43 protein-coding genes and 1 pseudogene (1 of these 44 running past the window's edge) are annotated in these 57,671 nt (G+C 54.9%); 21 read left to right on the top strand and 23 right to left on the bottom strand.

What is annotated here, in order from left to right:
* The 4 genes from ACR0L4_RS19015 to ACR0L4_RS19000 form a co-directional block, all read left to right on the top strand.
* A protein-coding gene (locus ACR0L4_RS19015; RefSeq protein WP_480514645.1) for a sulfotransferase crosses the window boundary here: on the top strand, window positions 1–369 show its 3' portion. 309 nt of this gene lie to the left of the window's left edge; only the last 369 of its 678 coding nucleotides appear in the window; its start codon lies off the left edge, out of view; its stop codon occupies window positions 367–369.
* A gap of 66 nt (window positions 370–435) precedes the next feature.
* Window positions 436–1,206, top strand: a complete 771-nt coding sequence (locus tag ACR0L4_RS19010; protein ID WP_480514644.1) for a hypothetical protein — start codon at window positions 436–438, stop codon at window positions 1,204–1,206.
* 29 nt (window positions 1,207–1,235) lie between these two features.
* Window positions 1,236–3,116, top strand: a complete 1,881-nt coding sequence (locus ACR0L4_RS19005; RefSeq protein ID WP_480514643.1) for a glycosyltransferase family 2 protein — start codon at window positions 1,236–1,238, stop codon at window positions 3,114–3,116.
* A gap of 69 nt (window positions 3,117–3,185) precedes the next feature.
* Complete coding sequence (locus tag ACR0L4_RS19000; RefSeq protein ID WP_480514642.1) at window positions 3,186–7,190, top strand: glycosyltransferase family 2 protein; 4,005 nt, start codon at window positions 3,186–3,188, stop codon at window positions 7,188–7,190.
* On the opposite strand, the gene ACR0L4_RS18995 is transcribed toward ACR0L4_RS19000, so the two are convergent.
* The 4 genes from ACR0L4_RS18995 to ACR0L4_RS18980 are packed head-to-tail and all read right to left on the bottom strand — an operon-like array spanning window position 7,171 to window position 11,619.
* Complete coding sequence (locus ACR0L4_RS18995) at window positions 7,171–8,682, bottom strand: glycosyltransferase (RefSeq protein ID WP_480514641.1); 1,512 nt, start codon at window positions 8,680–8,682, stop codon at window positions 7,171–7,173. The genes ACR0L4_RS19000 and ACR0L4_RS18995 overlap by 20 nt on opposite strands.
* 23 nt (window positions 8,683–8,705) lie before the next feature.
* Window positions 8,706–9,443, bottom strand: coding sequence for a sulfotransferase (locus ACR0L4_RS18990; RefSeq protein ID WP_480514640.1), 738 nt, complete (start codon window positions 9,441–9,443; stop codon window positions 8,706–8,708).
* A gap of 49 nt (window positions 9,444–9,492) precedes the next feature.
* The gene (locus ACR0L4_RS18985; protein WP_170754326.1) at window positions 9,493–10,146 is read right to left on the bottom strand and encodes an ABC transporter ATP-binding protein; all 654 of its coding nucleotides are present in this window, start codon (window positions 10,144–10,146) and stop codon (window positions 9,493–9,495) included.
* A gap of 15 nt (window positions 10,147–10,161) precedes the next feature.
* Window positions 10,162–11,619, bottom strand: a complete 1,458-nt coding sequence (locus ACR0L4_RS18980; RefSeq protein WP_170754324.1) for a sugar transporter — start codon at window positions 11,617–11,619, stop codon at window positions 10,162–10,164.
* A 128-nt stretch (window positions 11,620–11,747) separates the two neighbouring features.
* Between ACR0L4_RS18980 and ACR0L4_RS18975 the strand changes: the two genes are divergently transcribed.
* A complete protein-coding gene (locus tag ACR0L4_RS18975; protein WP_480514638.1) occupies window positions 11,748–12,536 on the top strand; it encodes an ABC transporter permease in 789 nt (262 codons plus the stop codon).
* Here the strand turns inward: ACR0L4_RS18975 and ACR0L4_RS18970 are convergent.
* The 3 genes from ACR0L4_RS18970 to ACR0L4_RS18960 all read right to left on the bottom strand — a co-directional run bounded on the left by ACR0L4_RS18970 (window position 12,466) and on the right by ACR0L4_RS18960 (window position 16,053).
* On the bottom strand, window positions 12,466–13,509 hold the full coding sequence (locus tag ACR0L4_RS18970; RefSeq protein WP_480514637.1) for a glycosyltransferase: 1,044 nt from the start codon (window positions 13,507–13,509) through the stop codon (window positions 12,466–12,468). The genes ACR0L4_RS18975 and ACR0L4_RS18970 overlap by 71 nt on opposite strands.
* 62 nt (window positions 13,510–13,571) lie before the next feature.
* Window positions 13,572–14,642 (bottom strand): ParB/RepB/Spo0J family partition protein, encoded by a 1,071-nt coding sequence (locus ACR0L4_RS18965; protein WP_480514635.1) that lies wholly within the window; start codon window positions 14,640–14,642, stop codon window positions 13,572–13,574.
* A 22-nt stretch (window positions 14,643–14,664) separates the two neighbouring features.
* The gene (locus ACR0L4_RS18960; protein WP_480514634.1) at window positions 14,665–16,053 is read right to left on the bottom strand and encodes an AAA family ATPase; all 1,389 of its coding nucleotides are present in this window, start codon (window positions 16,051–16,053) and stop codon (window positions 14,665–14,667) included.
* Between the two features lie 417 nt (window positions 16,054–16,470).
* Between ACR0L4_RS18960 and ACR0L4_RS18955 the strand changes: the two genes are divergently transcribed.
* On the top strand, window positions 16,471–17,490 hold the full coding sequence (locus ACR0L4_RS18955; RefSeq protein WP_170754313.1) for a replication initiator protein A: 1,020 nt from the start codon (window positions 16,471–16,473) through the stop codon (window positions 17,488–17,490).
* A gap of 4 nt (window positions 17,491–17,494) precedes the next feature.
* Here the strand turns inward: ACR0L4_RS18955 and ACR0L4_RS18950 are convergent, their stop codons facing one another.
* Both ACR0L4_RS18950 and ACR0L4_RS18945 read right to left on the bottom strand, forming a co-directional pair.
* On the bottom strand, window positions 17,495–18,511 hold the full coding sequence (locus tag ACR0L4_RS18950) for a lysylphosphatidylglycerol synthase transmembrane domain-containing protein (RefSeq protein ID WP_480514632.1): 1,017 nt from the start codon (window positions 18,509–18,511) through the stop codon (window positions 17,495–17,497).
* Window positions 18,512–18,536: 25 nt separating this feature from the next.
* Entirely contained in the window at window positions 18,537–19,265 is a 729-nt protein-coding gene (locus tag ACR0L4_RS18945; RefSeq protein WP_480514631.1) for an acyltransferase, read from the bottom strand.
* 759 nt (window positions 19,266–20,024) lie between these two features.
* Here ACR0L4_RS18945 and ACR0L4_RS18940 point away from each other — a divergent pair.
* The 4 genes from ACR0L4_RS18940 (at window position 20,025) to ACR0L4_RS18925 (ending at window position 24,164) form a co-directional block, all read left to right on the top strand.
* Complete coding sequence (locus ACR0L4_RS18940) at window positions 20,025–20,768, top strand: sugar transferase (protein WP_480514629.1); 744 nt, start codon at window positions 20,025–20,027, stop codon at window positions 20,766–20,768.
* A gap of 349 nt (window positions 20,769–21,117) precedes the next feature.
* Entirely contained in the window at window positions 21,118–22,014 is an 897-nt protein-coding gene (locus ACR0L4_RS18935; RefSeq protein ID WP_480514627.1) for a glycosyltransferase family 2 protein, read from the top strand.
* A 138-nt stretch (window positions 22,015–22,152) separates the two neighbouring features.
* The gene (locus ACR0L4_RS18930; protein ID WP_480514626.1) at window positions 22,153–23,130 is read left to right on the top strand and encodes a UDP-glucuronic acid decarboxylase family protein; all 978 of its coding nucleotides are present in this window, start codon (window positions 22,153–22,155) and stop codon (window positions 23,128–23,130) included.
* Entirely contained in the window at window positions 23,127–24,164 is a 1,038-nt protein-coding gene (locus ACR0L4_RS18925) for a glycosyltransferase (protein WP_480514625.1), read from the top strand. Before ACR0L4_RS18930 ends, ACR0L4_RS18925 begins: the two co-directional genes overlap by 4 nt.
* A 170-nt stretch (window positions 24,165–24,334) precedes the next feature.
* Here the strand turns inward: ACR0L4_RS18925 and ACR0L4_RS18920 are convergent, their stop codons facing one another.
* The gene (locus ACR0L4_RS18920; protein WP_480514624.1) at window positions 24,335–25,153 is read right to left on the bottom strand and encodes a sulfotransferase family 2 domain-containing protein; all 819 of its coding nucleotides are present in this window, start codon (window positions 25,151–25,153) and stop codon (window positions 24,335–24,337) included.
* A gap of 149 nt (window positions 25,154–25,302) precedes the next feature.
* On the opposite strand from ACR0L4_RS18920, the gene ACR0L4_RS18915 reads away from it, so the two are divergent.
* Entirely contained in the window at window positions 25,303–26,247 is a 945-nt protein-coding gene (locus ACR0L4_RS18915) for a sulfotransferase family protein (RefSeq protein ID WP_480514623.1), read from the top strand.
* A 29-nt stretch (window positions 26,248–26,276) separates the two neighbouring features.
* Here the strand turns inward: ACR0L4_RS18915 and ACR0L4_RS18910 are convergent, their stop codons facing one another.
* From ACR0L4_RS18910 to ACR0L4_RS18885, 6 genes are read right to left on the bottom strand one after another with little or no spacing between them, the layout of a single operon-like run.
* The gene (locus tag ACR0L4_RS18910; protein WP_480514622.1) at window positions 26,277–27,734 is read right to left on the bottom strand and encodes an oligosaccharide flippase family protein; all 1,458 of its coding nucleotides are present in this window, start codon (window positions 27,732–27,734) and stop codon (window positions 26,277–26,279) included.
* Between the two features lie 6 nt (window positions 27,735–27,740).
* Window positions 27,741–29,381 (bottom strand): hypothetical protein, encoded by a 1,641-nt coding sequence (locus ACR0L4_RS18905; protein WP_170754301.1) that lies wholly within the window; start codon window positions 29,379–29,381, stop codon window positions 27,741–27,743.
* A gap of 17 nt (window positions 29,382–29,398) precedes the next feature.
* Window positions 29,399–30,136, bottom strand: coding sequence for an SDR family NAD(P)-dependent oxidoreductase (locus ACR0L4_RS18900; RefSeq protein ID WP_480514621.1), 738 nt, complete (start codon window positions 30,134–30,136; stop codon window positions 29,399–29,401).
* A complete protein-coding gene (locus ACR0L4_RS18895) occupies window positions 30,133–31,479 on the bottom strand; it encodes an FAD-binding oxidoreductase (protein WP_480514619.1) in 1,347 nt (448 codons plus the stop codon). The genes ACR0L4_RS18900 and ACR0L4_RS18895 overlap by 4 nt, the downstream gene beginning before the upstream one ends.
* Window positions 31,476–31,895: a GtrA family protein gene (locus ACR0L4_RS18890; protein WP_170754294.1), complete on the bottom strand. Its 420-nt coding sequence runs from the start codon at window positions 31,893–31,895 to the stop codon at window positions 31,476–31,478. The genes ACR0L4_RS18895 and ACR0L4_RS18890 overlap by 4 nt, the downstream gene beginning before the upstream one ends.
* Window positions 31,892–33,382: a UbiA family prenyltransferase gene (locus ACR0L4_RS18885; RefSeq protein WP_480514618.1), complete on the bottom strand. Its 1,491-nt coding sequence runs from the start codon at window positions 33,380–33,382 to the stop codon at window positions 31,892–31,894. Before ACR0L4_RS18885 ends, ACR0L4_RS18890 begins: the two co-directional genes overlap by 4 nt.
* Before the next feature lie 682 nt (window positions 33,383–34,064).
* Here ACR0L4_RS18885 and ACR0L4_RS18880 point away from each other — a divergent pair.
* On the top strand, window positions 34,065–34,913 hold the full coding sequence (locus ACR0L4_RS18880; RefSeq protein ID WP_480514617.1) for a sulfotransferase family protein: 849 nt from the start codon (window positions 34,065–34,067) through the stop codon (window positions 34,911–34,913).
* 688 nt (window positions 34,914–35,601) lie between these two features.
* On the opposite strand, the pseudogene ACR0L4_RS18875 reads toward ACR0L4_RS18880, so the two are convergent.
* From ACR0L4_RS18875 to ACR0L4_RS18860, 4 genes and pseudogenes are all read right to left on the bottom strand, one after another.
* A pseudogene (locus ACR0L4_RS18875) lies at window positions 35,602–35,688 on the bottom strand (IS5/IS1182 family transposase); the annotation flags it as partial.
* A gap of 100 nt (window positions 35,689–35,788) precedes the next feature.
* Window positions 35,789–39,205 carry a G8 domain-containing protein gene (locus ACR0L4_RS18870; RefSeq protein ID WP_480514615.1) on the bottom strand — a complete coding sequence of 1,139 codons (3,417 nt, stop codon included), beginning with the start codon at window positions 39,203–39,205 and terminating at the stop codon, window positions 35,789–35,791.
* 492 nt (window positions 39,206–39,697) lie between these two features.
* Window positions 39,698–40,780 carry a Gfo/Idh/MocA family protein gene (locus tag ACR0L4_RS18865; protein WP_480514613.1) on the bottom strand — a complete coding sequence of 361 codons (1,083 nt, stop codon included), beginning with the start codon at window positions 40,778–40,780 and terminating at the stop codon, window positions 39,698–39,700.
* Window positions 40,777–41,802: a glycosyltransferase family 2 protein gene (locus tag ACR0L4_RS18860; protein WP_480514612.1), complete on the bottom strand. Its 1,026-nt coding sequence runs from the start codon at window positions 41,800–41,802 to the stop codon at window positions 40,777–40,779. Before ACR0L4_RS18860 ends, ACR0L4_RS18865 begins: the two co-directional genes overlap by 4 nt.
* Window positions 41,803–41,969: 167 nt before the next feature.
* Between ACR0L4_RS18860 and ACR0L4_RS18855 the strand changes: the two genes are divergently transcribed.
* Both ACR0L4_RS18855 and ACR0L4_RS18850 read left to right on the top strand, forming a co-directional pair.
* Window positions 41,970–42,914: a glycosyltransferase family 2 protein gene (locus ACR0L4_RS18855; protein ID WP_480514611.1), complete on the top strand. Its 945-nt coding sequence runs from the start codon at window positions 41,970–41,972 to the stop codon at window positions 42,912–42,914.
* Window positions 42,915–43,024: 110 nt separating this feature from the next.
* Complete coding sequence (locus ACR0L4_RS18850) at window positions 43,025–44,275, top strand: glycosyltransferase (RefSeq protein WP_480514610.1); 1,251 nt, start codon at window positions 43,025–43,027, stop codon at window positions 44,273–44,275.
* A 9-nt stretch (window positions 44,276–44,284) separates the two neighbouring features.
* On the opposite strand, the gene ACR0L4_RS18845 is transcribed toward ACR0L4_RS18850, so the two are convergent.
* Entirely contained in the window at window positions 44,285–45,532 is a 1,248-nt protein-coding gene (locus ACR0L4_RS18845) for a polysaccharide biosynthesis/export family protein (RefSeq protein WP_480514609.1), read from the bottom strand.
* Window positions 45,533–45,672: 140 nt separating this feature from the next.
* On the opposite strand from ACR0L4_RS18845, the gene ACR0L4_RS18840 reads away from it, so the two are divergent.
* From ACR0L4_RS18840 to ACR0L4_RS18810, 7 genes are all read left to right on the top strand, one after another.
* Window positions 45,673–46,887 carry a glycosyltransferase family 2 protein gene (locus ACR0L4_RS18840; RefSeq protein ID WP_170754274.1) on the top strand — a complete coding sequence of 405 codons (1,215 nt, stop codon included), beginning with the start codon at window positions 45,673–45,675 and terminating at the stop codon, window positions 46,885–46,887.
* The gene (locus ACR0L4_RS18835; protein ID WP_480514608.1) at window positions 46,884–47,921 is read left to right on the top strand and encodes a glycosyltransferase family 2 protein; all 1,038 of its coding nucleotides are present in this window, start codon (window positions 46,884–46,886) and stop codon (window positions 47,919–47,921) included. The genes ACR0L4_RS18840 and ACR0L4_RS18835 overlap by 4 nt, the downstream gene beginning before the upstream one ends.
* Window positions 47,922–47,927: 6 nt before the next feature.
* Window positions 47,928–49,067, top strand: a complete 1,140-nt coding sequence (locus ACR0L4_RS18830) for a glycosyltransferase family protein (RefSeq protein WP_480514607.1) — start codon at window positions 47,928–47,930, stop codon at window positions 49,065–49,067.
* A gap of 198 nt (window positions 49,068–49,265) precedes the next feature.
* On the top strand, window positions 49,266–50,207 hold the full coding sequence (locus tag ACR0L4_RS18825) for a sulfotransferase family protein (protein ID WP_480514606.1): 942 nt from the start codon (window positions 49,266–49,268) through the stop codon (window positions 50,205–50,207).
* Complete coding sequence (locus ACR0L4_RS18820; RefSeq protein WP_480514605.1) at window positions 50,204–51,376, top strand: glycosyltransferase family protein; 1,173 nt, start codon at window positions 50,204–50,206, stop codon at window positions 51,374–51,376. Before ACR0L4_RS18825 ends, ACR0L4_RS18820 begins: the two co-directional genes overlap by 4 nt.
* The gene (locus tag ACR0L4_RS18815; RefSeq protein ID WP_480514604.1) at window positions 51,373–52,956 is read left to right on the top strand and encodes a GMC oxidoreductase; all 1,584 of its coding nucleotides are present in this window, start codon (window positions 51,373–51,375) and stop codon (window positions 52,954–52,956) included. Before ACR0L4_RS18820 ends, ACR0L4_RS18815 begins: the two co-directional genes overlap by 4 nt.
* Complete coding sequence (locus ACR0L4_RS18810) at window positions 52,953–54,212, top strand: O-antigen ligase family protein (protein ID WP_480514603.1); 1,260 nt, start codon at window positions 52,953–52,955, stop codon at window positions 54,210–54,212. The genes ACR0L4_RS18815 and ACR0L4_RS18810 overlap by 4 nt, the downstream gene beginning before the upstream one ends.
* A gap of 658 nt (window positions 54,213–54,870) precedes the next feature.
* Here the strand turns inward: ACR0L4_RS18810 and ACR0L4_RS18805 are convergent.
* Both ACR0L4_RS18805 and ACR0L4_RS18800 read right to left on the bottom strand, forming a co-directional pair.
* Entirely contained in the window at window positions 54,871–55,884 is a 1,014-nt protein-coding gene (locus ACR0L4_RS18805; protein ID WP_480514601.1) for an NAD-dependent epimerase/dehydratase family protein, read from the bottom strand.
* Window positions 55,885–56,002: 118 nt separating this feature from the next.
* Window positions 56,003–57,671 (bottom strand): Ig-like domain-containing protein (locus tag ACR0L4_RS18800; protein WP_480514600.1); only part of this gene is annotated, 1,669 nt, incomplete at its 5' end.

Genomic DNA, 57,671 nt, shown 5'->3' with positions numbered 1-57,671 from the left:
CTGGGGTTCAAAGAAATCAGATACATGCCGAACGTCATGGGGCCGGCACAGTTCAAGGCCTATATGGATTTCCTGCTAGAGAGTTTTCCCAATGCCCGGATTGTTTTCAACACCAGAAATGCAAGCGATGTGGCCAAGTCAGGCTGGTTTGCCGAGCTGAACACGCAAATGGTCGAAGAGAGGATAACAAAATGTAATCAAAGGTTTAATGATTACAACACATCGTCCGACCGTACCATCCTGATGCACTATGACGATTACGTCGCAGACCATTCGCAGATCGAACGGCTTTTCACCTTTGTCGGGCACGACTATAGCAGTGATACGGTCGAGGCGATCTTCTCCAAACCGCTCAATCACGTGAATTGACAACAAATCCTAAATAACCGTCTCCTAACTCCGAGGCCACAAAAGCAAGTCGGGGCAAAATTAGGAATGACACTACCGAGAATACAGGTTCCTTTTGTGATTTGGACGTTGCAACGCACCGGCGGAACAAACCTTAGCTATTGCCTCAACACCATTTCGGACCGACCTCAGCTAAGGGATGAACCCTTTAATCCTCGACGTATTCACGGCCATCTCGCAAAAGACTGGAGGTGCACGAAGAACAAAATAGCACTGCAGCAGGGACTCGATGAAATTTGCTCAGCACGACCCAATTTCAAACATTGTGTCGAACCGGTTCCGAAACGGCTTAACACGTTTCTAGTCGACTGCACGATTGCCCATGGGTATCGGCATATCTTTTTGTATAGGCGCAACTTCCTGGAACGCATCCTGTCTCTGGAATATGCAACCAGAACAGCGATTTGGGGCCCCGAACACGTGGAAACGGCAAACAAAGGATGCGTGACCGCAGCCATGGAAGTTCCTCTGGACGCTGATGGAATAATCCGCCGCGCTATGCAGGCACACACCCGCCTAAACCGAACCTGGACTGCACTCCAAACAGCCCGCATCACCCCTATTACGATCTCATTCGAAGAACTGTATGCAGCGGACGAGGCAGTAATAAAAAAGAGCCTAACGCGGGTCTTCATGGGGCTTGAGCAAAGATTGAACACCGCCCAAATAACCGAATTCCAAAAGATGATCAGATCAAGCGGCAGACAGAATACACGCAATAGTTACAACCTGTTCAAGGGGATTGATCTGGTAAAAGCACGACTGGCTGAAATCCCTGACCTGTTGTGCAGCGCCTGACTCTTGGCTAACCACATCACAGAACGCTCATGTCATTGCCAGAAATCTCCATCATCGTACCGGTCCACAATGTTCAGGATCACATCGCAGCCTGCCTGACCAGCCTGTGCAACCAGCAGTTTACCGATTTCGAAGCGATTGTCGTCGATGATGGCTCGACCGATGACAGCCCGGCCCGGCTGCGCGAGGCGATCGGTGACGACCCGCGCTTCCGGCTGATCCGACAAAACAATCTTGGTCTGTCTGGGGCGCGTAATACAGGGCTGGATGTTGCACGTGGCAGGTTCATTGCATTTCTCGACGGTGACGACCGATATGACCCCGAATTCCTTGGGCAGATGCATGCCGCACTGACAAACAGCGATGCCGAATGGGTCGCGTGCGGGCTGCGTAACATACATTCCGATGGCCACAGCGACACCCACTCGGCCATCCATGACAAACCGGTATTGGAAAAAGGTGCCGAACCACAACTCTGGCCCCTGGACAGTTGGGAAGACGCGATCAGGCATTTTCCCTCTGCCTGGAACAAGCTGTATCGCCGCGACCTCATCGAAGGATTGCGCTTTGACGTGGGAACCTGGTTCGAGGATCACGCGTTTTTTCTGCGAGCTGCTGCACGAACAAAAGCGATTTTGCACCTGCCGCAACCGCTCTATCTGCAGACGCGGGGGCGGCCGGAACAGATTACCGCCACCGATTCCGACCGGGTGTTCGAACAACTGACAGTGCTCGACGCGCTGTCAGAGATCATGGCAGGTCCTGAAAAGCCCGGTCGGCAGCCTGCGCTGTCCAGGTTGGCCCACCGGCTGTTTCACGAACGCAGCACCGCGCTGCGTAGCCCCACGCGCAGGGCTCAATTCATTTCTGCAGCGCGGGGCTGGCTGCACGCAATGGGTTTGCCCCCCCTGCCCGGCCCCCAGCTGCCCCCCAGCTGGAGGCTGGAACTGGACGGCACCTGCCCGCTCAGCGTGATTGTCCCGTGGGACGGACAGGAAGAAGCACTACATGTGACACTCACCGCGTTGGCCGGACAAACCCAGAGGGGTTTCGAAACCCTGATCGTCACCGATGATCCTTCCACGGACAGGCGGGCAGCGGCGTTTACAGACCGCCTGGGGCTTTTGGACGCGCGGGCGCTGACCAGCGATCACCCCGGACCGGGGCCAGCGCGCAACACGGGGCTTAAACAGGCTCAGGGCGCAATGGTGGTGTTCGCCGATGCGGGCGACAGGCTGATGCCAGCTGCACTCGCACATTGGACAGACACTATGCTGAGGGAAAACGCGGATTTTGGTATATCCCAGTTCCGCATTGGCCTGACCCAGACAAGCCCTGTGCACCGGAGCTTTCATGACATGACATTGCTGGAAACGGAGCCGGTTGAAACCAGTCTTCTGCGCCTCGACGCAGATCGGGCGCTTGCGCTGCACTGCCACCCAACGGCAAAAATCTTTCGCCGCGATTTTCTGACCGAGAACAATCTGTCTTTTGGCACGGGCCCCCGGGCCGACTGGCAAATCGGCATTGGTGCCGCGCTGTCCGCGCGCCGGACGCTCTATTTCGCGTGGCCAGGAGCAGAGAGTGCCGAAGCCCCTGAGTGCCGACAACTCTGGATCGCAGCGGACACACCCGAAGCCCTGGCGCAGGCGATCGAGGCGGCCGCCGCGTCCTGGTCCACCAACATACGTGCCAACCTGCCCGCTGATTGGCCAAGAAGGCTCTATGCAAGGGCTTTATGGGAGGTCTGGAATTTTTCAGGCCTGTCCTCCGCCGCCCGCAGCCGCTTTCGGTTCGAGGCAATTCGGGCTGCGCGAACCCGAGGTTGGCATCAATTGACCGGCCCGCTGGACCCTTATTTCAATCCCCCTATACCTAGGTTGGTGGGTCAACTCAACGGAACGCTCTAATACTGGTTGCATCCATCCCGTCAGCCGGGCTAACAGCCCACAACCCCCTTGCTTCAGGTCGCCTCCGGAATGTTGGTTTTTTCCACAACGCGTTTTTCTAGCCTGTCTTATCGCGCCGACTTTGCCAGGCACTCCTTTGCAAATATTTCTTTCTTTGACGCAGAGCGCAGTAATATCCTGTTTCACCTGTCCTTGCGCGCTGACGCAGCGCTTGCGGTCTGCAACCGTCGCGGGAAGACCCCTGAGGACTGGGCGCGTGAACAGCAACGTCCGATTGCCCTGAATGCCAAAGACAACGATATCGAGATCCGTTTTGCTCCTCCGCGGGTCAGCGTATGGATTAATGGGAAAAAGGTTTTCAGCTTTGGCTCCATGATAGGGCGGCAGCGCTTCCCAAATCTGGGAGACATTGCCTTCATCGACTATCAGGGCGGTATTCAGGCCAGTACCATCCATATGGATTACAAAGGCGTCGATGATACCGGCCTGACCCTGTCCCCGCGGTTGGACCTGCGCGGGCGGCTGGACGGGCTCTATCGACCGGAAGACCTGCGTCTGGAGATCGATGGCGTCCATCACGCCCCGAAACTCATCGTGTCCATCAAAGATTCGGCCACAATTCTGCGATCGGTCCTGCCCGGTAGGATCTGGCAAGGACGCACTGAGAATGACGCATTGCAGCTATGGATCATGCACAAAGACGCGGTGCTGGCTCAGTACAAGCTGCACCGGTCCGATCTTATCGAGCAGATACAGACAGCGCTGACAGGTGGCGATCTTGCCGGCGACCCGGTTCTGGCAACCCAAATCATCGAGCACGCCCGGTTTTCTGGCATCACAGCCGAGCTTGACCCGCCACTGCGTGGTCAGCTGGTAAAACTGGCTAACGGGTTGGGCCTTGAGCAGTTCCTCGACGTGCCGGAAGCACCGGATGCACCAGAGGCAGTGCAGCCCGAACGAACCATCCTTCAAAATGCGCTAGCGCGCGTTGCACAGGCTCTACACAAAGGTAAAACGCCGGACTCCCTGCTCGAGATTCTGGACGAGTTGGCCCCAACGCTGGGCGAAATGCAGTCCTCGTTCTATATCGCGCTGTCTGAGGCCTTTTGCCAGCGTGATGACTTTGATCTGCTCTATGCGCATGCCCAAGCCCATGGTATTAAATCGATATCACCAGCCCAGGAAAACAGCTGGTTCAATTCCGGTTTGCTGCCCCATCTTCTACGGGATCGCCGTATCTCGCGGCTTTGCATAGTTTTGAAACAACTGGCGGAACGGCCAGAGCGATGGATCATGACCCCTCCGTTGGCCTGGACAGTCCGCACCGCACTGAACGACCCAAGGATCAACAATGCGGCGAAGGACGAGATCATCACCGCCTTCCTGAGATTCTTAGAACGACGCACCGCAGATTATTGGCAGCGAACCCATTGCACACAGCTGACAGAAACCGCTGTCGCACTGATCGCGGATGGCCCACGCCTGCATCCGCGCCAATACCAATGGATTGAAACAAGCTTGCTGCAGGCCTTTGGTATGTCTCCTCTGTTCTGGACCCGGATTGCTGCAAGCGACGCCGCGCTTTCACCGCGCATGGTCGCCGCTCAGGACGCCTTCGCAGTCCTGTACGACCCGGAAACAACACCTGCAAAAAAGGCGGATGCACTTGTATTATTCGAACGGTTTGGCTGTCCCGATTGCGGACGTATCCGGCGCGACATGTTCGGCCCGGCTGGTCTGCCCGGCCCCGAGGCCCCGACCGTATCGGCACTGCTGCTTGCGGGTCTCGACTCGGCAGAAGCCGCGATGCGCCACATGGCGACCCCAGACAGCGCCCCAACGGAACCGGCTCTAGAGGAACTCGTTCGCTCAAGAGGTGCCAGCCTACCTGATATGGTTGACCGCGCGCCCCGTTACGCACTGCAATGCTCTGTTAGCCACCGTGCTGCGGATCTGCTCGCGGCGGCCCGGAATGGGATCGACCCACAAGACGACTGTCGTGCACTGCTCGCTGACCTCGACAGGTTGACCGATGCGATGGACAAGTGGATCGGCCTTGGTGCTGCATTGGGGTTGCTGAATGGGTTGATCGACAGCGGTGGTGCGGCGGCGGCCAAAACAATCCTGACCGAATGGCTAAATCAGGCTCTAAAAAGGGCAAAAGCAGCGGAAAGTGATCCTGCTGACCCGCTCAGGACGCCCGCTCTGGCACAGCCATTGCAGGCCCTTCGCCGCCGCGCTGCTGCAGGCAAGACCGGTGCAGCAGCCAACCTGAAGGTACTCGAAACCACAACCCCGCCCGCAGTGCAGGTTCCAAACTCCCTGCCCGGCCCAGTCAATTCGCTTTTTGACACGGTGGTCATGGTCACCTCCTGCCGCGCCAATCTCGGCCGTCGCGTCCAGGCCCTGCGCGACGGATGGCTGAGCCGTCTCGCCGCACTTGGCGTGCCCTATCTGATTGTCACTGGCGATGGGGACGGCACCCTGGATGGCGGTGTCCTGCATCTGGACGCCCCCGACGATTATGAAGGACTGCCGCAAAAAACGCTGGCCACGATCCGCTGGGTGCATGACAACACCCCCTTCGCCCATATGCTGAAGATCGACGATGATTGTTTCCTCAACCCCGAGGAGTATTTCCATTCGCTCAGTTATCGGAAATTCGACTACTATGGCCGCGCATTGACCCGGGTGCCCGGCCAGATGGACCGGGCCTGGCACTGCGCCAAATCCACCTCGGAACGCGGGCGGCTTGAATTTGACAAATCGCCCGAACCCTCAACCTATTGCGATGGCGGGTCGGGCTATGCGCTTAGCCGACACGCCATGGGAACACTGCTGGACACTGCCGCAAGCGCAACAGGTCAGGCTCTGATTCAGGTGTCTTTCATGGAAGACAAGCTGGTGGGCGACCTGCTGGCCCTGGGTGGCATCTCACCCGCGAACGAGGATTATCACATTTCGGTCCGCCGCCGGGCCCAGCCCGAGGGCATCGCGGTGTCGCGCTGGTTGAACGGGTTCGACGCCAGCCAGACCGCACCAGTCAAGCTGGTGCATCTGGACGATTCAGCCACACAAGCCGATGCAAACAGCCGACTGGATACACCGGGCCTGTTCCCCAAAAAGATCTGGCCCAGCTATCAGCGCGCCAAACTGGGCGAACAGACCAATGCGCTTGAGATGGTGACGGATACCAGCCGCCTGTTCGCCGCACGCGAAGCGCCAGTGGCTGTGGTCGCGGTCATGCGCAACGAAATGTTCATGCTGCCACACTTCCTGGACCATTACCGCAAGCTGGGGGTCGAGAGCTTTCTGATCGCCGATAACTGCTCGGATGACGGCACATTGGAATTTCTGGCAGACCAGCCCGATGTGGCGCTGTTCTCGGTCGACACGGATTATAGCAGATCGCAATACGGTGTGGCCTGGCAGCAGGCTCTGATGGGGCATTTCCGCCTTGGGCGTTGGTCATTGGTTGCCGATGCGGATGAACTGCTGACCTGGCAGGTGCCACAGCGGGAAACCCTGCCTGATCTGTTGCGCCGCCCGGAATTTGATGCGGCCGACGGCGTGCGCATCTTCATGCTCGACATGTACCCACAAGGGCCGCTGGAAGAGGCTGGCTTTACCAGTGGCGACCCCTTTGCCGAGGCCGGGTTCACCGATCGCGATCCCTTCCAACTCGACTCGTTCGGGCGAGGCCCCTACTCCAACGCACCGACATGGACGTCGGCGCTGCGCCACCGCCTGATCCCCGGGTCTCGCCGGGAACTGTTTGTGGCGCAAAAAATAGCGCTGTTGAAATACTCGCCCTTCATGCGGTTGTCAGCGGGGCTGCACTATGTGGCAGGAACAACGCTTGCCGAGCGGGAGCTGTTGTTTGGGCATTTCAAATACAATGCCGATTTCCGTCGCAAGGCGCAAACCGAGGTGGCCCGCCGCCAGCACTTCAATAATGCTGAAGAATACCGCAAATATCTGGCCCTGATCTCGGAAGGGCGCGACCGCATCTATGATGCAGACCTGTCGATACCATGGACCGACAGCGACTTCGTCAAAGCGCGGTTGGGATGATGGTGGGCTTTCCCACTTCAACCCCTTTTTGGCCTTTATAGAGCCTGTTCAATTCATCCAAATGCCTTGTCATCGTCTGCGGCGCCTGTGCATTCTGCCAATAGCGCTGCATATCAATTTTGCCTGCCAGTAACGCCCGGATGCGGTCGGTAAAGCTGTCGATGTCGCCGGCGGCAAATACCATATCCGCATCACCGGCCAGTTCCTGCGCCCCGCCCATATCACTTGTCAACAACGGAATATGGCGGGCATGCATCTCAATTGCGACCTGCGGAAGGTTATCCTCCCACAACACGGGGATCACACCCACATCCACATCACGCAGCAGATCGTCCAGCCCGTCATGGCTATAGCCATCCAGATGCGCGACCCCCCCGAGTCGCACCCTCAACAGCTCTAAGCGGCGCATCGCCTCAGCCTCGCCAGAGCGCGCGGCAACCACCAGCCGAACTTTCACGGCCAATTCCGATGGCAGCGCCTCAAGCGCATCCAACAGGAAAAAGAACCCCTTGTCCCGACGCATATAGCCCAAAAAACCCAGTGTCAGAGCCGTTTTTGCCTTTGGCAGAGCCTTTGCCGGCTCGGATTCCGAGAACAGAGCCGCTTGCTGGGTACCAATATAGCTGGTGCGCAATATCCCAGGAGAGATCCCATAGCCCTGTGCGATTTCGCGCACGCGTTCAGACACGCACAACACCAGATCGCATCCGGCATTGATCTGGTTGACAAAGGACTGACGTCGCGTTGCGAAACCTGCGGCAACAGAGGCGGCGGGCTGCGCCGATCCTGATTTGGAGCGGCCCCTCAGTCGCCCGAATGCCCGGCTTGTCCGGTGTGCAATACGCAACATGTTCCCGAACAAAAGGTCAAACCCGCGCGAGCCCGGTCGTACACCCGCGCATTTCAACCGATACGCCACCGCGTTGGCGATACGCACCAAACGTTCATCATGCTTGTGCACCAGACAATCCACGCATTTGGCCCCAGCCTGAAAATCCGTGCATGCGCGCATTTCCTGATGCCACAGGTTCACCTGAGGGCAGACCGGGTAGTAATTATGCAGTGACAGAATCACCTTGGTGTCCGGACAGCGCGCCTTGATCTCAAGCACATCCGCCGGCAGCCCCTCCAAATTGTGGAAATGGATCACGTCGTAGGGGCCGGTTTCTTCTACAAAGTCGAAAAACGCATCACGAGTCGGGATGTGCGAGACCTGCTCAGGCGCACCGAACGAATGGTGCGACGGTGACAACACGCCGGAGTTGACAATTTCATATCGGTTCTCGCGGTTCTCCTTGGGCCCATGGCGCACTCTTTCCCAGCGAGGCCTGCGTGAAATCAGATCATAAGAAATCCCCGAGGACAGAAACACCTGAGTGACTTCCGGTTGCGCCTGCAATTCGGTCATCAGGTTGCGCAAATAGACCGAGACACCACCCCCGCGCTTTTCGTCGTCTAGGTAGTCGACCCAGTTGTAAAAAAGAATACGCATATCAAACCAAATGCAGCGGAATATCAGATCTCTTTATTCAACCACTTCCCGCGTCCCAATTTCCTGAAATAGGCCTGAATCGGTCCCGGCTTTTCAAACCGCTCCAGGATAGAATTCGCACCCTGCTTGACCAGCGGGCTTTTCATCTTTGGATCATATTCGACGCCCAGAAAATCGCACAGGCGTTCTTCGAACCCATCTTCGAACATCTGACGATATTCAAGCTTCATTTTCTCCTGTGGCAAGGTGCGGAACCACTGCGTGAACAGAAAATCAAACGTGGCGAACTCATGCCACTTTTGGCTAATCTGAAGCGGCCCCGCAGTGATCTTTTCCTCGATATGATCATCCACCTGAGACTGTGCCCAGCGTTTTGACCGGTTTGCCTTGATCCACGAGGCCATCTGCGCCAGCTTGTTTTCTCGGTGTACATAGATCAGTTTGTAATCCGTGAGGTCAGGCAGATACCGCAACATGCGGATATTATGCCCGATCATCAGCTTGTACCCTACATATTTGTTCCCGCTCCCGGCATGCGCATCAAAAAACGCATCCGAATGCGCCCTTGGGTCAGCATCTCTCTGAGCTATTTCGGAAAACTCTTCAGAGCTATCTTCTGCGCCTATGATCGCATAAGGGTTAAACTGCTCTCCGGCGCACAGAATATCGCGATGCGCATTCAATAAGGTCATCAGATAAGTAGTCCCACTACGTGGGAGACCAACAATCAAAAACCGCTGCGGCTCGGAAGAAGATTCCATACTATGTTCGGGTCCGTGTTTCGGCACTAAAACTGCAGGTAACTCTATTTCATTGCATCAATTCCAAATGCAGTGCAATGGCCTCTTCCAAATCGTCAAAATAAGTAATCCGACCATCGGCCAACACGATCCCAGCGTCACAGAACTGGCGCAGTTGGTTCAACTCGTGGCTGACCAGAATGGCGCTGGAATGACGCATGCGTTCGGCAAAGACGGCCCGACTTTTGCGGCGAAATGCAGCATCGCCCACCGCAGTCACCTCATCCACCAGATAGGTATCGAACCGGATGCCCATCGATGCGCCAAAGGTCAGCCGCGACCGCATGCCGCTGGAATAGCTGCGCACCGGCATGTGGAAGTATTTCCCCAGCTCGGCAAAATCCTCGACAAACGACATCAGACTGTCGGTGTCCACGCCGTAGATACGTGCGATGAAGCTGACATTCTGTGCGCCGGTCAGGTCGCCGTGGAAAGACCCCCCAAACCCCACAGGCCAGGAAATCCGCCCATCGCTGATGATCTGACCGCTATCGGGGCGCATCGTACCCGCCAGCAGCCGCAGCAGGGTGGATTTTCCTGCTCCGTTGCGTCCCAGAAGCGCCAGTGACTTGCCGGTGGGCAGAGTGGCGGTGAGGTTGTCTATGACAACCCGGCGCTCACCCCGCACGCGGAAGCTTTTGGTCAGGTTTTCAAAGCGGATCATTGCAGGTCCCTGCCCTCAGCCCCGATCCCGGATGCTGTAATAGATCAGCGCAAGGATCGACCACAGCATCAGCAAGAACAGCATAGCCAGCCCCATCAGAATATAACGGCGCGGGAATTCCGAGCTTTGCGCCATGGTTGGGCGGATATAGGTGGCCAGATACCGGCTTTGGCGGGCAGCGTTGTCCCGCGCCACATCCAGCGCGGTCAGTGCCACGCGATAGGTCTCTTCCGCGAACTGCCGATCGACGCTGAGGCTTTCATATTCCGCAATCAACGAGGGGTAATCCTCGCCCACGGCACCCAATTCGGTGCTATCCGATGCGAATGTCTGCCGTTCCGCCGCGATACGCTCGCGGATCACGTCAATGCGGCGCTGTGCGTTGGTCAGGCGGGGGTCGCTGGTGGATACCGTTTCACTGAGAAGGTCAAATTCGATCAGCGCTTCAGCCAGAGCCTGCTGCAAGTTGTTCATCACCCCCATACGGCCCTGAATGTCGGCCTCGGGATCGACGATGCGGGTCCGAGTGCGAAAACTGGTCAGGGCCTCGCGCGCGGTCTTGAGTTGCACGACGGCCTCTTCCAAGTCTTCACGGGCATAGCGCATTGCGTCTTCGCGCGCCTGTATGTTCAGCGCATTGATCCGGTCCTGACTTTCACTCACGATCTGCTGCGCCACGTCTTGCGCATAGTCGGGATCAAAGGCCAGAACCCTGATCTCTATCAGCCCCGTCGACTGATCATAGGAAATTCGCACAATACGCTGCCAGAACCAGACCAGATCCTCGAGTGTGGCGTTCGGCCAGATCGAGAACATCCAGTCCTTGGGCCAGTGGGTTTCGTAGTGCGCGCGTAGGGCCAGCTTGGCTTCGATAGTCTCAACAATTTCCTGGCTTTGGATGAATTCATACAGGATGTCGCTGTCGACACCCGTGCCGGAATTAGCAAACTGCGCCAACCCACCCAGAAGTTCCGAGGCCGATCCGCCTTCCTCCGATCGCACGGTGAACGCAGCGGTCGAGGAATATTGATCCTTGGCCTGTGTCCAGAGGTAATAGGCCAGCCCAGCCAGAGGCAGCGTCACGATCAGCACAAAGCTCAGCAACAGCCCCCAATGACGGCGTTTCATGCTGGCCGGCTGCGCCAGCGGTTGTACGGTGACGGTTGGCGGGGGCGGCGGCCCCGGTTTGCGGGCCGGGTTCCGACCCTGCTGCTGGCCTTGCTTAGACCCCTGCCCTTTCCGCTGACCGGGCCCCTGCCCGGCGGGCCTGCCTTGGCGTCCAGGACCACCCTGCTTGCCACCTTGTTGGCCAGCAGGCTTGCCCGGCCCTCTATTAGGCACGGCCGCCAGCTGTGGCTGTCCCGCAGTTGCAGCTTGTTTTTGCGCCCCTTGTTTACTCAGAGGATCAGTTTTCTTTCGGGTGCTGTCGACAACCTTGGCCGTCGGTTTATCCGCCTCTGATTTTTCTGTCATGTGCGCTCTGTTCCGCCCCGAAGGCATTTGAATTCCATAACTGATTCTTACATAATCAGACCGGCACGCACAGACCAAAACGAGATGATGCGCATATGCCGGCCCCCTTGGACACAGGATCTCATGCAATGCAGCCGGGGGGTGGTACAACCCGCCACTGGATCGGGCCACGCACGATCACGGCTTTGATCCTGCGAGAGATGTCGACCCGTTACGGACGCAACCCCGGTGGCTATGTCTGGGCTGTGGTTGAGCCTCTAGGCGTTATCATCATCCTCAGCTTTGGTTTTTCGCTGCTGATGCGCAATCCATCGCTGGGCAACAGTTTCCTGCTGTTTTATGCCTCGGCCTATCTGGCCTTCAACCTGTATCAGAGTCTGTCTTTGACGGTGGCCAGGGCGATCAGCTTTTCACGGCCTCTGCTGATGTATCCCGTCGTGACATGGGTGGACGCCATCCTGGCCCGGTTCACCCTCAATCTTCTGACCGGGCTGCTGGTCACATATATCCTGCTGACCGGGATTCTGGCCACTGTCGACAGCCGGGCTGTTCTTGAAATCGGACCTATTGCCGAGGCGCTGGGGTTGGCCGCTTTGCTTGGGCTGGGCATCGGCACTCTGAATTGCGCCATTGGAGGTCTCTTCCCGACCTATGATCTGATCTGGTCGATCGCGACACGCCCCCTGTTTCTGGTTTCCGGCATTTTCTACATCTACGAGGATATGCCGCAGAGCGTCCAGAACGTATTGTGGTTCAATCCGCTGATCCATATCACCGGCCTGATGCGGGAGGGAATATATCCCACCTATCACCCGCAATATATCAGCGAGGTCTTCGTTCTGCTTGTCAGCTTGTCGACTCTGCTGATGGGTCTGATTCTGCTGGGTCGCTATCACCGGGATATCCTGAACCAGTGACGGTATCGCCGGCCAGAGTCAGAACGTCTTCATGGCTGAGGCCCGTGTTCCGCAGCACTGCGTCTCGCAGGGCTCGGCGCAGCAAACGCAGATAAAGGGCTTTGTGCGCCCCATAATGCCTGAAGGCTGCCCCCCATTTCAGCGCCATCACAGGCAGAAGAGGCCAGAATAGGAACGGCGCCGCCTTGCGGTACATCAGCAGTCGGTTGCGGCAGAAATAATAGACCTTCCACATGGGTCGGATGACCTGAGATCCTTGATCCTGAAAAGTGCTGAAGTCATGTTCAAAGCGCAGCGCGGGATCGAACAGGATTTTCAGCCCTCGCCGACGCAGGGTCAGCGTATAGATCACGTCATCGCCGTAGAGGAACAGTCCGGGGTCGGGATAGCCGGTTTCGGCGATGATCCCACGGGACATAAACAGACCTACAAATGAGGTCAGATCAATAGGGCAGGGGGCATCGGCCTGATATGCTGCACGCGGTATGTGATAGCCGTCACGCCCCCGGAGCAAGGATCGCAGAAACAGTCTCGCGCTCCAGAACGGGTTGACCGACGGGCGGTTCATCTCGCAGATGCGCCCGTCGGGGAAATAGACCGCGGCGGCATAGGCCGTATCCTCGGGGCGGGGCTGGGCGTGGAAGGTGGCCAATGCATCGGGCAGAGGGCGGGCGTCGTCATCCATTACCACCATCCAATCCGGATCAAACCGCGCGGTGGCATGCCGCATACCCAACTCAAACCCGCCTGCACCTCCTAGGTTTTTTGTGCTTGTGATCACATCTACCCGGGAATCTCGCACCGAGGCCAGCCATACTGCCGTGTCATCGATTGATGCGTTATTTACTACCACTATGGCCTGCAAATGCGTTGCGTCAGCCTCAAGCAGGCGCTGCAGCGTAAGTCGGAGCTGGTTCAGGCGATTATGGGTCACAACCACGGCCACAAGGCGTTTATGCGGGGCGGTGGTCATAAATAAACCTCCTCTGAGGGGCCGGGCTCAAATGTTTCGCGCGCGAAACACTCTGTTAAGGATCACAGCGAGCGCAACCAGTCCTGCAGCGCCTCGGCCAATCGCTCCGAAACCCCGTCTCCAACAAGCTCTAAACGACCCTGATCGGGAGTGAACCGCATTTCGATGCCAGTGGTTACGCGGGTTACTATCCGCTCTCCTGTCGCTGTTTCCGGCGAAGCCTGACGCAACCGAGGGCGAGATGGAATGGACGGATCGGCTGGCGGGGCAGGGGGCCGCGCCAGCTTGGCGAGACTATCAGACAGAATCTGCATCTCAGCCTCGGCACTGTCACGGGAGGTGTTTTGCAATCGGGATTTCAGAGCATCAGCATACCCCGCATCACGCCCCATCTCACGAGCCAGCGCCAGCCCCAGCTTCTCACTGATTGCCGAGGGGAAATACAGCACCGCATCAAATGCCTCGACCAGTTGAATAAAGGTGCCGATCTTAGACCGCTTCGACCGGGTTGCATTGCCAAACAGACCCTGAAGTGCGGCTTTCTGCGTGGGATACACCCCTTCTTTCATCGCCCGCACTGCGATCCGGGCGCGCTCATAATGCGACAGGTTCACCCGGATCTCGTTTTCCTCGACCATCGCCACATAGGCATCCTGGGCCGTATCCGGCGTGATCGTCATGGCGCGAACGGTGGCGAATTTCGCATCCCCCGTTTCCCGGAACAGCCGACGCAGCGCGGTCAGGCGCCGCCAGCCGGAAATCAGACCGTAGGATCGTCCACCGGCTGGCGCAGGCAGGGCAACCACCTCGATCGGCATCTGTTGGCCCCGAGCGCGCAGACTGTCCACAAGGGCCGTCATTTCGTCTTCATTCTGCTCCAGACGGTCGCGGACCAGATGACGATCATCGATGGCGTCCAGCGGCAGCAATTCGATCATCCGCCCCTCAGCCCGGGCGCTGTGCAATTCCTGCGCCACCTCGGTCAGGGCCGCGGTGGCTGCTGCCTCGCCCGCCACCTGTGCAATCGGCGCCGAACTGAACGGCATTGCCTTGGTCTCGGGCGCGCGCTGGTTTACGGCGGGTCCATCCAGATAGGTGGGTTGAGCCGGGGTCAGTCGCTTACGTTTCGCCATCTCTGCTCTCCTCTTTGTGGGATTATTCTGCTGCCTGCTGCGCTGCCAGCTCCTCGCGACGCCAAACACCCAACAACAGACGCTTGAAGGCGGCATAGGTCGCGTCGAAGGTTTCACGCCCCCGGGCGTAGGTTTCGCGGTTGAAATTGCGATAATCGGCCTCGTAGATACCGCTGACCTGTTCGCCTGCCTGTCCGATCAGCGCGGTAAAATCCTGCCGGTGCGGGGATAGGGTTTTGCCCAGGTAAGCCTGCATCAAGGCTGCCAGTTCACCTTGCTGTGCCCCATCGTAGCGAGTGATTACGGCGCGCACCGCATCCCATTCAAAAGCCATCTCTGGGCGGCCCAGAGCGCGGGCGGCGGTATTCTCGCCTTCTTCGATGGATTGGAAGGTAGAATGCAGCATGTCAAAGAAGCGTCCGGTCGAATCAAACTCCAGAAAAGATGCCCCCATGGGCACCAGCAGAATATCTGCCGCCGCCAGTCCGTTGATCGTCAGATAGCCCAGGGCGGGGGGTGTGTCGATGAAGATCAGGTCATAGCTGTCCAGCACCCCATCCGCCTCGAGCCGGTCGGTCAGCGCATCCCAAAGCTTCCAGCCGCGGGCCTGCATGCGCCAGACTGGGATCTGGAATTCCGCCCAGTAAAGGTTCAACTGCGCCCCGATCAGATCGATATTGGGCCAATGCGTGGTCTGAATCAGATCACTCGCGGTCATCTCCAGCGCAGCACTTAGCGACTCGTCCAAAGGCTGGGGTGGATCACCCCGGTCCAGACGGCGTTGATTTTCGATGCGTAGATATTCTCCGTAGTGGCGGGCCAACAGAGGGAAGGCGGTTTGCCATTCATCGTCGACACGGCCGCCGAAGATCGAAGTCATCGACCCCTGGCTGTCCAGATCAATCACCAGCACCCGATAGCCGTCCAGGGCAGCGGACATGGCCAGATGCGCGGCAGTGCTGGTCTTGCCGACCCCGCCCTTGAAATTGGCCACGGCCACCATCTTGGCAGGCAGACCTGCGGGGCGGTAGGGCAGGTAGTTCTTGGCCTTGGATCCTTGAGCTCCGAAAAAGGCCCGCAGGCGCAGCACTTCATCCAGGGTGAACCACTTGGCGCCGCCTTCGGTCTCGGACTGACCCTGCGGCAGGTCCGGGTTCTGTTTCAGCACGCGGCGGAAATGGGCCTGAGCCACCGGGATCAGATAGCGAGTGATTTCCCAGGTCGAAAACAGACGCAGCGCCTTGCGGCCAGCCTCATCCAGGCCCCGGCTGGACAGATCGCCGCGTCCCCGGGTACAGGCTTCGGCAATGGTGGCAAAGCCGTCCGTACCTGTGGGTAAATCCAGATCCGCCAATGCAGCATTGGGATCGATGTTGAAATAGGGGGGCAGGGGAGTGCTGTCCTTGGCCATGATAAACCCGCTCGATGTGTTGTGTTTTCTCCATGATACCGAAAAACGTATCACATGGAAGTAAAAGCGGCACAACAGATGATTTTTCTCAGAAAATAAAGGAGATGGCGCTGCCAATATAGCGCAGGATCCGATCCATTGCGTTTTTTTTAAGTGTTAGATTTGTGTTATCTTTAGTTACAGCAAAATTTACGATGATAGATTGTCTTTTTATTTTAATGCCTTGTGTGCTTTTTTATATCTTTTAGTGACTCTGAAACCCCGATGAAACGACTCTGAACCCCCGATAAAGTGACTCCGAACCCCCGTTTGAAAATCGTTGTGCGGGCTTGTGGATAACTCTACGGTGGGTGTCACTAAAACCACGAAATAAAACGAGTCGGATACCGACCGATAACAAGGCACCGAAAGAGGGCCATGGGCAGGACAGTTACAGGCAGACCGGCGGGGCTTTTGCCCGATCGTCGGCAGCAGGGCGATTTCTTCGTCTGCGATATCTTCGATGCAATCCCCAAGGATGACATCGCCAGCATGGAGCATCCGCTCTTTTCTTTGGCGACTCGTCCCGACCGGCGGATCCTGGAATATGAACATAATGGCGTGCAGATCACGGTGACCCCTTCGGTCAAGGGGCTGGCGACAATCCATGACAAAGACATCCTGATTTTTTGCATCAGCCAGCTGATGGCGGCGATCAATGCGGGGCGGCAGGTCAGCCGGACTCTGCAGCTGAAGGCACATGATCTTCTGGTGGCGACCAATCGTGAAACCAGCGGTGATGCCTATCGTCGTTTGCGCGAAGCGTTTGAACGGCTGGCGGGGACCCGTATCACCACCAACATCGTCACCGGCGAGGACGAGACCACCACCGGCTTTGGTTTGATCGAGAAATGGGAAATCGTGCGCAAGACCCGTGGCGGGCGGATGGTCAGCGTGGCCGTCACCCTGTCCGACTGGCTCTATCGTGCAGTAGTGTCGAAGGCGGTTCTGACGCTCAGCCGCGATTACTTCCGCCTGCGCAAACCGCTTGAACGCCGCATCTATGAGTTGGCGCGCAAACATTGCGGACGGCAACCGGGATGGACGGTCTCGGTTGACACACTGTTGAAGAAATCGGGCTCGGCCTCACCACGCCGGGTGTTCCGCAAGATGCTGCGCGACATGATCGATGCCGACCATCTGCCCGACTACGAGATGCGCGAGGAGCCGGGCGATCTGATCCGCTTTGCCCCGCGCGCCGGGCTGATCGAACCGGACGTGCCATTGCCCAACCTGCGCACCGAGACGCTTGAGGCCGCGCGTGAACTGATGCCGGGGGCGGATGTTTACGGGCTTGAGGCCGAATGGCGCGGCGTCTGGATCCGCTCGGGCGCGCCACGGCTCAGGAAACCTGACGCCGCGTTTCTGGGCTGGGTGCGCAAACGGGCAGGGGGGTAGCGAGTCATCTGCTGTTTCCGGTCTCGGCCCAGGTTTCGGCCGGTGTTGTCCGGTCGCGCTTGCGCAGCGCAAACAGTACGCCGCCTGCCGCGGCTTGGAGAAGCACCATGGCCAGCGCAATCCATGCCAGCGAGATGGCCTGAGCCGCGCCAACGCCGAAAGCCCCGAACAGGTAGACAAAGATTTGCTCGCGTATGCCAATCCCGTTTACCGAGGCCGGGATCATCATCACGAACAGAGAAACCGGGATGATCCCAAAATAGATCAGCGGTGGCAGGTCGATCCCGACGGCCAGACCGATCAGGTAGTAGTGCAGCACCACATTGGCCTGAAAGATGACCGAGATCGCCATGCAGCCATAGACCGCCCCCATGCGCGTGGCGAACATGTGCGAGGTTTCGGTGATGTGCGCGCTGATCTGACCCAGCTTGCGGAAACCGGGCAGGGACCATAATCGCCCATCGCGCTGGTGCCGCATCGCCACCAGACCCAGGCAGGCCGCCAGTAGCAGGCCGGCGACCGCAGCGAGAATCCAGACAATACCGGTCTGTCCGGCGACCTCCCAGCCGATGATTGGCAGGGCCAGGAATGCGAGCGTGAGCAGGCCGAACATGCCGGTTAGCCGCTCGACGAACAGGATTGTGAAGGAGCGGGTGTAGGACGGCACCCTGTCGGAAATATCATAGGCGCGCATGAAATCGCCACTCATCAGGCCGGGCAGAAATGCGTTGAAGAAAATACCGATCGTATAGGCCCGGATCAGTTCGATCAGCCGCACCATGAAGCCTTGCGCCCGCAATAGGATCTGCCAGCGCCAGGAACACAGCAGATACCCCATCACGTTCAGCGAGAACGACAGGAGCAACATCCAGAGATCGGCCTGTCCGATAGCGCCCCAGATTTCGTCCATGTTGTCGATCTGGGTATAGAGCAGCCAACCCAGCAGCCCGGCACTGATCGCCGCCTTGATTACCAGTGAAATGATCGGGCGCCAGCGGCTTTTTGATATTTTCTTGGACATTTTACTAGGGTCCGTTTTGGCGGATTCACTCATCATCCGGCACCCGATTGCGGATCAGTTTTGCCGGTACCCCACCCATAATGCTGAAAGGGTCCACATCCTGGGTCACCACGGCACCCGCCGAGATGATACTGCCGCGCCCGATGCGCACTCCGTCCAGCACGGTGACGCCGCCGCCCAGCCAGACATCGTCTTCGATCACGATGCCCGCGCTGTTTATACCTTGTGCGTTCATAGGGCGGCTCGGGTCGCCGAAATTGTGGTTGCCTGCAACAAGGTGGCACTGGCCGCCGATCAGTACATTTTCACCGATGGTCAGCCCGCCAAACCCGTTCAGGATGGTGAAGGCGCCGATGAAGCAGTCATCGCCCAGGGTGATATGGCCCTCATACCCGGTTTCGAACCGCGCCCCCTGCATGATCTGGTTGCGCGCACCCAGCGTGACCGATGCGGCGCTGCTTTTGATGTCGAAAAACGCGCCTTCGTCAATCAGAGTTCCGGCCCCCAGTGACAGCCGCGAAGGGCAGCGTAGGGTGACCGCCTGCGACATCGCAACCCCTTTGCCGTAGTGGCCGATAAGGGCGGGATAGAGTTTCTGCCTCAAAATCAGCCCCAATGCACCAGGTAGGTTCATTAGGAATAAGGTGCTGACCTCGTATTTGATCAGGTCCCACAGCCGGGTACTGCCGACAATCCGTTTCTTGTAACTTTGCAGGGCGCTGTCCCCGGTTTGGGTCAGCCTCTCTCCACTCATTTCGCGACTCATGAATGTCCTTTTTTAATTGGCCATGGCACTCATTAATGGTGTCATGTTTAGCACATCTTGGGAAAAAATACCTGATATGCGCGTTTTCGGCTCACCTCCAGAAGTCTCTGGCGGATGATGACCTGCCCTGCATGCAAGGGTTAAAAAGGCTCTACGCCAGTCCCAATAAGTTACCAATACACAGTTTAGAATGAGGCGACACTTGTGTTCCAAATGATCTTTTTTTGACGGGTTCTCAATAAACGGGTTGCGAACTTTTCCAATCTAAAACTGGCACGGACGAAGATCGAAACTGTGATATGAGAAGAGTAAAAATTTTGAATTGCTTACGGGTGCCATTTTAGTTTTGCGGCTTCAAATTTTATATATATAAGCTTTATTATGGTAAAATTAGGAAGAACCCTTCCGAGTGATACTGCTTCTCCACTGATGAGAATGGTAGCCATCATCCTGTAATAGCACATGCTCGGGAGGTCACAATCAGGCCACGATTCGGATCCAATCGTTGTCAAATGTCCGAAATTTTGGGCGATTGTTATCTAGATCACATATAAACTTCGCAATTCGCGGCATAAGGTGGGTGAAAGCAGGGCAAAATCTGACCTACTAGATTTTTGGAGGTTGCCGTCACGTTAAGGATTGGTAAACTCTGACTGTACTGCCTCCTCACATGGTTTTGTTAGTGAGGTGTGTAAGACGACTAATTGGTAAAATTTTTTGCGTGTTGTGTGTGTGGGGGTAAAAGTGATGTCTTTGGATTCCGTGACCACCGTGTCGGGGGAAGACAGTGTTTTTGACATTCAGAGAAGTGAAGCCCGCCGGCTTGTTTGCCCTTCTAGCAAGACCCATGTGACCAGCGGATATCGGCTCTCAGGAAAAATTGTCAAACGGGCCTGCGATATCGTTCTGTCGCTGATGATGATTGTGCTGTTTGCACCGATCATGGCCTTGCTGTCGCTGTATATAATCTTCGTTTACCGCGTATCACCGATTTTTCGGCACGACCGGGTTGGCTTGGATGGCAAGATATTCCCTTGTCTGAAATTCCGCACAATGGTTCCCAACGCTGCAGAGGTTCTTGAAAATATCCTGTCCGAGGATCCGGTTCTGCGCCGTGAGTGGGAAGAAACGAAGAAGCTGAAGAATGACCCAAGAGTCTTTCCGGGCCTCGGAAACCTGATGCGCCAATCCAGCCTGGATGAGCTGCCGCAAATCTTCAATGTGTTCTTCGGACACATGAGCATTGTTGGTCCTCGTCCGGTGACGCGTGAAGAATTGGCGCATTATGGGCAGGATGAAGCTTACTACGTGGCGGTCAAGCCAGGCATCACCGGTGCATGGCAGATTGGTGGTCGTTCGGACACATCCTACGAAGAGCGCGTCTCGCTTGATGTGTGGTATGTCCGCAATTCCAGCTTGCAGCTTGATCTTCAGATTTTCTTGAAAACAGTGCTTTTGTTTGTGACCGGGCGTCTGTCCGGAGCGGCGTAACGCGGGCTTTGATCCGCCCGCCAGGCTTTGAAGTGGGCGCTGTGTTCAACGAGAAGAATGAGCAGAACCAGGGGTGCCGACAAAAGCCAGCCCACCAGGAGCCACATGAGGAAAGACCCTCCGAACACCAGATAACCAGCAAAACACAACCCAAAGGAGATGGTCAGGGAGCAGAACAATCTGGATATGATCATTGCTAATCTGGATCCTGCCTGTCATCTAAAGCGAAATCGCATCCGTTCTCGTGCGGAGTCGAATGCAGTAATGTTGCGGGATTTCATCTATAAATGGAACTCCAATTTTACTTTGCAAGCGTATTGGCAAAATATGGCCATGTTGGTGGCGGGACATGAAAATTGATATTGGCATCTGCACATTTCGCCGCGAGAGCTTGCGTGGGACATTGGATAGTCTGGCCAAGCAGGATATCCCAGCGGACATGAAAGTCCGGATCATCGTTGCGGACAATGATGAACTGCCGGTTAAGAAATCAGAGATCGAAGCACTGGCAGGCAAGCTAAGACTGAATCTGAGTTATTTGCACGCCCCGGCCCGTAACATCTCAATTGCGCGAAACGCTTGTCTTGAATACTCTGATGCGGACTATTTTCTGTTTATCGACGATGATGAGATAGCGGATCCGGGCTGGATCGTCAGCCTTTTAGAAGCCGCAATGCAAAGCCAAGCGGCTGTTGTATTCGGACCGTCTCATGCAGTTTACCCGGCTGATGCACCAGACTGGATGTGTGCCAATAAATTCCACTCAAACGTACCTTCAGCGCTGAATGGGACTGTTGAGACAGGTTTCTCGTGTAATGTTCTTATGGATTTGCAGAACCCGCATATTCGGGAAGCTCGTTTCTGTCTCGATTTTGGGCGGACGGGCGGAGAGGATATCGATTTTTTCTTTCGGTTACACAGATGTGGAGTCCTTATGGCAATCAGTAAATCTGCTGTTGTTCGGGAGCCTGTGGATTCTTCGCGCCTTTCATTTAGATGGCTTTGGTCAAAGAGTTTAGCGACGGGTATGATTTATGGGTTTTGCGCTCGACAGGGACAAACTCGAAAGACACCGTTGCTGTTTATTAAGAGCATCGCCAAAGCGTCCTACTGTGGGCTTTGTGCTGCAGCATCTGTTGCCAGCAAGGGCAGATGCGCCTTTTGGTTGCTTCGGGGGGGGTTCCACTATGGTGTTCTGAAAGGGTGCTTCGTGAAACCAAATCATGAATTCTATGGCCAAGAATGAAGCGTTTCCTGAAAACAACACTGTTAGGATGTCATCTGGTAACAGTCTTTGTTTAGTACTGCTCGACTTGACATGTTTGGGGTGAAGAACAGCCATGTCGAGTATGAGGATTAATATGGGATTGGAAGAAGAGGGACTATGCTGGAGAAAAGAACAATCATCACAGGCGGGGCTGGCTTTGTAGGTTCCCATCTTGTTGACCGTTTATTGGCGGCTGGTGATGAGGTCATCTGTGTTGACAATTTTTACACCGGGAGCAAACGTAATATCTTACATGTATTGGACAACCCATTGTTTGAGTTGCTAAGGCATGATGTTACTTTTCCGCTTTACGTAGAAGCAGATCGGATATTTCACCTAGCTTGCCCCGCAGCGCCGATCCACTATCAGTTGGATCCGGTTCAGACCCTGAAGACCTCAGTTCACGGGTCGATCAATTTGCTGGGTCTTGCGAAGCGATTGAAGATCCCGATTTTTCAGGCGTCGACTTCTGAAGTCTACGGAGATCCGCATGTTCATCCGCAAGAAGAGACATATTGGGGGAACGTAAATCCCATCGGCGTCCGGTCCTGTTATGATGAAGGTAAGCGCGCCGCTGAGACACTGTTCTTCGACTATCATCGTCAGCACGGGTTGCAGATAAAGATAGCGAGAATCTTTAATACTTATGGACCGCGTATGCATATTAATGACGGTCGGGTTGTTTCGAATTTTATTATTCAAGCTCTGCAGAATAAGCCAATAACGATTTACGGAGATGGCCAGCAGACGCGGTCTTTTTGCTATGTTGATGATTTGGTGTCAGGTATTGTCGCGCTTATGGAGAGCGATGCCTCTGTGACCGGCCCCATTAATCTGGGAAACCCACACGAGATGTCAATCCGGGAGCTTGCTGAACGCATTATTGAAATTGTAGGTTCGCGCTCTAAACTAGATTTCCGTCCACTGCCGCAAGACGATCCTGTGCAGCGTCAACCGAATATCGAAAAGGCCGGCGATGAACTTGGATGGACGCCGATGGTTTCATTTGAGGAAGGTGTTGGTAAAACGGTCGCCTACTTTGATGAATTGCTTACAAATGAGGGCCTTCTGGACCTGGTGGAGAGGCGCCCATGAATGATGGAAGCTTGTCGGAGCCACAGACCATGCTGCTTTTTTATGATGGTCATGAGCGTCGCGCTGAATATCAGCCTATGCCACGATTGATGTCAGACTTACGCAGAAATGCTCGGGTCGCAGTAAACAGACTACGTGGCAAGCAGATCAACTCGGGTTACTATACTTGGTTTAATATGTTGGTTGAAGCGCTGGAAAGTGTTGGTCACACAATAAGGATCAACGATTTTAAATCCGCGCAACGTATGCCAAACAATCCAATCGGTGTTGTTGGATATCCGAGCGTCCTAAAAAAGGTCGAATATCTGCCAAATCCGCGCGTGATTGGTCCTGGCCTGTTTTCATCACCGCTGGACAAGCCAAATCTTTTCGAAGACGCACGCAACCGTTTATTTCTGTCTACATGCCAGTGGCATACAGATATGTTTGCTCCATTCTACGGAGAACGCCTAATGCCATGGTTTGGCGGCTTTGATATTTCGCGTTTTGAGCTGCCACGGCTATCTGAAAAGGAATTTGATGTTCTCGTCTATGACAAGGTGCGTTTCAATCGTGATGAGGCGTACTCCCTGACCGTTGCACCTTTTCTCGAACAGCTTGATGCAGTCGGACTGAGCTACCGGATGATAAGATACGGTGATTACATTAACGAAGACTATCTGAAGTTGCTCAAACGCTGCCGGTCAATGGCGTTCTTCTGTGAATCTGAAACCCAAGGTATGGCCTATCAGGAATGCTTGGCGTTTGGGGTGCCAGTATTTGCCTGGGACGAAGGCTATTGGCCTGATCCCAAGTGGAAGGAGATCAGCAGAGATCCAATAGCCTGCACATCGGTTCCGTATTTCGATGACCGGTGTGGAATTCGGTTTCAGATAGAAAATATGCGCTCTCGATGGGCGCATTTCTGGTCGGATATAAACACGTTCCGTCCGCGAGAATTCATTGCTGGGGAGATGACGCTTGAGGCTTCGGCCGCAAAATATATAATAGCACAGCGCACGGCAATCAAAGGTTTACAAAGTGAAATTTTTTAACCCGGTCTAAGCCAATTCGCGAACAGTATGGCGGGGCGAGAAGCTTGTATCAATTCAAAAAAAAACGAAGTTCAGACAAGGAATTGCTTTGGCGTAGAAACAAGCGTAGGTCGGTTTGCATATTTGATCCAAAAAACTGGTGCTAACTCCCATGATAATCAATGAATTATTTATGAAATACGCAGTTCGATTGCTCGGATCATATTAATGTCCATCGAATAGAGTGTTTCGAGGCACGTCCTCAGAGTGGAGTCTAAAAAATCTATATCCTGCGGCATAGCCCCGGTATCCGCATAGCGACGGGACAGAATTGCGCTGGAGAAATCCATCGCATTTGGGAGGTTGACCTTTTTGCTCTTAGTCGCATTCACTGGCCGTGAAAAATATTTATCTGCCAAGGATGGTCCCACAATTGCTTTCATCCTCTCGTGTAATGTTCCGATTGGTATAGCATCGGTGTAGCGAAAACGCTTTAGATGCCAAGCTTGTGGTAAGACATGCCGGTCAAGCATGGTAAAGTCCGTTCGAAGGTAATTCGTGACAAACTGCCTAAATGTTGCATGATCAGGATCTTCGCCGACAACGGTGAAATAGTTTCGGAACAGATCCTCGTGCCCGTCGCGCATAATGAATTTATTTTTGAACAGCGAGATGACCCGAGCGACAGGATCACGATACACAAACACAATCCGGTCGCAGAGCGCAGCATCGGTCGAGCGCATCATTTGGTGTTTGATCATGAAATCGATAGGGCGTTCCCCGGAGGACGGATCGAAATCTGTTTCAGCCATATCGAGAAACAAACGCTTGAAGCTTGAGCACGCATTCTTCCGGATATAGCAATAGCCAAGCCGCACATCGCCCACGCGACAATATAAATGTAGTGTGCCACGAGATCGTAAACGGTCAACCATTTTCTGGCCATATGCCAGACCCGTTCGGTCAAGAATGGTACGGTTATCCAATTCGGCCGCATTTCGAATGTTCATAAGGTCTCTCAGTTGTACGGTATTACCTTGTCATCACAAGATCACTTCACCAACAGAGTATTCAACAATCAATCCCATTTAATAAAAAGACGGCTTGCCCTGTGGTATTAGCTTCGCTAGGGGATAATACAGATAAAAGAGGTGGTGCTGTGAAGGAGAGATTTCCTGATTTCATCATCGGCGGCGCGCCAAAATGTGGCACTACTTCGTTACATTTCATTTTGAATCAACACCCTGAAATTGGCTTGCCAGACGAAGAGATTCATTACTTCGACGCAGACGATCCAGTTACGCATCCGGATTTCTTCTCCCACAAAAATGGCGAGCTTATCTACTACGACAGCCGGATTGAGAATGTCGAATTCCGTTCCAGTTACGCCGCGTGCTTTGCACCGTTTGCCGATCTGCCATTGGTTGGGGAAGATTCGACCACCTATCTTCTTTCTGAAGTTGCGCCTGCGCGTATTCGCGCGTTCTTGCCGGATGTTCGTCTTATTTTCATGCTGCGAGATCCGGTGAATCGCGCTTATTCGCAGTATTGGCACATGGTTAAAAGTGGAAGAACAACTTGTACCTTCGAGAAGGCTCTTCACAGGCATCCAGGTATTATTCTTGGATCTACCTATCTGCCGCATCTCAAACTCTATTATGATATCTTTGGGTCAGACCAGATCAAGATTGTCCTGCTTGAAGATTTTATATCTGATAAGCAGATCTGGATTGACAGCGTTACTGATTTTTTGGGTACTGATAGGATGGAGGTGTACGAGGAGGCTTCCTGGTTCAATAAAACCTACTATCCGGCAAGTCTGAAAGGTCAGCTCGCACTTAATCAGATTGGCCGGAAAGTGGCCGCATGGCGATATGGAAATCATCTCGGTAGCCGTCGAGGTTTAGGGGTGCAAGCGCGTCAAAAGCTTCACCATCTCTGGTTTTCCCGAGTGAATAAAACGTTACTCAAGGCTATGCATCCTTTGCCCATGCAAGAAAGCACCCGATCATATCTGACGGATCACCTGTCCCTTCGCAATAAAGGGCTTTCAGATTTCCTGGGTCGGAATTTGAAAGCCGTCTGGCCGGATTTTGAGGGCTGATGCAGTTGGTGGCACAGCGGCCTCTTTAATTAATCTGATCGGAACACTTCAATGGATTTGCGCAGCTCACTACGTTGGAGTAATATCATCAGCCCCAATCCGAAGGTAAGAATACAGCAGGCGATACCGACCTCGGCCACATACCCGGGAGACAGAAACACTTTCAATGCGGAATGACAGGATGCCATCGCAAGAGACAATAAAACAGGTGTAATAAGCGTGTGTAGGCAAGTGCGAATAGTGATTGGTACGATCTGTTTAGCCAAAATCCAACCGCGGGGTACGATTATTATACCCCAAGCGGAAATGGCGGTTGCAACTGCTTTTACATCTGAAATTGAAGCGGCCGCGACGACAAGAGTGATATAGAGAAGCGCGGACTGTGTGCTCAGTTTTACTTGTAGATCTGTACGGTTAGTGGCGCGAAAGATACATGCGAGCAGAGTGACGGCAATCGCCTCGAAAGTGAGACCAGATATGGACAAGGCAAAGATTGGTGCGACTTGCGCCCATTCTGCAGACAGCATCAATGTAAAAACCGCTGTTCCGGCAACTGCCATCATTGAAAGGATAGGAAAAAGAAGGGTGGCCATTATCTTCATTGCGCTGAGATAGATTTCCACCAAACGTTCCGGATTATCTTGTGCCTTGGCCATGCGGACGTAAACGACAGTTGACACAGGTCCAACCAGGCCGAATTTTGGCAGCCGGGAGAACCGTGCGCTCATTGAGAATAGACCCAGAGGTGCTTCGCCATTGAACTTGCCAATAGCGACGATTGCAGACTGGGTCTTGAGCGCTGAAATCGCCGAAATGGTCAGGGTGTTTCGAGCAAAAACAAGATGTGTCCCGATCAGGTGCGGCTTGAACAGCAGGTTGGGGCGGAATTTGGATAGGTAGGCAATTCCCACCAGCCGGATTGCCGCCAGAGAAATCTGCTGAGCAACAAGCGCCCAAACTCCGGCACCCAGAATGGCCAGGATAACGGCAAGGCCAAGGCTGATAACCGTTGTGATCGTCTGTACTTTGGCGATGCCGGTATAGTTTTCGCGCCGCTCAATTTCGGCATTCGGGGTCGCTGAGATTGCCTGACATAACGGCACTACAGCCAGTGCGCTGAGGATAGGCACTAGGGCTGGTTGATCAAAGAACGCAGCCCAAATTGGTCCGATTCCCAAGATGATGAGGGCGAGGCCAATCCCGACTGCGACCAGCAACCAAAACACGCTGACCCATTCTTCATGGTCATAGGTCGGCGTGCGGATCAACGAGCGTCCGAGACCCGCGTCGCTCAGCACGCTGCAGAAAATCACCACTGACATGGCCATTGCCATCAGAGCGAATTCGTCGACAGTCAGGTGTCGGGCGACGATCGGCAGAACTAGAATCTGGGACAGTGCAAGAAACAGGCGTGCCGATACCAGTGAGCTGACGCTCACAAAAAATCCTTTGACGGAATGCGCGGCGGAAGAGTGTTGTGTGGACATCGCTGCCTAGTCCAATTTCTTCACGGCCGCCCAGTCAAAGGATTTGATAGCCTCGCCCGGCTTCGTCTGAGCCAGCCAGTCCGGTTTCGCGAAGCCGGGCCAGCACTCTGGCCCTTGCACGAAGGCAACTGGAACATAGGCATCTTGGAATCTTTCGTCCGAAAAGAGCCCGTCAAACGCTGCGTCGGCATGCGACCAGAATGCCAAAGAGTTGTCCGCTGCACAGGCCCGGTTGAAGGCAGCCAGAACATCTGGGGCGTGATTCCAGAATGTATTCTTATCAAAGCTGGCATGGTTGCGCATGCCGACCTTGACCGGGTTGGCATGGGCCATCTCGACCCAGTTCAGACCCAGCAGGTCGAGAATCTTACCGTTATAGGCCAGCGCGATGCCACCGGCGGGGCCGACCCCGATCGATGGTCGGGGCTCAATCCCGTTCAGGAAATTCCCGAAGTTCAACCCCTGCTCGACCAGCGTGTATTCTTTCCGGATGTCGAAACGGGATTGGTAATAGTGTATCCATCCGACCAAGAAGATGCCGATTGCAGCAACTGTTGCGGCGAGTGTGGCCGAGCCTTTAGGCGCATAGAACGCGACTGCAGGGACAGCTGCAGCGACCAGCAGTGCCAGACAGACCGGCAGCAGTGGCACTACGGGCTGGTAGAAACGCCACAGAACAAAGTGATCGCCGCCAAGGCCCGCATAGACTGATAGCATCCCGAATACGGTGGCTGCGGTAACCAGCAGCGCCCGGGCACCAGGTCGCGACTGTGTAACACTTATGATGGCCCAGATGGTGCCAGCCAGCCAGAGTATGACGAAGATTTCGATGAACGGGCCGCTCAGCAGGAAATCCACCAAGTATTTCAGCCCGTCCTTGAGGCCCTGTACTTTGTCCGAGGACACTTTGGCGTAAAACGTATTGGGAAAGGGTTGGCCGAAATAGGACAGACGAAAGGATGTAATCGCGACAAAGGAGGCGCAGGCAGCAAGAATGGCCCCACCCAAAGCGCGCCAGAACCGGGGTGCCAGGATCAGGCTGAGGGCCAGCAGGCCGATAGCGGCGGCAATCCCCTCGGGGCGGACCAGAGGCACCAGAACGGCTGCGAGAAGAAGGCAGATTGTATTACCCGGTCCCCTGTCATCTTCGACCAGCCGGGCCAAAAGGAACACCATCCAGAGCAGCAGCATCGACCACAGCGCCAACTCCATCATCGTCCAGATCGACCACATGAAATAGCCGGGGCTTGCGATCAGGCAGACTGACAGAGTCCAGATGGCCGGTGCAGGTTCGATATCCAGCCAGTCTGCCAGCGCGCGCACCAGCCTTAGGGTGAGATAGACTGCCGTCAGGGCAAAACCGGCACAGAGCGCGATGATAAGAAATTCAGGCGTTGGGGTCAGGCTGTAGGCAACGGTCAGGATGCTCATCCACAGAAACGCAGTGGACCCTTCAACCCGTTCTCCGCCGACATTGTAGACATAGCCTGCACCATTGGCGACGTTTTCGGCGTAAGAGCGTGTGATGGCGGCATCGTCGATCCCGATGGCAGGCAATCCGCCCGCAAGCAGCCAGGCCAGTGCTGCCCCGACAAATGTCAGACCCAGTGCCAGAAGGAAATCTTGGGAATGGTATCCTTGTGCCATTGTCCGATCCAGCCTCTTCAGAATTTTGTTTTCATGAATATACGCTCAGGTAGATGTGTGATTACCGACATCAGGGCGCGCCACCGCAGGTCCAAATAGACCTGCCTGCCCCGCTCCATAGCGGTTACGATCCGCTCGGCGAACGGTTCGGCATCGGTGGTTAGTGGCTCTGGCAGATCCATGCCTTCGGTCATTGCGGTCCTGACAAAGCCCGGCTTTACCGTCATCACATGCAGGTCGGTATTGGCGTATTTCTGGCGCAACCCCGAGATATAGGCCGCGAACCCGGCCTTTGCCGAGCCATAGACATAGTTCTTCGCCCGCCCGCGATCACCAGCGACCGAGCCGATTGCGATGATCGCGCCACCGGTTTCGACCATGCGGGTGGCGGCCTGCTCCAAAAACAGGCAGGGTGCCAGATAATTGCTATCCACGATCAATCTGGTGGCTGTCGCATCTCCGGCATCCTTGTCCTGATCCCCCAGAACGCCGATGGCGCAGACGATGATGGACGGGGCCACAGGCAGGCTGTCGAGAAAGGCTTCATGCCCGTCCAGATCCAGCACATCGAACTCGTGTGCGGTGACCTCGCAATTGTACCGGATCGACAGGTCAGAGACATCGCGGTCCAGCTCCCCTGCCCTGCGCGCTGCCAGCATCAGAGGATGGCCGCGTTTGGCCAGCGCGATGGCGATGCCGCGTGCGATATCGGATCGGGCACCGAGGATGAGGGCGGGAGCATTGGCAGGTGTCACAGATTTAACCTCTGGGATAGCAGGGATTGAAACAAGGGGCGCGATCCTGTTGCTGTGCGCAGCGCACGAAACGCAGGCACCCCGTCAGTATAGCCCGATTCAAGTGTGGATTGGGTCATACGGCTGTCCTTGGCCATATAAAGCCGACCGCCGTGCTGACAGGTGATTTCATCCAGGGCCGTCATCAGCGTCAGCGAGTCCGGCGACATCTGAAAATCAAGCGCCAGGGTATAGCCTTCCATCGGGAAGGACAGTGGTCGTTCCGGAGATCCCGGTCCGAACCGTTTGAGAACGGCGAGGAATGAGCCCAAACCAGCCTCGGAAATGGCCGCCAGCAGCTTAAGCAGGCCTTCGCGGGATTCTCCCAGTGGCAGCGCGCATTGATACTGGGCAAATCCAGCGCGGCCATACATCCGGTTCCACTCCAGTATGGCATCCAGCGGGTAGAAATACTTGTCGTAGTCTATCAGCTGCGTTTCAGGTTTACCGGAATTAACCTTGTAATACATCCGATTGAAGGCGCGCAGCGTGTACGAGTTCAGCGCCCAGGATGGGGCATCCATCGGCATGCGCAGCTTGCGGTGAAGGGGGATATCGAAAGGGTGTTGCGCTTTGGTGCTATCCAACTGGTCGGGTGTTGCGTGTTCGCCCAGAAACACCAGAGACCGCCCGCGCGCGGGCCCCTTGGCCAGACAATCGATCCATGCGACGGAATAGGTCACGTCGTCATGTTCCTCGAAAATCTCGATGGCCTGATCCAGATCCTGCGCCAGCAGGGTCTTCTGCGCGACCCAGCCTGACGAAATTGACAGCAGTTTGATGCAGACTGTCAGGATATGCCCGGTCAGACCGTTCCCGCCGATCGTGGCATTGAACAGATCGGTGTTTTCAGCGCGTGAACAACGGCGTATCTGACCATCCGCGCAATAGAGGTCGAACCAGTCCACGTGATCTCCGAAACTGCCGACCTTGTGGTGGTTTTTGCCATGGGCATCGACCGCAATCAGGCCCGCAAGTGACACAAATTTGGTGCCGGGTGTAACGGCCGGAAACCAGCCGCGCGGGACAAAAACCTGCAGGATATCGGCAATGCTCAGACCCGCCTCGGCGACCAGTTTTCCGCTTTCGGTGTCAAAGGACAGAATGCGGTTTCTCTGTGCCCCCATGAGCGTCAGATCAGGGTTCATCGCGATATCGCCATATGACCGCCCCAGCCCGCGGGCAATCATGCCCCGATCCGGCAGTGGGGCCAGATCCGCAAGGGATGCTGGGTCCAGAGGCGCGGTTCGGCACTCTCGCCGGGGCCAGCGGGCCCAGCCGGACAGGGATTGAACCTTGGTCATGCCTTATGTCCAAACCCAGGATGCGCAACAAAGACGAACCGTTTGTCCAGGTGATACTTGGTGCAATACCCGACGGTCAGGCCAAGCACCGCCCCCACCTCGCGCATCAGGTCAGTTTGCCAGATCAGCCAGAACCCGTATTCAGTGCCCCAGAAGATCAGGGTCGTCACCACACCCATAAGCGTATAGAGGCCGAATTTCCGGGTTTGCGTATCTTGGGACACATCAAAGAAGATCCAACGTTTGTCGAGGTGGAATTTGACCACTAGGCCTGTGATTGTACCGGCAAAAATCGCCAGCGGGACTGCGAAGCCGCCGTCGTAGAGCGCTAGGGACAGGCGCTGTGTCAGCAGATTGATGATTGTGGCCACAACCGCAAACGCGCTGTAGCGAAAGACAAGTTGGGCCAGTGTCATAGCTGCGCACTCGCCACGAAAATTGCGGTACAAAGTGCAAACACGATGAGGCTGACCCTGTCGCGCAGGGCGAAGACGATGGGATCGTCATCCATCTCGCCCCGGTAAGAGATAATCGCTACGCGGTTGATCCAATACAGCAGCATCATGCAGACCAGCCATAGCAGTTTGGGTTCGGAATACAGACTGGCAACGTTGGAATTTGAAACATAAAGCGCCAGAATAACAACCGAGCAATACCCGGATGCCAGCATTGCGCCCAACACGACCGGCAGGTCCGCGACACGATAGCCCCGCCCGTCCGTGCTGGTCAAATTCCGGGCCTCAAGATCTTTCAGTTCGGAAATCCGTTTGACTGCAGCCAGAGACAAGAACACGAACATGGAAAACGCCAGCAACCATTCCGTCAGGGGGATACCGGCAGCGGCCCCTCCGGCAATGATCCGAATGGTATAGAGTGCCCCAAGGGTCCAGATATCGATCATTAGTTTGCGTTTCAGTATCAGCGAATACGCAAACGTCAGAGCCACATATCCAAACAGAACCGCGACAAAGGCCGGTGTCAGGAAAGCTGCTATGGTCATCGCGACCAGAAACAGCAATGCAGAATGCACCACGCCATGCGATACCGGAATGGTGCCGGCCGCAAAGGGGCGTTTGCATTTGCGCGGGTGCTGGCGGTCTACGTGAAGATCCAGCATGTCATTGATCAGGTAGATGCTGGAGGCCGCAAGCGAGAAGGCGACAAAGGCAAAAAGCGACGGCAGCAATGCGGACATGTCATGCGCGGCAAGGGCGGGCACAAAAACCAACAGGTTCTTGAGCCATTGATGAGGACGCATGGCTTTGAGGTAATGCCGAGCACGATCAAGGGTGCTGTCCGCTTCGCCACCGGTTAGATGGATGCTGTCGACGCTCATGTTGTCTACGTTCTGGCGCAGTGCCGTGTTAGAGCCGACTGTGATTGCCTTGCGCGCCCAGGGCCACACGCTAAGGTCCGCGCTAGAATCTCCTATATAGTCAAAACCCTTCTCGCCAAAGCGATTAACCAGCCAATCCGCCTTTGCCTTGCCGGACAGATTATGCGCCGCATCCGAGCCCACGGCCTCGTCAAACAGGCCCAGTTGCTCCGCAATCCGGTCGACTTGTCGCTGGTTTGAGGCCGACACCAACAGCACCTTGCGCCCTTCCGCCTTGGCCGCGTTGACAAGTGCGAGAACTTCGTCGCGCAGAGGAACAGATGCTGCATCTACCACGATTTCCGAGGCAAGTTTGTCTTTGAAACGGGCTTTTCCCGAGAACAGCCAAGCCACAGCCTGCGGCAGCTTAGCCGGATGCCGCGCGATGAAGAGCAAAAGCGCCTCATGCATGGTATCGGACTTGGTCAGGGTGCCATCGAGATCGACAATCAGAGGCACATTTGTGTGATCGGGGCTAGTCAAATCCCGAGTTTCCGCCGGTTCACGCTGCGCTGCAAAGGTCGACACTATATCGTTCCAAATCTAAATCGTTACAAACATAAAAGAACTATAAACCCGAAAGGAATTCTAAATCATGATGGGCACGCAGTTGGAAGGAAAATTTAGCTAGGTGATTGCTCAAGTGGCTTTGTAGATAGGCGATAATTGGTGCAAGGTGAACAAAACGATAGTTTTGGTCTAAAGTTTTATTTTTTGACCGGCACTCATGATTTGGGGACAATGCGTCAAAGGGGCGCTGAATTGTATCATATCATTGTGAATGAAAGGCTATAAGTCTCGGGAGATGTTTTCTTGTTGCTCGTTGGCGACAGGTACAGGTCATGTTCGAAACATCATTTGTGACGTTCATCTCGGTTCGGAACAGATTTCTTCATTCGAGCATTCTTGCTACAGAGTTCTCTCAATCGGTTTCATTGTTACTTGAGATACCCGGCTTCGATGGAAGTTTTCCACAATCATCTATTAAACCGCTGACCTCTATGCCATTTTACACTTCAGATAGACGTGATCAGCCTAGCCAGAGCCTCCAAGATTTCCAGCGGAAAGAACAACCGTCGCTTGCCGTAACATGCCACTTCGCTCTAAACTGAGCGCTGTAGGAGGCGGTCCCAGAATTTAAGGTCATGCGTCCTTGTGTAATGATTGAATGGCGCCTCAACTCAGGCGCGACATAGAAGGTTTAGGGTAAGTGCGAAAACTGCCGCACAGTATTATTGTAGGCGCACCAAAATGTGGAACGACGACTCTATGCGCCGCCCTTTCTTGCCATCCCAACATCTTTCTTGTTCCGGGGAAAGAGACGCACTTTTTTAACTGGTATTATGAAAGCCGAGGTCTGCGATGGTACGAATCACTATTCAAGAATGCACCACAAGGAGCACATTTACTTGAAGGTACCCCAGACTACTCCATGTCTAACTGGGTGGATTCAACAATTGCGCGGATTTCACAAGAGATACCCGATGTAAAGCTGATATATATGGTGCGTGATCCAATTAAGCGTATAGAGTCTCATTATTCACAAGCGATAGCGAATGGGAAACCTGCGATCGGGATAAACCAGGCTGTGCAGGAGTGGCCAGAGATCATCAAAACCAGCCGCTATACGGACATCTACGAACGTATCTTGCGGAGAGTGCCAAGCGATAGAGTCCACGTTGTGTTTCTTGAGGACTATCAAATTGCGCCTCGGAGCGTACACAAGGATGTATTAGGCTTTCTGGGGTTGGATGCGACCTCGGACGTGCTCAATTTGATGGCTGAAACAAAGCAGGAGAACACACGGGGTGATCAGGCCATGGACTCTCCACTTTTGGCCAAGCTTCGCGGTCAAGTTTGGTTCAATTCCACCAAGGAACGTATCCCCAAGAGCATTCTGTCCATTGGCAAGTATTTTCTTAGGCGACCTGTTTCCGTTGAAATCTCTTGGGATCCAAGCCTGCGCGAAATGATTTCAAGAGACCTGACCAACGATTGGCTTTTATTTAGCAAGAAACATGGAAGAATACTTCCCGAGACCTCTGTGATATCGGAATAATAAACACTATGAGTTGCTGCATAAGCCTTTCAAAAACTCATATAATTGAGCCAAGTGACGCGTTTATCATGTTATCTCGGGCGAAACGTGAATCTGGGTCCCCACTTTCTACAAGACTAAAAGTTGGACTAACTACGCTGTATTTGGGCTGAGTTCGCTTGATCTTGTTCGGTCCCGATATGGCTTTAGAAAATAGGCGCTTAGGCAAGCTTGCCCAAGCGAATACAAAGGATGTCGTAGCGGTTCTAAATTGCAAGACGATGAATATAGTGACTGCAATAGCGTTGCGCGAGGCAGAAAGGTTGCCACAGGATGTAGCCAAGTAACGTGGATGTTTCGTGGATCCCCATCTTATGATGGGTTTTACCAACAATTGTTGCCGATTCCGCTTGTCTCATCACAAAGACCATCTGTTCATTTCTAAATCGTTTCTTCAATATCGGTGCACTCCCTCTCCTACTAGGAATAGTAACCCTAATTCTGCATCCAGTTTAATCAGCTTCAGTTATCAACACTTCGATTTGGGCTGGCTTGAAAGCGTCGGTCGGATGAGTATGCACGCTGCAAGCTGGGCGAACTTGACATTTGTTTGGCTGGACCTGTCCCGTTTTAGTGCCGCCCCAGATGCTCGTTTAGGCCACTTTCCGTTCGAAAGCGACGGGGCTTTTCCAGCCCAATGCTGAATGCCGTCGACCCGTGACTTGCCATGCGACCGCGGGAAGAAAGAGGAAAGTTTGGCCATCCGCTCGTTAGTCAGCCAGAAAAGGTCGCTCATATCACCGCTCCGTTTTTCGAACCGTGAATCATGCAGCGCTTTGAAAATCAATGCATCCTGACCCTAGGGACTTTTTTGTAACGAAGCGCTACAGGCTACTTCAAAAAAGGAAGTCGTTATTCTCTAGCTCGTCAGCTCTGATGCCGATTAACGTTATACTGTTGCCATTCCCATCGTCGATCTCTGCATCCTCAATGCCCGAAAGATGCTCTAGCACATCGTCAAAGTCATTAATTCCGAACACCTCCGAGAAGTCGATCTGGTCGCCTTCACCGAAGTCTATCACAACATCGGCACCTTTAGAGAAGACTATAATGTCGGAGTCTGCTCCACCGCGCAGTGTGTCATCGCCCTTGCCACCATTCAGAACATCAAAGCCGTCTCCGCCCCAAAGCTCGTCACTACCGGATTTCCCGATGAGAAGATCGTTACCTTCGCCACCATAAACTGTGTCATTTCCGGCACCTGCTCTGACCTCATCATCCTCTGTGCCGGCGTTTATCAGGTCATTACCGTTTCCAGCCCAGATTGTGTCGTTTCCACCGCCAGCACTGATGTCGTCGTCTTGCGCACCACCGCCGATCCGATCATGACCGGTTCCTCCGAGGATCGTATCGTTGTCAAGTCCTCCCCACAGATTATCGTTCCCCGCGCCGCCATCGATACTATCGGCGCCGTCTGCGCCCATGACTGTATCCGAACCTGCCCCGGCAACGATTTCATCGGAACCTTGACCTCCGTAGAGTTTGTCTTGTCCTCCTTCGGCCTCAATATAGTCGTCGCCGTTACCGGCAAAGACCAGATTGTTGCCGGACCCGGTCATGATGCTGTCATTGCCTGCAGTTCCATCAAGGGTATCGTTGCCATTCGTGCCTTGCAGAACGATACCTTGATCGTGCCCGCCGTGATCTGTGCCACCATCGGTACCACCGTGATCTGTGCCACCATCGGTACCACCGTGATCCATGTCACCATCGTTGTCATCACTGTCAGGGTTAATGAGTTGATTTCCGCTTTTGCCGATTTCGCGCTGATCGACAATTTCGAAAGCACCAATTCCATTTGCATCGAGATGGGCGGGCAACGCACCATTGTTCACTGCGCCATCTGGTAAGTCAGCAGGCGATTCAATGAAGGCCAATTCGATGGCAACATCCATAGTCCCCACCGTTCCGGTGACACGATCACCGACCGCAGCCTGTACGATGAGATAGTACTTCCCATCTTGGACATAATAACCATGGTTTTCAGCGTTTTCTCCCCACCATTCTTTTTGTGAGGCACCCTTATAACGTGTTTTTTCTGATCCCATTGCAAGCTGCTGGCTGCCCAGAGAATCCGTCTTATCAACAACAACGGAGAAGCGATCATACCATGCGGTCATGACCAAATCCGACTCTGCCAAATTCACTGTTGCGTCAAGCTGACCAAGATCGACGCTATTTTGCCAGTTTGTCGAGTCGTCATGGATGGTATAGTTGCTGGGGCTTGACCCATCGATGCCTAGCAGAGTTTCCTGACCTACACCGACATAGGTGTTGCCTAGAATCACGTGAGTCCAGAGCTGACCGTCTTCGTGGTTTTTCTCCCAGATACCAAAGTCAAAATTCTCAAAATGATTATTGACCAATTTGAGCTCGTGAAATTCGCGTGCCAAAACTCCTGTTGTGGCATAACCAGCGGCCGTTGACTGGTGTTTCGAGTTCATTCCATCCTGCAACCCGACAAACACGCTATCTTTGATAAGATAGTCACGCTGGTAAAAGCCTAGCACACCGGCTCCGACTTCCCAGGCTACTAGCCCTTCTATTATCGTTGGTACATCGGTGCCTGAAGGACGCTTGTCGGCGCTGGTGTTGAGTGCGACATGGGTTACGATAGCTTCGTTGTCTTCGAAAATCCGATTCGGGATTTGCGAGACTCCGGTGTTGTCCTGGCCAAAGAAAGGATCATATCCGTGTAGTGTTTCATAGTCGCTGACCTCAGGGTTGATATGCGACGGCGAACCACCCTCCTTGCCCATAGGCCAGAAAGAATAGGCTGCTCCGTTGGAGCTGACTGCGATGTTGTCCGTCGTTTCGATCATCCTTGATTTGAAGCCGAAACCGATGCCTTGGGCGAACGAATCATCGAGCACTTGCTGCCGCTCCGCAGGATGGCCCTGTTTCCCACTATGCTCAGAATTGTGAGTGACATACTCGCCGGTTGTCTGGATGGTGATGTTGTCTTTCCAGGCACCGGTCTCGTTGCCGGCTTCGGCGATGATCGCTCCGCCGTTGACGCCAAATACCGCGTTGGAGATGACATCCAGATTGGAATCGTGATGCACAATGCCCCAACCGGGGCTACCCCAAACCGCGCTGCCTTCAATGAGAGCGGGTTCTTCATCTGCTGAACCACCCGTGCGATGGAAGTGGGCGGCATACCGTCCGGCGACATTGTCATCGCTCAGGATTTGGGATTTGTCTGTGCGACCAAGCTCGTAGAACTCTGCATTCTGGACGCTGACGTCGCCATTATGCATGAACATAACGTGGCCGCGTTCGTCGATCGGAATGGTCTTGCCGTCATCCCAGTAAGCTGCTTCTTCGGTCTCACCCCCGATGAAGACATTGCGTGTGTAATTTGCCACCGGTACCTGGAAATCCAGACCCGCTGAGTTCTCTGGCGGAATGTGATCATAGGCCAGTGCCTGCTCTAGGTTTACGCGGTAGGTGCCGTTGGCTTGTTCGACAACGCTACGGACCTCAACAATTTCGTCCTCGAAACTATTTTCGCCCAGCAAACGGGTGCCGGCTACTACGAGCTTGTCTCCGGGCTGCCAGCCAATAGGAGCTTCGTCGAAGATCAGGAATGTATCGCCCTGTTCAGGATCGACAGAGGCTTTGAGGTGATCTGCTTTGTCCTGACCCGCGATCCTGACCGCACCATGTGTAACCACACCAGTCGACAGCTCGAGAGGATCGTCAGCGTTGCTAATAGAGCCGCCATCGCGGTGGATTACGATTTCCGCCTTGACGTCTTGTTGTACCGGGTTGCCTTCAACACCGATCGTCAAAGTGGAAGACGCACCTGTAAATAGGGAATCGACCTCCATCCGCGTATCGGTGTCGACCGCGAAGTGCAGTTCCCCATCAACGCCGACGGTATCTAGGTGATCAGTACTGACACCATCATAAACAACAGAAATACCCTTCGGGATGTAGACATCCTGGCCAGCGCCCGGAACTGATCCACCGGCCCAAGTCGAGCCATCGAACCAGGATCCGCCATTGATCGCTACGGCTGTATTAGGATCGCTGGCATCCGGGAACAGGCTAAGCAACTCGAGATGTTCGCCCCGCTTTGCGGTGTCGTCCATATGTGCAGAGTGATCCGCACCTGACAGAATTTCTTGCTGCGATATGATGGCTTCGGCACGTGTGGTGCTGCCGGATCCGGTCAGATCTTGAACGGCCCCACCCGTTCCATCCCCGGAATGATCTTCCATCCCCATCGTATGATTCATGTCGTTCATAACTGTTCCAGTCGCCTCGCATACCGAAAGCCCGGCCCAAAGGCCGATGCACAAGGTCAGAACGGCCCTAACCGTCCTGAATTCGGTGTTTTTGTGGTGCCGAAGCGGGTGAGTGTGTCGCTCCGGGTCTGCAATGCTGGCGTACCGCGCCCAAATGACAAGAACCATAGCGCGCAAACAGCGATACAAAGATCGGCAAATTCCTGCGTGAAACTGATCGGTGCCGTTCCATATTCCGCCTATCTGCGTTCCTTGTCCGGCCGAGGAAAAGCAGATGTCCGACATATTCAGACCCCGAGTCCAAACACAGAACTAACCGTCCCCGAGATCCCGCCGATCATTGCTTGCAACGACCTGTTATGCTTGGGGATAAAGTGCCAAAATGGCATATTGTCGCCCGGACATTGGCAAAACTGTGTTTCAGAAAGAGGAGAATGGCAAAACTGTGTCACTGATGGCAGAGCGGTACATACCGGTTCTGCGCGGCTGGAATCAGGGGCCTGAAGCGTTTGATCCATTCAGTTCCTCCAGAACCTCCAATACGGATATCGTGGTTTCTGGAGGCATGATCTCACTGGTTGTTCTGCCATTATGAATACATGCGCCGACTTCGTCTATTTCGAATTGCATGCCGCTGCCGGGGAATGGGATCGCAATCTTCTTGTGGCGGGGCACAACCATCTGAAGCAGGCGTTTCAGCTTTTGTCCGTACAAAGAGTTTGAGAGACGCGACTTGAACGAATTGGGCGCTGCCCCGGCCTGCGCAAAATGGACAGGGGTTTCTGTGCCATATCTGCCCTGAATAAAGGGGGCGTCCAGCAAGATCCGAGATTTCGACCCAGACAGGACAAGCGTGTTGCTCATCTGTGTGGCATGGCTGACACTGATGGTTGAAATTGCCGCTTCGGCCTGCCCGGCGTGACGTAGTACAAATGACGCGGTTCTGGAGGTGCCTGTTTGCGATCTCGTGACCGTACCGCCTTTCAGCTGAAATGGCCCCAGAAGGAATTCGGCAACCGATACCCCGTAACAGCCCAGATCGTGCAGCGCCCCGCCGCCCAGTGACGGATCCGTGATCGGATCGCCGGGGGTTTCCGTGCGGGCAAAGCCCAAGGTGGCTTCAAGATGAACCGCGTCTCCCAGTTCGCCATTGGCGATGCGGCGGCGCAGGTCAGTCATAATCGGCAGAAAGCGGGTCCACATGGCCTCCATGCAGAACACGTTGGCAGCAGCGGCGGCTTCGGCCACTTCGCGCGCCTCGGCCGGGTTGCAGGCAAAGGGTTTCTCGCACAGGACCGCCTTGCCTGCGCTGATCGCGATCAGGCTGTGCTGTTTGTGCAAGGCATTGGGGGTTGCAACATAAATCGCGTCGACCGCATCGGATGTAGCCAAGGCCTGATAATCGTCAAAAACCTGCGTGCCGGGAAAGTGCTGCGCAAAACTTTGCGCGTTTTCCGGGTTGCGCGAGGCGACTGCGACCAGCGTTCCGGTCTTGCTGAACTGCATATCTCCGGCAAACCGCCGGGCGATACCGCCGGATCCGAAAATGCCCCATCGAGTTTTTGCCGCTGTCACGGGTTCCTGCCTTTCTTGTTCGTGCCCTTGGTGTCGGTCGCGCCAGCTGTTCGGAAGGGCAGTTTTGCAGATCCGCGAATAATGGCCTGTTCGCCCAGTTTGCCAAGCAAATCGCCGATCACGGCGGGTGGCGCGCGGAAACAGCGCAGCACTTCGGCGAAGTTGCGCGCTTTGACTGCGTCAATCATCCGCAACCAGTGCCATGTTTTCAGCGTTTCAAGATAATGTGCGTTCAGCGCAGCCCGGTCTTCCGAGGAAAGCCTGGCTATTTTCATCAGGCTCTGGTCCGCCCGGACCATTGCCCCAAGATCACGTGTCGAGTGATGCCCGCTGAGCGAGGTGGGGCGCGTCACGGCGACATATCCTGCCGGATCGGTCAGGCAAAAGCGTGCACCCTGCGTCAGGGCCGTGGCATATAGCATGTAATCTTCGCCCAAGCGCATATTGGCATCATAGCGAAGCTTCACCCGGTTCAGGAACGCTGTGGAGATCAGGGGTTTGAGGAACCCCAACTCGCGGCGCCCACCCCGTTGACTGGACAGGTTCCCCCGTACGAAACCGGCAAAGTCGAGAGGCTGGATGCCAATCGCATCATTTGACCACAACCGCGTACGTGGCCCGCCGACGTCGGTTTCAGGTACCTTGAACAGGTCATCCGCCACAAAGTCCCAATCCCCCTGCCCCGCAATGCGCAGCAATTGCGCCAGACGCCCCTGATCCATGAAATCATCCGAGTCCAGTGGGGTCACGTATCGCGCCGAGGTGTTGTTTAGCGCCAGATTGCGTGCGGCGGCTGGCCCCTGGTTGCTGGGTTGGGCCAGAACCCGCACCCGATCATCTTCGGTGGCCAGAGCGTGGGCGCATTCCAGTGTGTCATCCGGTGATGCGTCATCGACGATCAACACTTCAAGCGCTACTTCCTGCTGGGTCAGAACCGAACAGACCGCCCTGCGCAGGGTCGATTGTGCGTTCCAAGCGGGGATGATCACGGCAATCTGGGCGTGAGCCCCGGAGTTCGTCATGGTTGGGCTACTGATCCATTTTCTAGGGCCTTGCTGAACCGGGAAGAGTTCGAAAAAACCGAAACACCATAAACTGTTGCATACCCTGCATCAGCAAGGCACAAACCGTGTATCATTCGGACCCGCTATATAACGTATTGAAATCGCCCAAAGCGTAGTTGAGCCATATGACCGATGCAACGGTAATAATCGCGGCCTGGAATGCTGCTGAGACGATAGGGCGATCCGTCGACAGCGCGCTGGCGCAGCATTCAGTATCGATCCAGGTCGTCGTTGTGGACGACGCATCTGATGATCACATAGCAGAGGCAATTCCCGAGCGTGACGATGTAACCTTTCTTCGACTGGCGAGAAACGGAGGGCCTGCTCAAGCTCGTAACGCTGCTTTGGAAATCGCTACTGGAGCCTGGGTGTGCGTTCTGGATGCAGATGATACGATGTTGCCGAATAGATTGGTTGAGATGATTGCCGAAGCAGAGCGGTACGACGCCGACATAGTCTTGGGAAATTTTGCCCGGGTTGACAGCGAAGGTAGATCCATCGACAGGACGCCATTTTTGTCAGGTGATGAAATAAAGCCCTCGCAGCTGATGACCCTCAAGGAATATGTTGGACGCAATCAGGTTTCTCGCCATTCAAAGAGCATAGGTTACCTGAAACCGATTATTCGACGTTCGTTTCTTGAGCACACCGGAGTGGCCTATAAGCCCGCACTGCGAAACGGCGAAGACTGCCATTTGATCTTCAACGCACTTGCTAGCGGTGCAAAAGTGCTCATATGGCCCAAACCGGATTATCTTTATACAGTTCGGGACGGATCGATATCTTATCGGGCCAATCCTGACCACATCGACGCCCTTATTGGGGCGGATCGCGAATTTCTTGAGAAGAACTCAGAAATTATTGATGTCCAATCCGTTCGATTGTTCCAAACCCGTGAAACTGCATTGCGTAAAATGATGGTGTCGGAGCGGATATTGCAGGCGCTGAAGTCAGTGCGCCTGGGCGATGCGATACGACTGGCGAGTCGTCACCCCTCTGCTTTGCCCAGAGTGGGACGCCAGTTGGCAGAGAGCGTTGGCAAGAAACTTGGTTTGGTGCCAAAAAGCTGACCTAGAGTTTTAACATCCTTATTGAATATAACGACAAAACAAAACTAAGTTTGGATTAGCCGGGTCCCGACGGAGTCCGTAAATGATACATCATTAAGGTGACCGGGATCTTGCTTCCTTCAGAAGGTATTTCGAAAACTCCGGGCGCTGATCGACGGGCGACGATCCTGGTACATCGCCGGATCAACAACCTGCAATCGGGCAGCGGGGTGCATCTGATGTGTCTATGTACCTGCCTTGCAGATGCGGGGTACGGTATTCGGATTGTGATGGCGCCAGTCACCAGCTTTGGGCGTATTCCGTTCTGCAGACCTGATCGTATTCTTGCCGATCGCGGGATCACGGTAGAGTGGCCCGGAACGGTTCGGATTGGGGGGGTCTGTTTTTCAACCCGCCTCGCCGTCTGGATAAAAGCCCTGCGCCGCGCGGCCTATCAGGCCAGTTCCCTGCCATCCCGCTGGTTTGGTGGGGCGCGTCAGCCCTATCCCAGTGATTTGAGCAAAACACTGGAGCCATCAGAAGCACGTACGGTTCAGAATGTGGTAAACACATGCTCCAACGACATCGTTGTTGCTGAATACTCGTCGCTTGCCCCCTTACTTGGCGGTTGCGAAGCTCAGAAACGCGCGGTCCTGATGCATGACCTGTTTTCCAGCCGCGCCGAGGCCTTTCAACAGGCAGGCCGGGCACCGGATCACATTCCGATCACTCTCGAGCAGGAATGTGAACGTCTGGGGCAGGCAGACCTGTGTATTCACGCTTCGCAGATCGAGGCTGTTGAATTGCAGCAGCGGCTTCCGCAGATCAATCATATCTGGATGCGCCCGGTCATTGCCGAGAATACCGGTGTCGCTGGTGATACGCCGCGTGTTGTTTTCATTGGCGTCAGTCATGGTGGCAACCGAGCTGCGCTGGATCTGATCCTGAATGAGATCTGGCCGCGCGTCCGATCCAAGGTGGAGTGCGAGCTGTGGATCGTTGGTGAAATCTCGGATTGGGTTAAGGACAAGCCCGAGGGTGTCCGGTGCCTGGGTTTCATCGAAGACCTGCGCGAATTGGGCAACGGAAATGTAATCGGTATCGCACCGATGCTGGTTGCCAGCGGGATCAGTATCAAGATCGGTACTTATCTGGAGCTTGGCATGCGGGTTCTAACATTCAAGCAAACGCTTGAAGCCTATGGCGATACGCTAGACGGGCTTGTGACAGAAGTATCCACGACCGATGAGTTTGTTTCCACGCTGATAGACATGATTTCAGATCAGGGGCGCACAAAGGAATGCCGACAAAATGTGATGTCCAAGCTACAGGCGCGGATGCACAACGACGAACTTTTGGATTACCTGAAATTCGCGGGCTGACCACCGGGCCTAGCCAGGAGGGGCGGCGCTGCCGGGGTCAACCAAAACCCGTTCGATGGTGATAACATCTCCGGGTATGACAATTGTATCGGGTCCCTGAATAACTTTGCGTGCGTCGCCGCGACCACGCTGCAGGCTGAAGAGGGTGTCATATTGGCGGGTTTCATCCTCAAACCCGACCGATCCCCGCTCTAGCAGCAATCTGCGCGCCGTGTCCTGACGGCTGTTCAGCAGTTCAATACGCGCGTTCACGGTCTGCAGTTCCACAGCAGCTTGTGTAGTTCGGTTCGCGATCAGGGCCAGAATATCGCGTTCGGCTTCCTTGATACTTTGGCTTGCCCGGAAAAAGCTGTTCTGCAGATCAAGCGACTGTGTCTCGAGATCGAAAACCGCCCGCTTTGCTTGTGTCAGCTGTGGTGTTCTGGCCAGGCCCTTTTCGACCAGGGATTCTATATTCCGCATTTGCTCTTCTGCCAGACTCAGCTGTTCCTGCTGGCTTTCGATCTTCTGTTCAAGAGATTTGCTTTCCGTTGTCAGCAACGAAATCAACTCGGTCAGAGAGGCCTGTTCCCGTTCCAGCGCAGTTTTACGTGCGGTAAAAATTCGTCTTTCTTCATCCAGCATAACGTTCAGATCCACCGGGTTGTCAGACTGGAGCAGATCCTCGGGGAAGTGTAGCTCGGCTTGTTCTTCAATCTCGGCTTTTAGTCGAATCGAGGCGATTTTGGCGCGCAGCAGTTCGGCCTGAATTTGTTCCAACGAGCCGGAGTCGCGCAGAATACCCAATGTGTCGAGACTCAATTCGCCCGCGCGTCGCTGGCCGCCGGCCAAGGCAAATGCCTGTATGGTAGTCAGCCCGGGGCGGGTTGGGAAAGCGCCGGGGTTGGCGACATCGCCCATGATGAAGAAGGGACCGTATTCCACCACCTCGACAGCTGTCGAGGGCAAACTGTTGCTGCGGACCTGTGTTTTCAATGCGTCGGCAACGTTGTCGGCAAGTTCTTCAGGCGTGTAACCTGCGGCCTGAATGCGACCTGCAAGAGGCACCATGATGCGCCCTTCGTTCTGCACCAGGAACTCGCCGCTGACCGCCTGCCAGATGACATAGTCGCGCTCATCTTCGTTCCAGGTCACTACGCGCAGGCTGATCCTGTCCCCGGGCGACAGGCGGTACGTGTCCGACGCGTCAAGAGATTGGGCATATCCCAGCGAGGCGCCAATCAAAGTTGCAAGGCAAAAGACCAGCAGTCGAAGCATAGTTCCGTTCCTTCCGCACCGTGCGGCAATGTTGTAGTGACAAACAAAGACTTGCCCCTCCATATGGTGCCAGACATAAGAAAATGGCCCATGTTCCCATTTGGGGCTGCACAGCAAATTTTCACTTAAGGAACTTTTCTTTGCAAGGTTCTATTTCGGCGGTCATCCCGACCTTCAACAGGAGTGGCTACCTAGGTGAGGCCATTGATGCGCTGCTGAACCAGAGCCGGCGGCTCAGTCAGATTGTCATTTGGGACGATGGATCGACCGACGACACACCCGAGATCGCGCGCAGGGCGCTTGAGGCGGACAAAACCGGCTCATTGCAGTATTTCCGGGCGGAAAATCAGGGAAAATCCGCCGCGCTGAATGCTGCGCTGAAAGAGGTTCGAGGTGATTATATATGGATATGCGACGACGACGATATCGCCTGCCCGGATGCGGCCGAAAAGCTGGCGCAGGTTCTGGACAGCGGCGATGCGGGGCTAGTGGCCGGGGCGCATACCCGATTTTCCGTGGATGAACGCAGCGGGCAAAAAGCCTTCTTCGGGACGGGATATTGGCCCGATTTGTCTTCGGGCAGTGTCATTCGCCATCTGCTGGAAGATATCTTCTTTTTCCAGAATGCCTGTCTGGTCAGGCGATCATGTTACGAAACAATAGGGCCATTTCGCGAAGATCTTAGTCGATCCATAGACTATGAGATGTTTGTCCGTTTGGGGACGCGATTTCCGATCGCGCTGGTTGATGATGCCCTGTTTTTCCAGCGCAAGCATGACGGTGCACGTGGTCCGGCGGCTCAGCAGCATTCAGCGGCTCAATCGGATACGGTATGGCTGCAGAGTGACAGGGAAATCTTTGCAGCTTTGCGCGACCGGCTGCCGATTACGTTTTATGCTGCGCTGTTTCGCGCGGGGTCGCCGGAACTGGCGCTGCGGGCGGGCTATCTGCAACGCGGTTGCGTCTATGCACGGCGCTGCGACTGGGCGGCTGCACTCGAAGATTTTCAGACGGCGGCAGACATGGAACCTTCGAAAGGGCTGTCGGCGACCGAAATCGATATCGTCATCCGGGCCATGGCCGGAAAGCATGGTAACCGCGAGGCTTATCTTTCGCCGATGCGTGACCAACTTCTGGCACTGGCACGCAGGGGGGCGACAGGCAAGACCATCGTCAACGCCTTGGGGCGCGGCTCTGTCTGGCGCGCGCGGGAAGCTTTGTCCGGGCATGCGTTCGGGCAGTTTGCCAGTGTCGCGAGCTTTTGCGCCCGAGCTGGATTTCGCCCCCGACCCTCGTCACATATTGGAGAGGTGTCCGAAGTCGATCACCTTGCGGATGAGGCATACAAGTGGTGACCAATACCTCGCATGATATCGACCCGGCCCGTGTTGTCGTTCTGATCCCCACTCTGAACGAGACGGCGCATATCGAAAACGTCCTGTCCGACATTATTGTCGGCGATCCGGTCGCCTCACATTGCCCGGTTATCGTGGCTGATGGCGGCAGCACGGATGACACCTGCGCCATCGTGTCGAAACTGACGGACCGTTTCGATAATTTGCGCCTGATCCATAATCCCGGAAAAACGCAGGCAGCGGCCATGAACCTTCTGCTTCAGGGGGAATTTGACGAATTCGGCATTGCCATCCGATGTGATGCACATGCGGCCTACCCTGTAGGATATGTCAGCAACCTTGCGCAGTGTCTTGTTGCAAAAGAGGTCGACTCGGTCGTCGTGCCTATGGATGCCATGGCCGATAGCGGCGGGTGTTTTCAGCGTGGTCTTGTCTGGGTGGCGGACAGCAAGTTAGGGGCCGGGGGATCCCCGCATCGCGGTGGCAGCAAGTCGGGCTACTACGATCACGGGCATCACGCCGCCTTTCGCCTATCCGGCTTTCGGGCTTTGGGTGGGTATGATGTAAGTTTCGTTGCCAATGAAGATGCCGAATATGACCTGCGGCTGACCCGTGGAGGCGGAAAGATCTGGCTGAATGCCGATCTGCGCATCGGCTATTTCCCAAGGCGCTCGGCCAGACGTCTATGGAAGCAATATTGGAACTATGGCACCGGGCGCGCCCAGACCTGTCTGAAACACAAGGTCCGACCAGGTCTCAGGCAGCTTATACCGGCCATTCATACGGGTCTTGTTGTGCTCAGCGTGCTGGCTTTGCCGGTGACCCGTCTGCTTTTGCTCTGGCCGCTGTTCTACGGCGTTGTCATTCTGGGCGTGGGTCTGCAGATTGCCCTGCGCCACAGATCCCTGTGCGGGCTGACGGCCAGTCTTGCGCTTGCCACGATGCATCTGGCCTGGGGGCTGGGCTTTCTGCTGCGCGTGCTGCGAGGCAGGCACAAGACCGAACCCCCTCCACTAGCCAGCGAAAGATCCTGAACCGACATGTCCAAGATCGCATTTTTTGGCCATAACTCGAATGAACCCGCCATCCGTCGACGGGCCCGAGCTTTTCAGAGCGCAGGGCACGAGGTGGTCGGGTTCATGCCGCACCGGGGGGCAAAGCAGGCGACAGACTGGCCGGTTGTCGACCTCGGAGAGACGCGTGACAACGCCTATGGGCAACGGATCATGTCGATTTTCCGGGGAGCTGGCATCGCGGCGCGCGAACGCGCCCTGCTGGAGAGTTGTGATGCCATCTATGCCCGTAATCTGGATATGCTGGCGATGGCGGTCCGCACCCGCAGCAAACTGGGCCTGAATACACCGCTGATCTATGAATGCCTGGATGTGCATCACAAGCTGACAGGGCAAGGTGCGGTTGCGCGCGCATTGCGGCGCGTTGAAAAAAGCCTGCTGACGCAGTGCGCCCTCGTGGTCATTTCCTCGCCGCGGTTCGAAACCGAGCATTTTGCGGTGCACTACCCGGGGGCCTACCGGGCGTTCCTGTTGGAAAATCTCATGATTGAAGGGGATGACTTCCCCCCTCGCCCATCGCTGGAAGCGGCCGAAAACGCATCTGATGGGCCGCTGCGGATCGGATGGTTTGGCAATCTGCGCTGCCGACGTTCATTGGATCTGTTACTGGGTCTGGCGCGCCGGTTTCCCAACGACGTGACGCTCAGCCTGCGCGGCTATCCCGCGCCCGGTGTGTTCACGGATTTCGAAGGGGAATTGAAGCCGTATAAAAATGTTGCGTTCGGCGGGCGGTATTCCGCACCGGGAGATCTGGCCGAGCTGTATGGTTCGGTTGATCTTGTCTGGGCCGGAGACTGGTACGAGGCCGGGGCGAATTCCGTCTGGCTGCTGCCCAATCGGATCTACGAGGGGGGGTATTTTGCCACACCGTCGCTGGCCCCTGCCGGAACCGAAACCGCACGCTGGCTGCAGGAACATGGCAGCGGTATCCTTCTGGAGCAGCCGGTGGAGCGTATGCTTGAGGCTGAAATCGCCGGGTTGCTGTTGGATCGCTCACCGATTGCGGCGTTGCGAAAACAGCTTCTTTCACTCCCCAAAAGTACGTTTGTTGAGGGTTCGGAAACAACGGCGGAACTTCTTCAGGCGGCCGGAGTGCCCCCTGTTTGAGCATGCACACACCCTATGGCAGCCTAAGGGCGGGCTTTGGGATGGTAAAACGGGCTGGCTCCTGCAACATGTCAGCGGCGCTTGCGGTTGGGCGGTCTCTGCAATCTGGATTCCCTACCGGGAGCGGTTTATTCTCTGACCGCGTTTACCGCAGTAAATTTTTATTGAGATCCTCTAATGACCCAAGAGCTCAGGACTTTGACAAGATTACCTGATTTCATTATCGGCGGCGCACCCAAATGCGGCACGACCTCGTTGCATTTCATCCTTGGGCAAAGCCCGCAGATTGGAATACCCGACGAAGAGATCCACTATTTCGATGCGGATGATCCGATTACCCATCCTGATTTCCTGAATGCAAATGGGCCCGAGTTGAAGTGGTTTGATACCCGCCAGGAGCATGCCGCCAATCTGGATTGGTACACGTCCCGGTTCGCCAGATTTCAGGACAAGTTGCTGATCGGTGAGGATTCCACCACCTATCTGTTTTCGGCGGTGGCCGCGCGGCGCATCAAAGAGCTGTTGCCCGATGTGCGGCTGATCTTTCTGCTGCGCGATCCGGTCAAACGTGCGTATTCGCAATATTGGCATCTGATCTGCAGCGGACGGCTGAGTTGCAGCTTTGAGCAGGCTCTGAGCCGGCACAGTTCAATCATTCTGGGTTCGACCTACGCCCCCCATATTGCCGGGTATTTCGATGTGTTCGGGCATGATGCCGTGCATGTCGCCGTCTTCGAGGATTTTCTGACCGACAAGCAGATGTTTCTCAACCGTGTCACCGCCCATATCGGGGCGCCCGAGATGGATGTGGAGACGCTGCAGACCTGGTTCAATCGGACCTATTATCCGACGATGCCCAAAGGTCAGCAATGGCTGAACCGGATCGGCGGCCGGATCGTAGCGGGACGGTATCGCAACCATATGGGGCAAGAGACGGGGTTGTCGGAAAAGATACGCAACAAGCTGCATTATCATTGGTTCCGACGCATCAATCCGATCTTGCTGAAGGCGGAGAAACCGCCCGCCATGCGACCGGATACGGCGGCTTATCTGGCGCATCACCTGTCGGACCGGAACGCTGGGCTGTCTGATCTTCTGGACCGCGACCTGTCGGCCATCTGGTCCGGGTTCCGGGGATGAGCACCCGACGGGTGGATATCGCATTGGTTTACGACCCCCGGTTCTCGGGTGGGACAGCCGCCGCGATGCTGGCCGACGCAAAGGCGTTTCATGGGGTCGGCGCCACGGTGGGATTGCTGCCGGTCACGTCGGGTTTTTTCAAAGGCACCGGGGACAAGTTCAACGCCGCTGTGACCGGGCTCGCCGATCTGGATGGGTTTCAGATGATGCCACGGGGCAGCGCGGTGATCGCCGATACCGTTTTTTTCCATCATCCGCTGACCTTTTTTCACAAAGTGGCCGAAAGCGCGGATATCCGTGCGAAGACATCGGTTCTGGTGGCGCATCACCCGCCGTTCCGCGGGGATGGGTCGCTGGAATACGATCCGATCGCCACGACCCGGTTGATCAAAGGGGCCTTCGGGATCAGCCCGATGTGGGCACCCGTTTCGGGCGTGATCCGCAAGCATCTGCGCAGCTTTGCGCCCTTTGTGCGCCTGACCAGCGCGGATTGGGTGAATGCCTTTGATATAACCCATTGGGAACCCACCCGGCGGGTTTTTGATCAGCCAGTTGCAACGATCGGGCGGCACAGCCGCGACGACATATTGAAATGGCCCGATCTGGCATCGGATGTGACCACTTCGCTGGTGCCGCCCGGACCGGGTTGGAAAACCCGTGTCATGGGATGTCCAGTTCATGAACTGGAAAAAACAGGCGTCGACTTGAGCGGGTGGGAGATCGTTCCGTTTAACGGCGAACCGGTCGAGCGTTTTCTGGATAGCCTGGATGTTTTTTCCTATTTCCACAGCGACAGATGGGTCGAAGCTTTTGGGCGTACCGTGCTGGAGGCGATGCTGATGGAACGCCCCTGCATCCTGGATCGCAGGCTGCGCGAAACCTTTGGACCGCTGGCACAATATGCCTCACCCGCCGAAGTACCGGACATTCTGACGGCGCTGCGCAATGATCCGGCTGGCACACGAAAGCGCTGCTCTGAAGTGCGCAGCATCGCGGTCAATCGTTATTCGAGCGCTGCGATTCCAGACCGCCTGCACGCCCTGCAGCAAGATCAGGGGACGACCGCGCGTATTGGCCCGGTTCAAGCGTCTCCTGTGGTCACCCTGCGCAAGCTGGCCGGGCTTGCACGTCGGGAACGCAGCGCCGCACAACAGGTGAAACCGCAATGACCCAGATCAGCCTCTCAGAAGCTCAGGCAAAAGACTATGACACCTGCGTCATTGGGGCCGGGGCGGCTGGACTGGCTTTGGCATTTGCCCTGGGCCGCGCCGGGCTGAAAGTGCTGGTCATCGAACAGGGCGGTTTCAATTCCGGCGAAATCGACGGAACAATTGACCGGGATGAGATTGTGTCGCGTGACACCCACGACCCCCGCCAGCGCACCAACCGCGAGGCCGTGGGCGGTACGCTTTTGGGTTGGGGCGGGCGCTGTGTACCATTCGACCCCGAAGATTTTTCGGCGCAATCCGGACGGCATATGCATCCCTGGCCAATTTCTTTTGAAGATTACGCAAGATGGATCGCGCCGGCTGCAGAATTTCTGGACTCGGATACTGAATTTCAAAAACCCGCGCCTGCCGGTTGGCCCTTGGTTGAGGGTGTAAGTGTCGAGCGAGTCGAATTGCTGAACGCTCTGGGACAGGCAGATGCCCTGCAGGAGCGGTTAAAACAGGGCCGTGAGCCGGTCGATCTGCTCAAACAGGCACAACTCCTTTCAATGCGCTGGAGCGAAGGTCCGCGGCCGCAGGTGCAGAGGCTTGAAATACTGCATGACGGGCAGACCGCCACCCTGCCCTGCCGGCAGGTCGTTCTTGCCTGTGGCGGGCTTGAAACGACCCGTCTTCTGTTACTGGATCAGGCTGTGCGGCCCGAGGCATTCGGTGGATCATCGGGTACGCTTGGCCGGTACTACATGGGCCATCTGACCGGAGCCGCAGCCGAAATCACGTTCCGCAACCCCGGGGTTTGTACTGGCTTTGGTTATCAGAGCGAGAGCAGCCACAGCCCTTACCGCCGGCGCTTTACCCTGACGGGTGATGCACCATCCAATATTGCGTTCTGGGTCGAGAATCTCGATTCCTCCGATCCCCGCAACCAATCGGGTGAGATTTCGATGAAGCACCTGCTGAAACGTCCGGGTGGCGTGGAACGATCAGGTGCGCATATTGCCAATATACTGCGGGATCCGGTCGGAGTGCTCGATGCTGTACGCTCTGGAGCAAAGCGGTTTTCCGCGGAAATCGCTCGGCGTCCTCAGCGCCTGGTGACTCGGGGTGCAGGACCGTATGCGCTGGCCTATCATGCCGAACATTTCCCGGAATACGACAGCCGGGTCATACTGTCGGACACTATGGATCAGACAGGACGGTACAGGCTGAAGATTGATTTTCGCTATGGGCAGCGTACTGTTCTGGCCCTGGTCAACGCACACAAGCTGCTGTCCCAAAGGTTGCAGTCGGCAGGTGCGGCTGAACTGACGTTGCCAAATGATGAGACCCTTGCCGAAACCATCATCCGAAAGTCCCGCGATGGCTACCATCAGATCGGCCTGACACGCATGTCGGTAGATCCGAAAGATGGCGTTGTCGATTCCAATTGCCGCGTTCATGGCGCTGACAATCTGTTTATCGCCTCCGCTTCTGTGTTTCCCGTGTCCGGGCAGGCCAACCCGACCTTGTCCGTGGTTGCCATGGCACTGCGTCTGGCCGATCATATAGTGGCAACGTACCGGGCAGGTTTGGCGGCATGACTGTGACGGAGACATATTCTTCCAAACGCGAGGCGTTCGAGCATCGGCGCGACCACGTGCTGGTGACCTTGTGGTTCTTCGTCACGTTCAAGCAGTTCCGGTATGATGAACTGATCCTGTACCCGCTGGCGCTATATTTTGCCTGGGCCTTTGTCCGGGATTTCAACAGAAACTTTCCGCTGATTGCACGCAGTGCTATCCTGTTCGTCTTTCCGGCCTGGTGGCTGCTGTCCGCTTTGTGGGGGGATCAAACGGGTTTGATCGTGAGGTCAGGCCTACAACTGACACTTACTGTCATGATCTGCTATTTCATTGCGACACGTCTGACCGCGCGGGATATTCTGATTTCCCTGTTGCTGACATCTGCTTACTATGGCGTGCAGAGCTTTCTGGCGCCTTATTTAGGAACCGGAACCGCCGCGCGAGGGGTATTTTCAAGCAAGAATGCGATGGGGGCTGCCATGGTCATCCTTTGGCTTTCATCGCTATGTATCATTACGGATTCCGGTTTTCTTATAAAGGTGAGGCTGATGGCAGTGGCTGCCGCTATGTTGGCTATAATACAGATGCTTAGAGCGGATTCAGCTACGGCGATATTGCTTGCAATCGGTATCTTTGGACTTGTTCTCTTGGTGGCGATAATACCTCGCTGTGGACTGTTGAAACGCTCTTGGTTCTATGTTGTTGTCTTCATATTTCTGGGCCTTATTTTTTTTCTAGCCTCATCATTTTTTTCTTCCCAATCAATAAACCCGATTACCTTGGTTCTCGAAGCATTTGGTAAGGATGCTACACTCACCGGTCGAACTTTGCTGTGGCAATATGCGAACCAACAGATTCAGCAGACTCCGTTTCTTGGTGTCGGTGCCGGAGGGTTCTGGACCCCATATGACAAATTGTCTGAGGCTAGTCGCATTTATGAGGAATTTCATAAAGCCACATATGCTACTTTTTCATTTCACAATTCATACTTCGAAATTGCAGTGCACCAAGGTCTGATTGGATTGGTATTTTGTGTTTTAACCGTGGTTTGGACGGTTGGCAGCATTTTGATTTTTCACAGAAAATCAGAGCCAATTTCCACAGTTTTTTTTCTTTGCGTTAGCTCTATTACACTAGCGAAGAGTGTAACGGAATCAAGTTTATTGGCCCCGTTTTCTATATTAACAATACTGTTTTTGACGGGTGGGCTGACTAGTATTCTGAGCGCATCAGCTCCTCATAACAAGAGAAGTATGTTTGATCAAAACCGATAATACTAAATCTGTCCCAAAGAGAAAGCTTAACCAAATTAACCAGATTTCTGTTGGAGCGATGCTATTGGCAACTGTATTTATCGGGCAGCGTGACCAACCTATTTCTGGCAAAGCGACGAGCAAATTATGCGTCTTGGGCCTTTCTTCCTGAAATCTCCTGGTAGGTCTCGGGTTGGCGATCGGTGCGTTTTGATTGGCATTGTCTCCATCAAATGTATGGTTTGCGCTAGGGCGACGCACCGAAGCAATATGGGTGACCTGCTCCCCAATGCTCCCTCATTCACAACGAGGGTTGACAGATCTGGTTTTCATATTCATCGGTTTCGTTTTGGCCAAGCGCGCCGGTCGCGGAGCTCTTAAATTGATCAAGCGCCCGTCGCGCTTCTGCGGGTGCTTGGTTTCCCGGCGATTTCGGTTCAAATGCACCCCCAGCCGATGAACTTCGGCTCGAAGTCCTGATTCTTGCAAAGTGGTGGACTCCCAGAAAGGCAAAGCACTAAATCGCAGTGGGGACGGTGTTACGCTTACGGATCTCAACTGAAAACCACGATCGAAACCAGAGCGGACAGTAATAGAGCTTAAAAATAGCCTATTCAGCGGATCAAGTATTTTACGAAAACGGCTTAATCGGGATTCTTTCGTTACCGAAGCTCATACGCTAGGGAGTTGTTGGTCGCGCGCCTGATAATGCACCGATCTCACGATACGCGCTTATAATCTCGTTGATCTCTTTGGGAAATTTCGAACGAGGTTCGTACCCCAATATCTTCTTTGCCTTCGAAATATCGTAGGCCCGGCTCTTTAAAAAAAATGACACTCGACGTGGGAATAGGGGCGGTTCAATGCCTACAGGCTTGCATATAGTCTCAACGACGTGCGCTAGTGCCATGACCGGTGCAACTGGTAGTTGCAGCCTAGGTTCTGGGACACCGAGTTGCTGAGAAATTTCTCTTACAACCTCTCTCAAAGTCAGATAATCAGCGCCGCCTATCAGAAAGGCTTCTGCATTCACATCGTCGTTGTTCATGGCCAGAAAAAAAGCATTGGCTAGATCACGCACATCCACCCAGTGCTGATAGGCTTGGCCATCACCTACATAAAAGAACTTACGCTTTTCGATCATCCGGAAGAGCTTCAGCGTTCGATCGTCGCCAGGACCATAAATCATCGTCGGGCGAATTACGACGCCGCGTATCTTACCATTGCGAAAATATTCCATCGCAATCTCTTCACCGGCCAGTTTACTTTCTTGATATATGTCCCCCGGATTGAAAGGTGCGGTTTCATCGGCAGGTGGATTTTGGATGTGGCTGTGTACACCGTTGGTAGAACAATGCACAACTCGCGGGACACCCGCTGAGATGGCGGCGTCCAGAATCCGGCGCACACCTTCGGCATTTATATCAAAGAACTCGGAATCCGATAAGCTATCCTGCCGAAATACCGCACCGATATGATATACTCCGGCCACATTTTGAACGGCGGCTTTAAGCGTCTGTGGTTGTTGCAGATCCGCAATTACAACTTCAGCCCCCATTTTTTCCAGCGTCTCTGCTTGTTGCACCTTTCGGACCATGGCGCGAACTTGGATGCCTTGATTGAGAAGAAAGCTAACCAAGTGTTGGCCAACGAATCCAGCTGCACCTGTAACGAGATAGATCGGCTGTGTCATTGCAAAGTCCTTTAGGTGAAATAGCTACCGGTTCTGAAGAGTACGATGGGTGAATTTTCAAGCCCATCGTTCCAAGTTGTTTGGGTGCGAAGGCTACTTTTTAAGTCCATGTTCCTGGTTAGGCCAACAAAATATCGGGATCCTGAACAAACAGAACCAGCGAAGTGTCGGAGGTGATATCAAATGCGCCCTCTCCAGATGAGGTTCCTTTGAGTAGTTGCGCATCCGCACCGTCAACTTTAATATTGGCACCATTGACAGTTACGATAACACCAGATCCATCGGTTTGGTCCGTCACAATTGCCGCACCCAGCGACTGATCAAAAACCAATCGGTCAGACCCTAAACCGAAATCTAAAATGATATCTGCTGAAGCGGCATTCATGGCGAAATCCGTAGCAAAGATAAAGCTGTCGTTACCCTCTCCGCCAGCAAGGGTATCAGCGCCTGCTCCACCAGTTAGGCGATCAGTACCTGCGCCACCCAGCAGGTTGTCATCCCCGGCGCGACCACGAATAACGTCATTGCCGCCCCCACCGTTCAGAAGATTGTCCTGTGCATCTCCAAGCAGCAAGTCGCCCGCGTCGCCACCAATCACATTGACTGCATCCATGGAAACCACTGACCCGTCGATTGTTCCGGCAGAAAAGCCGATTTCGGTTTCCAGAAAGTTGGCTGCGGCCTGAGCATAAAGTGCGTCACCGGCATCGGTAAAATGTACCTGATCCGGCAGAAGCTCACTCTCGGTGATCGGAGGTTCAAATAGGTGAAGCGTTGTATGTTCGGCTGACGCGGTCGTCACGATCTGTCGAATGCCCGGGACAAACGTGCCGTTACCCGCGTCTCCAATAACCATTTCTCCATCAACGGTGCTGTAGCCTTCGTTGGTAGCTGCAACTAAACTGCCAACATCGGGCTTAACCGGAACCAGTGAGATAACTAGATGACGGTTTTGTGCAATTTCCAACGCATAGAACTGGTCGATCAGGACCTGTATTCCATTGGTAACTTCATCAACTTTTGTTGCCGATCCGTTCAGATCATTCGTTCCCATCATGAACCAAGTGACATCGGGGCGTATCTCGTCAACGGCCAATGAAAAATTCATTAGGTCGTTCGGATCATCTGTCAGTGATTCCGACAATGAGTGCCCCGGAAGGCCAGAGTGATCCCTGTCTGGCATACCCTCAGGTCCGCTGTTGAACCGGCCAACATAGTCGATCCAGATATTACTTGCGGATAAAATGTCGAACAGATCGTCGCGGAATCCGCCTTCGACTTCAGGATTTCCGAACTTATAGCCTTGCGTCAGCGAGTCGCCAAAGGCCATGATAGTTGCCGCAAAAGCGTAAGAGCCTTGCGACAGGTCAACGGTCAGTGCCCGACTTTCCCCGGAGAAATCACGCTGACCAACGGACAGGAATACTGTTGCGCTATCGGTGCTTTTGCCGTCGCTGATCGAGTATTCGAAACTGTCAGATCCAACATAACCGGCATTCGGCGTATAGACGACTTCACCGTTCACTATTGCTACAGATCCATGCCCCGGCTGGCTGGAGATGCCGCTAACGTCCAGCGTCGTCAAATAGTCGGCGTCCGGATCGACATCATTGGCCAGCACGTCAATTGTCGAAGATCCCGAGCTTTCGACGCTGACGTAATCGTCACCTGCGATCGGCGGTGGATCGATGGCAATCAACTGGCCATTGGCTTCCATATCTGCTTCGGTTCCGGCCAGGTTGCGGACGCCCTTCAGCAGGGCAACCGGGACAAAGCCACTTACACCG

The organism is Ruegeria sp. AB5 (genome assembly GCF_056542645.1).
Note: the sequence above shows the minus strand (reverse complement) of the source record. Positions and strands in the feature narration are given on the sequence as shown.

Coding starts and splice junctions, on each gene's coding strand:
- ACR0L4_RS18965 (WP_480514635.1), bottom strand. CDS start 14,642: ATGGCGAAACGTAAGCGACTGACCCCGGCTCAACCCACCTATCTGGAT.
- ACR0L4_RS19005 (WP_480514643.1), top strand. CDS start 1,236: ATGTCATTGCCAGAAATCTCCATCATCGTACCGGTCCACAATGTTCAG.
- ACR0L4_RS18890 (WP_170754294.1), bottom strand. CDS start 31,895: ATGACACTGGCCCAACTTGTCTTTCGCTACAGCGCGTTTGCGGTTGTG.
- ACR0L4_RS18805 (WP_480514601.1), bottom strand. CDS start 55,884: ATGACACAGCCGATCTATCTCGTTACAGGTGCAGCTGGATTCGTTGGC.
- ACR0L4_RS18945 (WP_480514631.1), bottom strand. CDS start 19,265: ATGAGTGGAGAGAGGCTGACCCAAACCGGGGACAGCGCCCTGCAAAGT.
- ACR0L4_RS18930 (WP_480514626.1), top strand. CDS start 22,153: ATGCTGGAGAAAAGAACAATCATCACAGGCGGGGCTGGCTTTGTAGGT.
- ACR0L4_RS18920 (WP_480514624.1), bottom strand. CDS start 25,153: ATGAACATTCGAAATGCGGCCGAATTGGATAACCGTACCATTCTTGAC.
- ACR0L4_RS18895 (WP_480514619.1), bottom strand. CDS start 31,479: ATGACCAAGGTTCAATCCCTGTCCGGCTGGGCCCGCTGGCCCCGGCGA.
- ACR0L4_RS18925 (WP_480514625.1), top strand. CDS start 23,127: ATGAATGATGGAAGCTTGTCGGAGCCACAGACCATGCTGCTTTTTTAT.
- ACR0L4_RS18985 (WP_170754326.1), bottom strand. CDS start 10,146: ATGATCCGCTTTGAAAACCTGACCAAAAGCTTCCGCGTGCGGGGTGAG.
- ACR0L4_RS18995 (WP_480514641.1), bottom strand. CDS start 8,682: ATGCGTATTCTTTTTTACAACTGGGTCGACTACCTAGACGACGAAAAG.
- ACR0L4_RS18855 (WP_480514611.1), top strand. CDS start 41,970: ATGACCGATGCAACGGTAATAATCGCGGCCTGGAATGCTGCTGAGACG.
- ACR0L4_RS18815 (WP_480514604.1), top strand. CDS start 51,373: ATGACCCAGATCAGCCTCTCAGAAGCTCAGGCAAAAGACTATGACACC.
- ACR0L4_RS18955 (WP_170754313.1), top strand. CDS start 16,471: ATGGGCAGGACAGTTACAGGCAGACCGGCGGGGCTTTTGCCCGATCGT.
- ACR0L4_RS18970 (WP_480514637.1), bottom strand. CDS start 13,509: ATGACCACCGCCCCGCATAAACGCCTTGTGGCCGTGGTTGTGACCCAT.
- ACR0L4_RS18830 (WP_480514607.1), top strand. CDS start 47,928: ATGTCCAAGATCGCATTTTTTGGCCATAACTCGAATGAACCCGCCATC.
- ACR0L4_RS18950 (WP_480514632.1), bottom strand. CDS start 18,511: ATGTCCAAGAAAATATCAAAAAGCCGCTGGCGCCCGATCATTTCACTG.
- ACR0L4_RS18810 (WP_480514603.1), top strand. CDS start 52,953: ATGACTGTGACGGAGACATATTCTTCCAAACGCGAGGCGTTCGAGCAT.
- ACR0L4_RS18940 (WP_480514629.1), top strand. CDS start 20,025: ATGTCTTTGGATTCCGTGACCACCGTGTCGGGGGAAGACAGTGTTTTT.
- ACR0L4_RS18960 (WP_480514634.1), bottom strand. CDS start 16,053: ATGGCCAAGGACAGCACTCCCCTGCCCCCCTATTTCAACATCGATCCC.
- ACR0L4_RS18935 (WP_480514627.1), top strand. CDS start 21,118: ATGAAAATTGATATTGGCATCTGCACATTTCGCCGCGAGAGCTTGCGT.
- ACR0L4_RS18990 (WP_480514640.1), bottom strand. CDS start 9,443: ATGGAATCTTCTTCCGAGCCGCAGCGGTTTTTGATTGTTGGTCTCCCA.
- ACR0L4_RS18910 (WP_480514622.1), bottom strand. CDS start 27,734: ATGTCCACACAACACTCTTCCGCCGCGCATTCCGTCAAAGGATTTTTT.
- ACR0L4_RS18860 (WP_480514612.1), bottom strand. CDS start 41,802: ATGACGAACTCCGGGGCTCACGCCCAGATTGCCGTGATCATCCCCGCT.
- ACR0L4_RS18845 (WP_480514609.1), bottom strand. CDS start 45,532: ATGCTTCGACTGCTGGTCTTTTGCCTTGCAACTTTGATTGGCGCCTCG.
- ACR0L4_RS18980 (WP_170754324.1), bottom strand. CDS start 11,619: ATGACAGAAAAATCAGAGGCGGATAAACCGACGGCCAAGGTTGTCGAC.
- ACR0L4_RS19000 (WP_480514642.1), top strand. CDS start 3,186: ATGTTGGTTTTTTCCACAACGCGTTTTTCTAGCCTGTCTTATCGCGCC.
- ACR0L4_RS18975 (WP_480514638.1), top strand. CDS start 11,748: ATGCAGCCGGGGGGTGGTACAACCCGCCACTGGATCGGGCCACGCACG.
- ACR0L4_RS18820 (WP_480514605.1), top strand. CDS start 50,204: ATGAGCACCCGACGGGTGGATATCGCATTGGTTTACGACCCCCGGTTC.
- ACR0L4_RS19010 (WP_480514644.1), top strand. CDS start 436: ATGACACTACCGAGAATACAGGTTCCTTTTGTGATTTGGACGTTGCAA.
- ACR0L4_RS18870 (WP_480514615.1), bottom strand. CDS start 39,205: ATGAACGACATGAATCATACGATGGGGATGGAAGATCATTCCGGGGAT.
- ACR0L4_RS18905 (WP_170754301.1), bottom strand. CDS start 29,381: ATGGCACAAGGATACCATTCCCAAGATTTCCTTCTGGCACTGGGTCTG.